At 45.3% G+C, this 57,671-nt stretch carries 49 protein-coding genes and 5 tRNA genes (1 of these 54 running past the window's edge); 42 read left to right on the forward strand and 12 right to left on the reverse strand.

Features of this window, described 5'->3' with window-relative positions:
• Nucleotide 1: 1 nt before the first annotated feature.
• Nucleotides 2-1,177, reverse strand: coding sequence for a vWA domain-containing protein (locus tag AOC20_RS04485; protein ID WP_215361872.1), 1,176 nt, complete (start codon nucleotides 1,175-1,177; stop codon nucleotides 2-4).
• A gap of 24 nt (nucleotides 1,178-1,201) precedes the next feature.
• A complete protein-coding gene (locus tag AOC20_RS04490; RefSeq protein WP_215361874.1) occupies nucleotides 1,202-2,071 on the reverse strand; it encodes an AAA family ATPase in 870 nt (289 codons plus the stop codon).
• A gap of 163 nt (nucleotides 2,072-2,234) precedes the next feature.
• On the opposite strand from AOC20_RS04490, the gene AOC20_RS04495 reads away from it, so the two are divergent.
• Together AOC20_RS04495 and AOC20_RS04500 are read left to right on the forward strand one after the other, a co-directional pair.
• The gene (locus AOC20_RS04495) at nucleotides 2,235-2,600 is read left to right on the forward strand and encodes a c-type cytochrome (RefSeq protein ID WP_215361876.1); all 366 of its coding nucleotides are present in this window, start codon (nucleotides 2,235-2,237) and stop codon (nucleotides 2,598-2,600) included.
• Between the two features lie 31 nt (nucleotides 2,601-2,631).
• Nucleotides 2,632-2,985, forward strand: coding sequence for a c-type cytochrome (locus AOC20_RS04500; protein WP_215361877.1), 354 nt, complete (start codon nucleotides 2,632-2,634; stop codon nucleotides 2,983-2,985).
• Between the two features lie 79 nt (nucleotides 2,986-3,064).
• On the opposite strand, the gene AOC20_RS04505 is transcribed toward AOC20_RS04500, so the two are convergent.
• Nucleotides 3,065-3,703, reverse strand: coding sequence for a GntR family transcriptional regulator (locus AOC20_RS04505; RefSeq protein WP_215361879.1), 639 nt, complete (start codon nucleotides 3,701-3,703; stop codon nucleotides 3,065-3,067).
• Between the two features lie 94 nt (nucleotides 3,704-3,797).
• Here AOC20_RS04505 and scpA point away from each other — a divergent pair, with 94 nt between their 5' ends.
• The 8 genes from scpA (at nucleotide 3,798) to AOC20_RS04545 (ending at nucleotide 12,890) form a co-directional block, all read left to right on the forward strand.
• The gene (gene scpA, locus AOC20_RS04510) at nucleotides 3,798-5,972 is read left to right on the forward strand and encodes a methylmalonyl-CoA mutase (protein ID WP_215361881.1); all 2,175 of its coding nucleotides are present in this window, start codon (nucleotides 3,798-3,800) and stop codon (nucleotides 5,970-5,972) included.
• Nucleotides 5,973-5,986: 14 nt separating this feature from the next.
• A complete protein-coding gene (gene meaB, locus AOC20_RS04515; protein WP_215361884.1) occupies nucleotides 5,987-7,012 on the forward strand; it encodes a methylmalonyl Co-A mutase-associated GTPase MeaB in 1,026 nt (341 codons plus the stop codon).
• 10 nt (nucleotides 7,013-7,022) lie between these two features.
• On the forward strand, nucleotides 7,023-8,555 hold the full coding sequence (locus AOC20_RS04520) for an acyl-CoA carboxylase subunit beta (protein ID WP_215362176.1): 1,533 nt from the start codon (nucleotides 7,023-7,025) through the stop codon (nucleotides 8,553-8,555).
• A 27-nt stretch (nucleotides 8,556-8,582) separates the two neighbouring features.
• The gene (gene accC / locus AOC20_RS04525; RefSeq protein WP_215362178.1) at nucleotides 8,583-10,607 is read left to right on the forward strand and encodes an acetyl-CoA carboxylase biotin carboxylase subunit; all 2,025 of its coding nucleotides are present in this window, start codon (nucleotides 8,583-8,585) and stop codon (nucleotides 10,605-10,607) included.
• 14 nt (nucleotides 10,608-10,621) lie between these two features.
• Entirely contained in the window at nucleotides 10,622-11,089 is a 468-nt protein-coding gene (locus tag AOC20_RS04530) for a VOC family protein (RefSeq protein WP_215361886.1), read from the forward strand.
• 45 nt (nucleotides 11,090-11,134) lie between these two features.
• Nucleotides 11,135-11,839 carry a tRNA (adenosine(37)-N6)-threonylcarbamoyltransferase complex dimerization subunit type 1 TsaB gene (gene tsaB, locus AOC20_RS04535; protein WP_251373162.1) on the forward strand — a complete coding sequence of 235 codons (705 nt, stop codon included), beginning with the start codon at nucleotides 11,135-11,137 and terminating at the stop codon, nucleotides 11,837-11,839.
• Nucleotides 11,839-12,369: a ribosomal protein S18-alanine N-acetyltransferase gene (rimI, locus tag AOC20_RS04540; protein ID WP_215361888.1), complete on the forward strand. Its 531-nt coding sequence runs from the start codon at nucleotides 11,839-11,841 to the stop codon at nucleotides 12,367-12,369. Before tsaB ends, rimI begins: the two co-directional genes overlap by 1 nt.
• Complete coding sequence (locus AOC20_RS04545) at nucleotides 12,366-12,890, forward strand: uracil-DNA glycosylase family protein (RefSeq protein WP_215361890.1); 525 nt, start codon at nucleotides 12,366-12,368, stop codon at nucleotides 12,888-12,890. The genes rimI and AOC20_RS04545 overlap by 4 nt, the downstream gene beginning before the upstream one ends.
• Before the next feature lie 15 nt (nucleotides 12,891-12,905).
• Here AOC20_RS04545 and lplT read toward each other — a convergent pair whose 3' ends face one another.
• The gene (gene lplT / locus AOC20_RS04550) at nucleotides 12,906-14,225 is read right to left on the reverse strand and encodes a lysophospholipid transporter LplT (RefSeq protein ID WP_215361892.1); all 1,320 of its coding nucleotides are present in this window, start codon (nucleotides 14,223-14,225) and stop codon (nucleotides 12,906-12,908) included.
• Between the two features lie 74 nt (nucleotides 14,226-14,299).
• Between lplT and alr the strand changes: the two genes are divergently transcribed.
• Nucleotides 14,300-15,391, forward strand: a complete 1,092-nt coding sequence (gene alr / locus AOC20_RS04555) for an alanine racemase (RefSeq protein WP_215362182.1) — start codon at nucleotides 14,300-14,302, stop codon at nucleotides 15,389-15,391.
• 87 nt (nucleotides 15,392-15,478) lie between these two features.
• Here the strand turns inward: alr and AOC20_RS04560 are convergent, their stop codons facing one another.
• On the reverse strand, nucleotides 15,479-16,366 hold the full coding sequence (locus tag AOC20_RS04560; protein ID WP_215361894.1) for an outer membrane protein assembly factor BamD: 888 nt from the start codon (nucleotides 16,364-16,366) through the stop codon (nucleotides 15,479-15,481).
• Between the two features lie 20 nt (nucleotides 16,367-16,386).
• Here AOC20_RS04560 and AOC20_RS04565 point away from each other — a divergent pair, with 20 nt between their 5' ends.
• The 7 genes from AOC20_RS04565 to AOC20_RS04595 all read left to right on the forward strand — a co-directional run bounded on the left by AOC20_RS04565 (nucleotide 16,387) and on the right by AOC20_RS04595 (nucleotide 24,025).
• Nucleotides 16,387-17,427 (forward strand): RluA family pseudouridine synthase, encoded by a 1,041-nt coding sequence (locus AOC20_RS04565; RefSeq protein WP_215361896.1) that lies wholly within the window; start codon nucleotides 16,387-16,389, stop codon nucleotides 17,425-17,427.
• 29 nt (nucleotides 17,428-17,456) lie between these two features.
• Nucleotides 17,457-18,185 carry a peptidoglycan editing factor PgeF gene (gene pgeF, locus AOC20_RS04570; protein WP_251373163.1) on the forward strand — a complete coding sequence of 243 codons (729 nt, stop codon included), beginning with the start codon at nucleotides 17,457-17,459 and terminating at the stop codon, nucleotides 18,183-18,185.
• 116 nt (nucleotides 18,186-18,301) lie between these two features.
• Nucleotides 18,302-19,936, forward strand: a complete 1,635-nt coding sequence (phaC, locus tag AOC20_RS04575; protein ID WP_215361900.1) for a class I poly(R)-hydroxyalkanoic acid synthase — start codon at nucleotides 18,302-18,304, stop codon at nucleotides 19,934-19,936.
• Between the two features lie 32 nt (nucleotides 19,937-19,968).
• Nucleotides 19,969-20,709, forward strand: coding sequence for a 3-ketoacyl-ACP reductase (locus AOC20_RS04580; RefSeq protein WP_215361902.1), 741 nt, complete (start codon nucleotides 19,969-19,971; stop codon nucleotides 20,707-20,709).
• Between the two features lie 118 nt (nucleotides 20,710-20,827).
• Nucleotides 20,828-21,388 carry a polyhydroxyalkanoate synthesis repressor PhaR gene (gene phaR / locus AOC20_RS04585; RefSeq protein WP_215361904.1) on the forward strand — a complete coding sequence of 187 codons (561 nt, stop codon included), beginning with the start codon at nucleotides 20,828-20,830 and terminating at the stop codon, nucleotides 21,386-21,388.
• Nucleotides 21,389-21,390: 2 nt separating this feature from the next.
• The gene (rimO, locus tag AOC20_RS04590) at nucleotides 21,391-22,749 is read left to right on the forward strand and encodes a 30S ribosomal protein S12 methylthiotransferase RimO (protein WP_215361906.1); all 1,359 of its coding nucleotides are present in this window, start codon (nucleotides 21,391-21,393) and stop codon (nucleotides 22,747-22,749) included.
• A gap of 91 nt (nucleotides 22,750-22,840) precedes the next feature.
• A complete protein-coding gene (locus tag AOC20_RS04595) occupies nucleotides 22,841-24,025 on the forward strand; it encodes an acetyl-CoA C-acyltransferase family protein (protein WP_215361908.1) in 1,185 nt (394 codons plus the stop codon).
• Nucleotides 24,026-24,071: 46 nt separating this feature from the next.
• Here the strand turns inward: AOC20_RS04595 and serB are convergent, their stop codons facing one another.
• Complete coding sequence (gene serB, locus AOC20_RS04600; RefSeq protein ID WP_215361910.1) at nucleotides 24,072-24,962, reverse strand: phosphoserine phosphatase SerB; 891 nt, start codon at nucleotides 24,960-24,962, stop codon at nucleotides 24,072-24,074.
• Between the two features lie 21 nt (nucleotides 24,963-24,983).
• Nucleotides 24,984-28,526, reverse strand: coding sequence for a transcription-repair coupling factor (gene mfd, locus AOC20_RS04605; RefSeq protein ID WP_215361912.1), 3,543 nt, complete (start codon nucleotides 28,524-28,526; stop codon nucleotides 24,984-24,986).
• 23 nt (nucleotides 28,527-28,549) lie between these two features.
• Here mfd and ispD point away from each other — a divergent pair, with 23 nt between their 5' ends.
• From ispD to AOC20_RS04650, 9 genes are all read left to right on the forward strand, one after another.
• Nucleotides 28,550-29,299: a 2-C-methyl-D-erythritol 4-phosphate cytidylyltransferase gene (gene ispD / locus AOC20_RS04610; RefSeq protein WP_215362184.1), complete on the forward strand. Its 750-nt coding sequence runs from the start codon at nucleotides 28,550-28,552 to the stop codon at nucleotides 29,297-29,299.
• A gap of 12 nt (nucleotides 29,300-29,311) precedes the next feature.
• On the forward strand, nucleotides 29,312-29,815 hold the full coding sequence (ispF, locus tag AOC20_RS04615) for a 2-C-methyl-D-erythritol 2,4-cyclodiphosphate synthase (protein ID WP_215361915.1): 504 nt from the start codon (nucleotides 29,312-29,314) through the stop codon (nucleotides 29,813-29,815).
• Nucleotides 29,816-29,893: 78 nt separating this feature from the next.
• Nucleotides 29,894-29,980 (forward strand) — tRNA-Leu (locus AOC20_RS04620).
• A gap of 56 nt (nucleotides 29,981-30,036) precedes the next feature.
• Complete coding sequence (gene tig, locus AOC20_RS04625) at nucleotides 30,037-31,374, forward strand: trigger factor (RefSeq protein WP_215361917.1); 1,338 nt, start codon at nucleotides 30,037-30,039, stop codon at nucleotides 31,372-31,374.
• A gap of 42 nt (nucleotides 31,375-31,416) precedes the next feature.
• On the forward strand, nucleotides 31,417-32,046 hold the full coding sequence (gene clpP / locus AOC20_RS04630) for an ATP-dependent Clp endopeptidase proteolytic subunit ClpP (RefSeq protein WP_215361920.1): 630 nt from the start codon (nucleotides 31,417-31,419) through the stop codon (nucleotides 32,044-32,046).
• 28 nt (nucleotides 32,047-32,074) lie between these two features.
• The gene (gene clpX / locus AOC20_RS04635) at nucleotides 32,075-33,436 is read left to right on the forward strand and encodes an ATP-dependent Clp protease ATP-binding subunit ClpX (protein ID WP_215361923.1); all 1,362 of its coding nucleotides are present in this window, start codon (nucleotides 32,075-32,077) and stop codon (nucleotides 33,434-33,436) included.
• A 189-nt stretch (nucleotides 33,437-33,625) separates the two neighbouring features.
• On the forward strand, nucleotides 33,626-36,058 hold the full coding sequence (lon, locus tag AOC20_RS04640; RefSeq protein ID WP_215361925.1) for an endopeptidase La: 2,433 nt from the start codon (nucleotides 33,626-33,628) through the stop codon (nucleotides 36,056-36,058).
• A gap of 107 nt (nucleotides 36,059-36,165) precedes the next feature.
• Nucleotides 36,166-36,241: transfer RNA gene (locus AOC20_RS04645), tRNA-Val, on the forward strand.
• A 108-nt stretch (nucleotides 36,242-36,349) separates the two neighbouring features.
• On the forward strand, nucleotides 36,350-37,813 hold the full coding sequence (locus AOC20_RS04650; RefSeq protein ID WP_215361928.1) for a SurA N-terminal domain-containing protein: 1,464 nt from the start codon (nucleotides 36,350-36,352) through the stop codon (nucleotides 37,811-37,813).
• A gap of 4 nt (nucleotides 37,814-37,817) precedes the next feature.
• On the opposite strand, the gene AOC20_RS04655 is transcribed toward AOC20_RS04650, so the two are convergent.
• On the reverse strand, nucleotides 37,818-38,489 hold the full coding sequence (locus AOC20_RS04655; RefSeq protein ID WP_215361930.1) for an arylesterase: 672 nt from the start codon (nucleotides 38,487-38,489) through the stop codon (nucleotides 37,818-37,820).
• A gap of 2 nt (nucleotides 38,490-38,491) precedes the next feature.
• Between AOC20_RS04655 and AOC20_RS04660 the strand changes: the two genes are divergently transcribed.
• From AOC20_RS04660 to AOC20_RS04670, 3 genes are read left to right on the forward strand one after another with little or no spacing between them, the layout of a single operon-like run.
• A complete protein-coding gene (locus tag AOC20_RS04660) occupies nucleotides 38,492-39,166 on the forward strand; it encodes an ABC transporter ATP-binding protein (RefSeq protein WP_215361932.1) in 675 nt (224 codons plus the stop codon).
• Nucleotides 39,167-39,187: 21 nt separating this feature from the next.
• Nucleotides 39,188-43,225, forward strand: a complete 4,038-nt coding sequence (gene purL, locus AOC20_RS04665; RefSeq protein WP_215361935.1) for a phosphoribosylformylglycinamidine synthase — start codon at nucleotides 39,188-39,190, stop codon at nucleotides 43,223-43,225.
• Nucleotides 43,170-44,000: a spermine/spermidine synthase domain-containing protein gene (locus AOC20_RS04670; protein ID WP_251373164.1), complete on the forward strand. Its 831-nt coding sequence runs from the start codon at nucleotides 43,170-43,172 to the stop codon at nucleotides 43,998-44,000. The genes purL and AOC20_RS04670 overlap by 56 nt, the downstream gene beginning before the upstream one ends.
• A 90-nt stretch (nucleotides 44,001-44,090) precedes the next feature.
• Here the strand turns inward: AOC20_RS04670 and AOC20_RS04675 are convergent, their stop codons facing one another.
• Together AOC20_RS04675 and AOC20_RS04680 are read right to left on the reverse strand one after the other, a co-directional pair.
• The gene (locus AOC20_RS04675; RefSeq protein WP_215361937.1) at nucleotides 44,091-46,676 is read right to left on the reverse strand and encodes a bifunctional aconitate hydratase 2/2-methylisocitrate dehydratase; all 2,586 of its coding nucleotides are present in this window, start codon (nucleotides 46,674-46,676) and stop codon (nucleotides 44,091-44,093) included.
• Between the two features lie 196 nt (nucleotides 46,677-46,872).
• A complete protein-coding gene (locus tag AOC20_RS04680; protein WP_251373165.1) occupies nucleotides 46,873-47,100 on the reverse strand; it encodes a superinfection immunity protein in 228 nt (75 codons plus the stop codon).
• Nucleotides 47,101-47,172: 72 nt separating this feature from the next.
• Between AOC20_RS04680 and pyrG the strand changes: the two genes are divergently transcribed.
• The 4 genes from pyrG to ftsB are packed head-to-tail and all read left to right on the forward strand — an operon-like array spanning nucleotide 47,173 to nucleotide 51,373.
• Entirely contained in the window at nucleotides 47,173-48,834 is a 1,662-nt protein-coding gene (pyrG, locus tag AOC20_RS04685; RefSeq protein WP_215361939.1) for a CTP synthase, read from the forward strand.
• 9 nt (nucleotides 48,835-48,843) lie between these two features.
• Nucleotides 48,844-49,707, forward strand: coding sequence for a 3-deoxy-8-phosphooctulonate synthase (kdsA, locus tag AOC20_RS04690; protein WP_215361941.1), 864 nt, complete (start codon nucleotides 48,844-48,846; stop codon nucleotides 49,705-49,707).
• A gap of 41 nt (nucleotides 49,708-49,748) precedes the next feature.
• Nucleotides 49,749-51,035, forward strand: coding sequence for a phosphopyruvate hydratase (eno, locus tag AOC20_RS04695; RefSeq protein ID WP_215361943.1), 1,287 nt, complete (start codon nucleotides 49,749-49,751; stop codon nucleotides 51,033-51,035).
• A gap of 32 nt (nucleotides 51,036-51,067) precedes the next feature.
• The gene (gene ftsB / locus AOC20_RS04700) at nucleotides 51,068-51,373 is read left to right on the forward strand and encodes a cell division protein FtsB (protein ID WP_215361944.1); all 306 of its coding nucleotides are present in this window, start codon (nucleotides 51,068-51,070) and stop codon (nucleotides 51,371-51,373) included.
• A 2-nt stretch (nucleotides 51,374-51,375) separates the two neighbouring features.
• On the opposite strand, the gene hslO is transcribed toward ftsB, so the two are convergent.
• A complete protein-coding gene (hslO, locus tag AOC20_RS04705; RefSeq protein WP_215361946.1) occupies nucleotides 51,376-52,341 on the reverse strand; it encodes an Hsp33 family molecular chaperone HslO in 966 nt (321 codons plus the stop codon).
• 56 nt (nucleotides 52,342-52,397) lie between these two features.
• Between hslO and gltX the strand changes: the two genes are divergently transcribed.
• From gltX to AOC20_RS04725, 4 genes are all read left to right on the forward strand, one after another.
• On the forward strand, nucleotides 52,398-53,804 hold the full coding sequence (gltX, locus tag AOC20_RS04710; protein ID WP_215361948.1) for a glutamate--tRNA ligase: 1,407 nt from the start codon (nucleotides 52,398-52,400) through the stop codon (nucleotides 53,802-53,804).
• A 78-nt stretch (nucleotides 53,805-53,882) separates the two neighbouring features.
• A tRNA-Ala gene (locus tag AOC20_RS04715) sits at nucleotides 53,883-53,958 on the forward strand.
• 32 nt (nucleotides 53,959-53,990) lie between these two features.
• Nucleotides 53,991-54,066 (forward strand) — tRNA-Glu (locus AOC20_RS04720).
• Between the two features lie 53 nt (nucleotides 54,067-54,119).
• A tRNA-Asp gene (locus AOC20_RS04725) sits at nucleotides 54,120-54,196 on the forward strand.
• Between the two features lie 56 nt (nucleotides 54,197-54,252).
• Here the strand turns inward: AOC20_RS04725 and AOC20_RS04730 are convergent.
• Nucleotides 54,253-54,846 carry a hypothetical protein gene (locus AOC20_RS04730; protein ID WP_215361950.1) on the reverse strand — a complete coding sequence of 198 codons (594 nt, stop codon included), beginning with the start codon at nucleotides 54,844-54,846 and terminating at the stop codon, nucleotides 54,253-54,255.
• 168 nt (nucleotides 54,847-55,014) lie between these two features.
• Between AOC20_RS04730 and hyi the strand changes: the two genes are divergently transcribed.
• From hyi to AOC20_RS04750, 4 genes are all read left to right on the forward strand, one after another.
• Complete coding sequence (gene hyi, locus AOC20_RS04735; protein WP_215361952.1) at nucleotides 55,015-55,794, forward strand: hydroxypyruvate isomerase; 780 nt, start codon at nucleotides 55,015-55,017, stop codon at nucleotides 55,792-55,794.
• 24 nt (nucleotides 55,795-55,818) lie between these two features.
• On the forward strand, nucleotides 55,819-56,721 hold the full coding sequence (gene glxR, locus AOC20_RS04740; protein ID WP_215361954.1) for a 2-hydroxy-3-oxopropionate reductase: 903 nt from the start codon (nucleotides 55,819-55,821) through the stop codon (nucleotides 56,719-56,721).
• 8 nt (nucleotides 56,722-56,729) lie between these two features.
• Nucleotides 56,730-57,317, forward strand: coding sequence for a YqiA/YcfP family alpha/beta fold hydrolase (locus AOC20_RS04745; protein ID WP_215361956.1), 588 nt, complete (start codon nucleotides 56,730-56,732; stop codon nucleotides 57,315-57,317).
• A gap of 80 nt (nucleotides 57,318-57,397) precedes the next feature.
• A protein-coding gene (locus AOC20_RS04750) for an HNH endonuclease (RefSeq protein ID WP_433915465.1) crosses the window boundary here: on the forward strand, nucleotides 57,398-57,671 show its 5' end (the start). It continues 296 nt past the right edge of the window; the window shows 274 of its 570 coding nt (coding positions 1-274); its start codon is at nucleotides 57,398-57,400; the stop codon falls past the right edge of the window.

Raw genomic sequence — 57,671 nt, forward strand, 5'->3', positions numbered from 1 at the left:
CTTACTTTGAAAGTTGGCGCATGGCACTTTCAAGGCCATTCAGGGTAACGGGATACATTCGATCTTTCATGAGATTTTGCATGATGTCGATAGATTGACGGTATTGCCAAATAGATTCGGGCTCTGGATTGAGCCAGGCAAAATGGGGGAAATGATCTATCAAGCGATTGATCCAAACTGCGCCAGCCTCTTTGTTGTTGTATTCAACGGATCCATTAGGGCTCAGTATTTCATAAGGAGACATCGTGGCATCTCCAACAAAGATTAACTTGTAATCCGGGCCATATTTATTGATGATGTCTTGTGTGGCTGTAGCCTGATCCCGTCTGCGACGGTTACTTTGCCAGAGGTTTTCATAAACGCAGTTGTGAAAATAGTAATGCTCAAGATGTTTAAATTCAGCCTTGGCTGCGGAAAATAATTCTGCAATGCGTTGAATATGATCATCCATCGAGCCACCAACATCCATCAAGAGCAAAACTTTTACTTGGTTATGGCGTTCAGGGCGCATTTGAATATCGAGCATGCCTGCATTAGCGGCTGTTGAGTGAATAGTCTTATCTAAATCGAGCTCAAGGGTAGAGCCTTCACGCGCAAAGCGACGTAAGCGTCGTAAAGCAACCTTGATATTGCGTGTCCCCAAGGCTAGATCGCTGTCATAGTCCTTAAATTCGCGAGCTTCCCAAACTTTGATAGCGGTTCTATTGCCGGCGCTGTCCCCGCCAATACGAATACCCTCAGGATGATACCCACTGTGACCAAAAGGAGAGGAACCGCCAGCGCCAATCCATTTATTGCCGCCACCGTGCCATTCTTTTTGTTCCTTTAAAAGCTCTTCAAGACGCTTCTTCAAAGCATCAGGTCCGCCTAATTTTTGAAGCGCGGCTTTTTCTTCATCCGTCAGAACGCGCTGCAGTTTTTTCTCAAGCCAATCGAGTGGAATATCCGGGGAGAGCGCGATGATTTGCTCTACTCCATTGAAGTAAGCGCCAAATACTTGATCAAAGCGATCAAAGTGTTGCTCATCCTTAACTAGGCTTAAGCGCGAGAGTTGATAAAACTCATCGATCGATGGATTAATAACGCCTGATTTCAAGGCCTCCAACAGAGTCAAAAATTCTCGCACTGAAACAGGCACCTTAGCCTCTTTCAGATTTAGGAAAAATTGAATCAACATGAAAAGTTTTGTAGCTAGGAAGTATTAACGATGGTTGCGATTCATTATGACCAAGCGTTCAAAGAGGTGTATATCCTGCTCGTTTTTCAGGAGAGCTCCATGTAAAGGAGGCACCATAATCTTGTCATCATTGCTGTGAAGGGCTTCTGGCGGGATGTCTTCTGCCAGTAAGAGCTTGAGCCAATCAATCAACTCGGAGGTACTAGGCTTCTTTTTAAGTCCTGGCAATGAACGGATTTGATAGAAAGACTTGAGTGCCGCATCTAACAGATCCTGTTTGATATTGGGATGATGGACATCCACGATACTTTGCATCGTGGCTGCATCTGGGAAGGTAATGTAATGAAAGAAGCAGCGACGCAAGAAAGCATCAGGCAATTCTTTTTCATTATTTGAGGTAATGATGACCAGAGGACGGTGCTTCGCTTTTATAAGCTCGCGGGTTTCGTAGACATAAAATTCCATACGATCAATTTCACGCAATAAATCGTTTGGAAATTCAATATCGGCTTTATCGATTTCATCAATCAGCAAGACAGTTGGCTCATCTGCTTCAAAGGCTTGCCAAAGCACCCCTTTCACAATGTAATTGCGAATATCTTTTACTTTCTCATCGCCTAATTGTGAGTCGCGCAAACGACTGACCGCATCGTATTCATAAAGACCTTGTTGTGCCTTAGTAGTGGATTTGATATGCCATTGCAGGAGCGGCATCTTGAGTGCGTCAGCCACTTCTTCGGCAAGCATTGTTTTGCCCGTGCCTGGCTCACCCTTGATTAAGAGGGGGCGCTGCAAGGCAATGGCAGCGTTGACCGCCAACTTGAGATCATCTGTGGCGACATAGCTTTGGCTCCCGTCAAAGCGGGTTTGAGGTGATGCGGTAGGTTTGCTCATGATGTTGCCTAAAAAGTGCTGGAATAAGCGTTCCAGTATAGGTAAACAAGCTGAATTTTTCAGTATTTCTACTGATTTTGGCGCTCGGAATAGCGGGGAAGGGCATCTGTCCGCTATACTCTTCCCAAATTGATCTAAATCAAACTCATTAATAATGATTTCTATGAAAAAACTCTCAATTCTTCCTCATTTGGCCATTGCCGCGACTTTAGCTTTTGCTGGGTCTGTTGCTCAGGCTGATGAAGTAAAAGGTAATGCTGCTGCTGGTAACGCCAAGGTCTGGCTTTGTGTGGGTTGCCACTCTATTCCTGATTACCGTGCTGACTACCCATTGGTATACAAAGTGCCAATGATTGGTGGTCAAAATGCTGCTTATATTGCTAGCGCATTGGCTGCCTATAAGAAAGGCGAAAGAAAGCATCCAACTATGCGTTCTATTGCTGCCAGCCTTTCTGATCAAGATATGGCTGATATTGGCGAATACTATGCAGCCCAAACTGCCAGCTCACCTATCAACCCATTGAAGTGATTCATTGATAAAGATTCTTAGAGATACGTATATGAAATTCGCACTAATAACTGTAGCTTTACTCTCAAGCCTTGGTTTGGTCAGCGTTGCAAATGCCGCTAACAAAGAAAAGGGCCAAGCTTTGGTTGAGAAGGCTAACTGCGCTTCTTGTCATGGCGCAGGTTTGAACGCTCCAATCTTGCCGACTTATCCAAAATTAGCAGGTCAGTATGCTGATTACCTTTATTACGCCTTGAAGGCCTACAAAGTAGGTAATGGCAATGCCCAGTTTGGTCGTAATAATGCAGTGATGGGTTCGCAGGTCCAAAACTTTACGGACGCTGATTTGCAAGATATGGCTGCTTACATTGCCTCTTTGCCAGGAAACTTTGTGGTTAAAAAGTAAACCTTGCTAGCTTAGGCTACTTAAACAAAAGGCTTAGAATATTCTTCTAAGCCTTTATTTTTTATAGGTAATTATAATCTCAACGTAGTGCCTCTAAGCCTCGGGCAAGATGTTTGCGCATCGCTAATTCGGCCGCCTGTTCATCTCGCTTTAAGATCGATCTGAGAATTTCTCGGTGCTCAACTAGGGAGCTTTGCAGTCGTCCAGTGCTCGTAAGCGAGTCTCTACGGTGCAATTTAAGTACCTTACGTAAATCAGCAATCACGCCATTCATCCAGCGATTTCCGGCAATTTCTTGGATTAATTCATGAAATTTGCCATTAATCTCAAAAAACTGTTCAATATCACGATCTGCGGCCACTTTCTCTAAGCGGTGGTGCAGGTGATCGAGCATGTTTAACTCTGCTTCAGTCGCTTTGGTAGCCGTTTCTTTGGCAGCCTGACCCTCTAAAAGTGAGAGGATGGTGAAGATTTGTTCTAAATCCTTCCTGGCAACCTCGGTTACATAGGCACCTCGACGCATTTTGATGGTGACAAGACCTTCAGATGCCAATACTTTGATAGCTTCTCGCATAGGCGTTCGACTAATCCCAAACTGTTCAGCCAGGGATTGTTCATCCAGCCAGCTTCCCGCCGCCAATTGCTTGCTAAATATCTGCTCTCGAAGACGATCGGCAACGTCTTCGTATAGAGGCCTATTATTCAGTTTTGTATTCATAATTATGAATACATTATGTAGACAAATGAATAATTGTCAAGCAGAATGTAAGGATATTTCGATGCAATGCAACAAAAATTAACCGGGAGTTTTTGTGAGTTCTAAAGAAAACAATTCATGGCCATCATTTCCTAATGTCGATCATGAGGCTTGGAAGAAATCAGCGCAAAAATCTGCGCCTAACGGTGATGTTGATTCCCTAGGCTGGAAAACGCCAGATGGAATTCATTTAAAAGCCTTATATACATCAGCGGATGTTGAGGGCCTCAATTACACAGATACATTACCGGGATTTGAACCTTTTGTTCGTGGACCGCAAGCAACGATGTACTCAGTGCGTCCCTGGACGATTCGTCAATACGCCGGTTTCTCAACCGCTGAAGAATCCAATGCTTTTTATCGCAAAGCGCTTGATGCGGGTGGTCAAGGTGTTTCAGTTGCTTTTGACTTAGCGACACACCGTGGATACGATTCGGATCATCCACGCGTAACCGGAGACGTTGGTAAAGCAGGTGTTGCAATTGATTCAGTAGAAGATATGAAGATCTTGTTTGATGGCATTCCATTGGACAAGGTATCTGTTTCCATGACGATGAACGGCGCTGTATTGCCTGTATTGGCAGGCTATATCGTTGCTGGTGAAGAGCAAGGCGTCAAGCAAGAGCAATTATCGGGAACCATTCAGAACGATATTCTGAAAGAGTTCATGGTGCGTAATACTTATATTTACCCACCAGAGCCTTCAATGCGCATTATTGGTGACATTATTGAGTACACGGCAAAACACATGCCGAAGTTCAACTCGATTTCCATTTCCGGTTATCACATGCAGGAAGCTGGAGCCAATCAAGTTCTAGAACTTGCATTTACTTTGGCTGATGGAAGAGAGTACGTCAGAACGGCGCTTGCTAAAGGTTTAGATGTAGACGGTTTTGCTGGTCGCCTATCTTTCTTCTTTGCAATTGGTATGAACTTCTATTTAGAGGTTGCTAAGTTACGTGCTGCCCGTTTGCTGTGGTGGCGCATTATGAAATCATTTGAGCCAAAAAATCCTAAGTCTTTAATGTTGCGCACGCATTGCCAAACATCAGGCTGGTCTTTGACTGAGCAAGATCCTTATAACAATGTGGTGAGAACGACCGTAGAGGCCATGGCGGCCGTCTTCGGAGGTACTCAGTCCTTGCATACCAATTCATTGGATGAGGCAATTGCCTTGCCATCCGAGTTCTCAAGCCGTATTGCCCGCAATACGCAATTAATTCTCCAGGAAGAAACCCATATCCCGAGCGTGATTGATCCATGGGCTGGTTCATACATGATGGAGAACCTCACCCAAGAGATGGCCGACAAAGCTTGGGAAATCATCGAAGAAGTTGAAGCGATGGGTGGCATGACTAAGGCCGTTGAAAGTGGTTGGGCAAAGCTCAAAATTGAAGCTGCTGCTGCAGAAAAGCAAGCCAAGATTGACTCCGGCTCTGATGTCATTGTTGGTGTAAATAAGTACAAGCTCGCCAAAGAAGATCTCGTAGATGTCTTGATGATCGATAACGATAAGGTTCGTGAAGGTCAAGTTGCGCGCCTTAAAGAGATCAAAGCAAAACGCGATACCCAAAAAGTACAGGCTGCATTAGAGGCCTTAACGAAGGCAGCGGAAGATAACTCCGGTAACTTATTAGAGTTAGCTGTGAATGCCATTCGTTTGCGTGCCACAGTAGGCGAAGTTTCTGACGCGTTAGAGAAAGTTTACGGGCGCCATCGCGCCGATACTCAAAAGGTGACCGGTGTGTATGCAGCTGCTTATGATTCAGCCGAAGGCTGGGCAAAACTCCAAACAGAAATTGCTGACTTTGCAAAAGACTTTGGACGTCGTCCTCGTGTAATGATTGCTAAATTAGGCCAAGATGGTCATGACCGTGGTGCAAAAGTAGTTGCTACCGCTTATGCCGATCTCGGTTTTGACGTTGATATCGGACCTTTATTCCAAACCCCTGAAGAGTGTGCTCGTCAAGCGATTGAAAATGACGTTCATGCCTTAGGTGTTTCTACATTAGCCGCTGGTCATAAGACATTGGTGCCTGCCATCATTGCAGAATTGAAGAAGCAGGGCTCTGATGACATCATCGTATTCGTTGGCGGTGTAATCCCAAGACAGGATTATGAATTTCTCTACGAGGCAGGTGTAAAAGGAATCTACGGTCCTGGCACTCCAATTCCGGCTTCGGCCAAGGATGTGCTCGAACAGATTCGTAAATCCGTTAAACCCGCTTAATACGGATCATAGGCATGCTCGAAGCTGCTGATCAGAGTCTGGTGAATGATCTCATCGGCGCGCCGTCGCTTAAACAGCGACGCGCATTGGCAAAGATTATTACTTTGCTTGAATCAACACGCCTAGATCATCGTCATCGCGCTGATGAGGTGCTCAATTCACTGTTGCCTAAAACAGGTAAATCATTTCGATTGGGTATCTCAGGTGTGCCAGGCGTCGGTAAATCTACCTTGATAGAAACTTTAGGTCTCTACCTGATTGAAAAAGGGCACCGCGTAGCAGTATTGGCAATTGATCCATCTTCTAGCTTGTCTGGCGGGTCGATTTTGGGTGATAAGACCCGCATGGAACGTTTATCTGTTCTCGAAAATGCTTTTATTCGCCCGAGCCCATCGTCTTGTACGCTCGGAGGTGTAGCCGAGAAGACGCGCGAAGCGATGTTAGTTGCTGAAGCGGCTGGCTTTGATGTCATCATCGTTGAAACGGTTGGCGTAGGGCAAAGTGAAATAGCGGTAGCTGGTATGACCGATATGTTTTTGCTAATGCAGCTACCCAATGCGGGAGATGATCTGCAAGCTATTAAAAAAGGCGTCATGGAGATCGCCGATCTGATCGTGATCAATAAAGTCGATATTGATCCGAATGCTGCGATGCGAGCGCAACTCTTTATTACCAGTTCCTTGCGCCTACTTGGGTTTCAGGGCAACCCTGATCATGCCTCACACGATAAAGAGTTTTGGCATCCACAGGTAATGACTTTAAGTGCTTTAGAAGGTAAGGGTGTGCCAGAGTTGTGGGATAAGGTGTCTCAATTTGCATCCTTACAGAAGGCGAATGGGAGGTTTGATTCTCGCCGACAACAACAGGCAGGAGCATGGATGTGGGATCGCATCGATGCAGGATTAAAAAACGCATTTCGTAGTAATGCAGCGGTACAAGAACTTCTACCAAGTTTGATCGCGCAAGTAAACCAAGGAACTATGGCAGCTTCAGTGGCAGCAAGACGACTACTGGAGTCCATGGGGCATGAATTTTTCTAAGGAGCAGGAAATGAAGGACATCATTCAACAACTGGAAGCTAAGCGTGAGCTTGCCCGATTAGGTGGCGGGCAAAAGCGTATTCAGGCTCAGCATGCAAAGGGTAAATTAACAGCTCGAGAACGTATTGAGCTCTTGCTAGATGCTGGCACCTTTGAGGAATGGGATATGTTCGTTGAGCACCGTTGCCATGACTTTGGCATGGGTGATCAAACTGTTCCAGGCGATGGTGTAGTAACTGGCTATGGAATGATTAATGGCCGTTTGGTATTTGTGTTCTCACAAGACTTTACAGTTTTGGGCGGCTCTCTATCAGAAGCCCATGCTGAAAAGATCTGCAAGATCATGGATCAAGCTCTTAAAGTGGGCGCCCCTGTAATCGGTTTGAATGACTCAGGCGGTGCGCGTATTCAGGAGGGCGTTGCTTCTCTTGGTGGCTATGCGGAAATTTTCCAGCGCAATGTGACTGCCTCCGGCGTAATTCCACAGATTTCCTTGATCATGGGACCATCTGCTGGTGGCGCAGTTTACTCACCAGCTTTGACCGATTTCATCTTCATGGTGAAAGACAGTTCCTATATGTTCGTGACTGGCCCTGAAGTGGTCAAGACTGTGACCCATGAAGACGTAACCGCTGAAGAATTGGGTGGTGCAGTAACTCACTCAACAGTATCTGGTGTATGCGATCTAGCATTTGATAATGATGTTGACGCCATCATGATGCTCCGTCGTTTCTTTAACTACTTGCCACTCTCCAATCGCGAAAAACCACCATTGATCAAGGGTGCAAATCGCACTGAAGAGCCTGATTTCTCATTAGATACATTAGTTCCCTCTAATCCAAATCAACCTTACGATATGAAAGAGTTGATTGAGAAGATTGTGGATGATGGTGAGTTCTTTGAATTACAGCCTGACTACGCAAAAAATATTGTGATTGGTTTTGCTCGTATCGAAGGGCGATCAATTGGCATTGTTGCTAACCAACCATTGATTTTGGCTGGTTGCTTAGATATCAAGGCCTCCATTAAAGCCGCTCGTTTTGTGCGCTTCTGTGATGCCTTCAATATTCCGGTGGTCACTTTAGTTGATGTACCAGGTTTCATGCCGGGAACCGCGCAAGAGTACGGCGGCATCATTAAGCATGGCGCGAAATTACTCTATGCCTATGCAGATTGCACTGTACCTAAAGTAACTTTGATTACTCGTAAGGCCTACGGTGGAGCCTATGACGTGATGGCATCTAAGCATTTAAGAGGTGATGTGAACTTTGCATGGCCTTCAGCCGAAATTGCAGTAATGGGACCTAAAGGCGCTGTAGAAATTATTTTCCGTGAGGAAAAGTCAGACCCAGAAAAAATTGCTGCACGTGAAGCTGAGTACAAAGCCAAGTTTGCTAACCCCTTTGTGGCTGGTCGTCGTGGCTATATCGATGATGTCATCCTTCCGCACGAAACACGCAAACGTATTGCTCGCTCTCTTGCAATGCTCAAAGATAAAGACTTGAAGAATCCTGCGCGTAAACACGGCAATATCCCTCTGTAAAGGCGCTGATAAATTATGACTACGAAAATGTTTAAGAAAATATTGATTGCTAATCGCGGTGAGATTGCTTGCCGTGTGATGATGACTGCCAAGAAAATGGGCATTAAGACTGTTGCAGTCTATTCAGAAGCGGATAAAGAAGCGCGCCACGTGCAGCTAGCTGATGAAGCAGTTTGTATTGGACCCGCACCTTCACGCGAGTCCTATTTGGTGATGGATCGTATCATTCAGGCCTGTAAAGATACGGGTGCAGAAGCGGTTCACCCTGGTTACGGCTTTTTGTCTGAGAACGAACAGTTTGCAAAGCGCTGCGAAGAAGAGGGCATTGTCTTTATTGGCCCGAAACACCAATCTATCGCTGCGATGGGTGACAAGATTGCNNNTAAAAAGCTCGCCTTGGAAGCAGAGGTAAATACTATTCCTGGCTATAACGAGGCAATTGATACCACTGAAGAAGCCGTCAAGATTGCGCAAGGCATTGGTTATCCAGTCATGATCAAGGCATCTGCTGGCGGTGGTGGTAAGGGCTTACGAGTTGCTTTTAATGACAAAGAGGCTGCCGAAGGTTTCGCGGCTTGTAAAACTGAAGCGATGAATAGCTTTGGCGATGACCGTATCTTTATTGAGAAGTTTGTGGAAGGCCCGCGTCATATTGAAATTCAGGTATTAGGTGACTCGCACGGTAATGTGGTTTATCTAAATGAACGTGATTGTTCTATACAGCGTCGTCACCAAAAAGTGATTGAAGAGGCGCCATCACCATTTATTGATCCCGCAACGCGTAAAGCCATGGGCGAACAAGCAGTTGCTTTGGCAAAGGCAGTGAACTACCAATCAGCTGGTACGGTTGAGTTTGTAGTGGGTAAAGACAAGTCTTTCTATTTCCTGGAGATGAATACCCGTTTACAGGTTGAGCATCCGGTAACCGAAAGCATTACTGGTCTTGACTTGGTTGAGCAAATGATTCGGGTTGCTGCTGGAGAAAAGTTAGCCTTTAAGCAAGAGGATGTGAAGTTAGACGGCTGGTCTATGGAGTGCCGTATTAATGCGGATGATCCATTCCGCAACTTCCTGCCTTCAACAGGACGCTTGGTTAAATACCGTCCACCAGAATCTGTAAATGGTGTGCGTGTAGATACTGGCGTGTATGAGGGTGGCGAGATTCCGATGTACTACGACTCGATGATTGCCAAGCTGATTGTGCATGGTAAAGATCGTACAGAAGCCATTGATAAAATGCGTGCAGCCTTAAATGATTTTGTCATTCGCGGCATTCATTCAAACATTCCTTTCCAGGCTGCATTGTTACAGCATCCTAGGTTCGTCAATGGTGACTTTACGACTGGCTTTATCGCCGAGGAGTATCCAGAGGGCTTTAAAAAGGATTCAGTACAACCAGCAGATCCTAAGCGTTTAGCAGCATTAGCGGCGTTCATGCGCTATCGTTACCTTGAGCATATCCAAATGATTGATGGCCAATTGGCTGGTCATGAAATGATTATTGGTAAAAAGTTTGTCGTTGTTACTGGTAAAAAAACTGGTTCAATGGATGACCCCTATGAAGTACCTATTCGGGTTGAACTAAAAGATGGTATTTATTCTGTTTATATTGATGAAGCAGACGGTGTTAGTCGTTATGACATCGTAAGCGACTGGCGTCCTGGTCAAATTTGTCTAAATGCCACCATCAATGGCACCCATAAGATCACCGCACAAGTGGAACGTCGTGGTGTGAGATATGTATTAATCCTAGACGGAGTGCATTACGAGTGCATGGTTTTAAGCCCATTGGGTGCTGAGTTACAACGTCGCATGCCAGTGAAGCTTCCACCGGATACTTCTAAATTGGTCATGTCTCCAATGCCTGGCTTATTAACAAAAATTGCTGTCAAGGTTGGTGAAGCGGTGACTGCCGGTCAGAAGTTGGCCTCGATTGAAGCGATGAAAATGGAAAACACATTATCTGCAATGCAAGATGGTGTGGTTGCCGAGATTTGCGCTAAAGAGGGTGATAGCTTAGCGGTGGATCAACTAATCATTCGCTTTGAATAATAGGATCGATGACTATGAACACTAAGCCTTTTAAGATTCTGGGGATTCAGCAAATCGCCATCGGCGGTGAAAACAAAGATCGTCTCAAGAAGCTATGGGTTGACATGCTTGGCTTTGAATACAAGAGTACTTTTGTCTCTGAGCGTGAAAACGTCGATGAGGATATCTGTGCGATTGGCTCAGGTGCTCATGAGATTGAAGTAGATCTCATGCAGCCATTTGATATTGAAAAGAAGCCTGCCGTCCATCAAACGCCCTTAAATCACATAGGATTATGGGTGGATGACTTGCCTAAGGCTGTCGAATGGCTGAGTGCTAATGGGCTGCGTTTTGCTCCTGGAGGCATCCGTAAGGGTGCAGCTGGCTATGACATCACCTTTGTCCACCCAAAAGGAAATGATGAATTTCCAATCAGCGGGGAAGGGGTCTTAATTGAGTTGGTTCAGGCGCCCCCGGAAGTGATTGCTGGTTTAAGTTCATAATTTGGATTACCCATTAACTAAGTAAGTAAGCAAGTAAGGCTTAAAGTGGCAAATATATTGGCCATCGACACCTCTTCAGCCTGGTGTTCGGTGGCTTTATCTTTAGGTGATCAAGCGCCAGAGCTAAGACATGAAGCTGTCTCAGCTGGCGCTAGCCAACTTCTTCTGCCTTGGATTGAGTCCCTTTTAAATAATGCCAATATTTCTTTAAAGGATTTAGATGTTATTGCTGTTGGTGTTGGTCCCGGTGCATTTACTGGTGTTAGATTGGGAGTTGCAGCGGTGCAGGGATTGGCGGTTGCAGCTAATCTGCCAGTTATCTCAGTGAGTAGTCTGGATGCTATTGCCGCACAACTGACAAACACCCCAGCATTTCAAAAGATAAACCCACAACATTTTGTCATTGCCGTTGATGCTCGCATGGAAGAAGTCTACTGGGCCAAATATGAAACGCAACTTAATGAACTGCCTAAACGTATTGGTGATATTCATCTGAGCAAGCCCGAGGATATCAATCTCGAGGGCGTTGAATTTCTTGCTGGTAACGCTATTCATGCTTACGGCGAGCGTTTACCCAGTTTCACTGGTGCTCTGGACTCCGAGATCTCCATATCTGCTTTGGGTGTTTTAGAGTGCGCAAAGCAATTATTTATAAACGGCATGCAACAGGATATTCGCCAGCTAGAGCCTTTGTATGTCCGTAATAAAGTAGCGTTAACTACTGCTGAGCGTATAGAGGCATTTAAGTAATGTCGAGCAACTCAGTGACAACGGGTGAGGCAGAGCTTTCATTCTTGCCAATGCAACCGGCAGACCTAGATGAAGTTCTTAGGATTGAGTCGGTCTCTCATATCCACCCCTGGACCAAAGGTAATTTTTCAGATTCGCTTGCTGCTGGGCATTGGGCATATTGCATCCGTCCTCAAGCAGATCAAGCGGTAAAGGGGTCTTATTTGGACCCAGCAGTTTTATGGGCTTATTGCATCCTCTTTCCTGCGGTAGACGAGTTACATCTACTCAATATCACAGTGTCACCTCAATTACGAAAACTGGGTTTAGGTAAGCGGATGATGGCCGCAATTGAGGGTGTAGCTGCTCAGCAGAAAATGCCGCGCATCATATTGGAAGTGAGGCCAACCAATACTTCGGCCTTGGCCCTTTATCAAAAATTAGGATATGAGCAAATTGGCGTGCGTAAGAATTACTATCCTGCAAGTCCCGAAACGGGGTCCCGTGAGGATGCGCTTGTAATGGCCAAATCGATTAAGCTAGAGCTATGACTAATACAAACTCCGCTTTCTTAAAGGAAATGGGCATTACTGAATGGACCTCTCGAGATGCGGCTCAGGTCAGTGCTGAGAATTCCGTGTCCTCGAATATGCAGGCGGCCCCTATTGAAGAGCAATCACCCCAAAAAGTTAGTCATGGGATGTGGTGGTTTTTTGGTAACGAGCCGCAGGGCGATGCGAAGCTGTTATTTCAAAACATTATTCGGGTTTTGGGGCTGGAAAAAAATGAATGGACCTGGAAAAGCGCATCTGAAAACTTAAGTCAAATATCAAGCCCTGAGCTGCCGGTGGTTGCCGTTGCATTCGGTGGTTCAGTAGCTCAAAAAATTACTGGCGAGAGAGATGCGTTGCCACAGTTACGTGAAACGGTCTTGGCTCTGAATACTGGCAATGAGGAAGAGATCCCAGTGATTGCTTCATTTGAATTAAATCAAGTGCTCATTAAGCCGAAAGAAAAGGCCTTACTCTGGCAGGATTTATTGCTGGCTAGATCAGTACTGCAAAATAGCTAAGAAGCTCAGACTTGCTTAGTGCTTGTGTTCGCCAATCAGATGCATGGAGTCATACTCAGCTTGATTTCTGGCGTGGCGCTTAATAACCAACCACATAATCAGACTCACAGCCAGACCAAATCCAATAATCACAAATTGCACCGGTACATCTAGCCAGATCAGCAGCGAGTAGATTAATAGCATCATCAATACAGAAATATTTTCATTAAAGTTCTGTACAGCGATAGAGTGACCTGCAGACATCAAGACGTGGCCGCGATGTTGCAATAAGGCATTCATAGGGACTACAAAATAACCTGCTAGCCAACCAACTAATATCAATAAAAAATAGGCTGGTATTAGGTTGAGAGACACCTGCAGCTTACCGATGGTAAACAGCGTTGTATTAGGTAGCATGTCTGAGTTATAGACAGCCATGATGCAGACAACGAGACCCATGGCGATGCCATAGGGCAGCACATTCAAGGAGTTGCGCAGCGGAATGCGCCATGCAGCATAGACCGCTCCACCAGCAACACCAACGGCTGAAATGGCTTGCAAAATTGCACCTTGAGACAGGTTCATATGCAGGGCAACTTGCGCCCACTTAATGACAATAAATTGCAGCGTAGCGCCAGCACCCCAAAACAAGGTGGTCACCGCTAAAGAAATTTGACCCAAGCGATCATTCCAAAGTGTCTTAAAGCAAATGGAAAAGTCTTTGATCAATTCAATAGGATTGGTTTTTTGTGAAACATAGCGAGCACCAGTATCTGGAATCTTGAGGTTAATGAGCGCAGCAATCACATAAATCATCATGATGATCATGATTGCCGATTCTGCAGGAGTATCAATGCCAGTATCGAAAGTGGGCATATCGAGCGCCAAAAGACTTTGGGATACGGTGCTGCTGATGAGGACGCCTCCTAAAACAGTCCCCAAAATGATCGAGCCAACAGTTAAACCTTCGATCCAGCCATTAGCCGCTACCAATTTTTCAGGGGGGAGTAGCTCAGTGAGGATGCCGTACTTGGCAGGAGAATAGGCTGCTGCCCCAAGGCCAACGATCGCATAAGACATCAGCGGGTGACTACCGAATAACATTGCCACGCAGCCAACAAACTTAATCGTATTGGTAATAAACATGACATTACCCTTGGGTCGAGAGTCTGCAAAGGCTCCGACAAAGGCTGCCAAGATTACGTAGGACAATACGAAGAACAATTTGAGCAAAGGCGTCATCCAGGCCGGCGCGTGTAGCTGGGCCAAGAGAGCAATAGCTGCAATTAGGAGAGCATTATCAGCAAGCGACGAAAAAAATTGCGCCGCCATAATGATGTAAAAGCTACGGTTCATTCGTACAATCTAGTCATTAATACAATTAAAACATGAAAGGAGGGGTAAATATGGGCGAATCAGCTAACAGCCTGATTAATAGACCAATTTTGGCATCTATTCATACTGCTGCCTTTCAGCATAATTTAAACCGAGTTCGGGAATTGGCGCCAGAGTCCAAGATTTGGTCTGTAATTAAAGCTAGGGCTTACGGCCATTGTTTTGATGCCGCTTTAAAAGGATTGGCGTCCACCGATGGATTTGCCTTACTGGATATACAGGATGCGGCCTGGCTGCGTGAGCATGGCTGGAAAGGTCGAATCCTGCTTTTGGAAGGGTTTTTTCATGAAAATGAGCTTAGCCTTGCTGAGGATTTAGCTTGCGACTTGGTAGTTCACTGTGATGCTCAGGTCGATTGGCTTGAACGTTTTAAAGGTAAAAACCACAAGCCATTTAATGTCTTTTTGAAGATGAACACCGGCATGAATCGCTTAGGATTTAAGCCTGATGACTATCGGACTGCATTTCATCGTTTACATGCGGCCGGCCACCACATGCACCATATGACTCATTTTGCGAATGCTGATCAGGTAGACAAACTTCCCTCTGTTGGCGCTCAGCAAGAATTATTTAATGAAACGATCGCCGGATTAGCAGGATCTACTTCCTTGGCAAATTCCGCAGCAATTTTGTGGCATCGCAATGCCCTGGGTGATTGGGTGCGCCCCGGGATCATGCTTTATGGTGCATCACCTACTGGGCTGCACACAGATATTGAGCACGCTAACCTTGAGGCAGTTATGCACCTGAATAGCGAAATTATTGATATACAAGAACTTCAAAAGGGCGATCGTATTGGTTATGGGGGTCGCTATGAAGCGCCAGGCGCAATGAGAATAGGCATTGTTGCCTGCGGTTATGCAGATGGCTATCCTCGTCACGCTCAGGATGGCACTCCTGTTTGGGTAGCCTCCGGCGATCATGGTGTCATTTGCCCACTTGTAGGCAGAGTTTCCATGGATATGTTGGCGATTGATTTGCGCAAAGCCCCAGATGCAACGATTGGAAGTGCCGTTCAGCTTTGGGGTGATAAGGTGCCGGTAGATGATGTGGCGCAGATGAGCGATACGATTGGTTATGAATTACTGTGTGCCGTTGCGCCCAGAGTGCCAGTTGCAATTAAATAAATTCATAAATTCGCAAGTCAGAAAATAAAAAATCCTCCAATGCGGAGGATTTTTTACTAAGAATATAGTGAATCAGATTTTAAAAAATTACTTATTCCAGAACTGCCACCACCTGCGCTCTTTTTTAATGCGCTGACCAGTCAACATCATTTCGCTATCGGGGAAATTTAATTTAAAGACACGAGCTGAATCATTACTGAGTTCAACCATGCCAAGCTTCTCATAAGATTTAGTAAGGATGTAAAGCGCTTCTTCAACAGCGGGTGCGCGGTCATAGTCACGAATGACTAGCTGCGCACGATTGGCGGCGGCTAAATAGGCCCCACGCTGATAGTAAAAGCGAGCCACGATAACATCAGCTTCTGCAAGCGAGTTGACGATATAACGCATACGATCCAAGGAGTCAGGTGCATATTTACTATTTGGAAAGCGTTCTACAACTACCTTAAAGGATTCAAATGCTTCTTTAGCTGCTTTTGGATCACGTTCACTGAGATCTTGGCCAGTGAATTTACCGAGCCATCCTAAATCATCATTAAAAGTAATGAGCCCCTTTAAGTAATAACCGTAATCTAAATTCGGACTACCTTGATGTAATTTGATGAAGCGATCAATTGCAACGAGGGCTTGAGTTTGCTCCTGAGCTTTCCAGTAACAATAAGCAGCATTAATTTGTGCCTGTTGTGAATATGGCCCAAAAGGAAAGCGTGCTTCTAATTTCTCAAAGTATTTGCCGCACTTAGCAAAGTCAGCGTCGTTGAGCTTGTCGGTAGCCTCTGAATAGAGTTTTGCCTCAGACCAAATATCGGTGTCATCTTTACTGCCATCACTACCGGCACATCCGCCCAAGAGCATCAATGCGACAATGAGGGAAAGCAGCAGAGTAAAGGAACCCCCAAGTAAATGGGCGCCCTTTTTTTGTGGTGAAGAATTCCCAGCAAGCCTTAAACTGGCGTCTGATATTACGTCGGACATAACTGAAAGGCTCTCTAAGCGTGGCATTGCCGCAAACTCCTGATTCGAATCCCATTGATTATATCGATGATGAGGATTTCATCTCCCTAGATATCCCTTTAGAGATGGCTGGCGAGCGCTTGGACAAGGTGCTGGCAGGATCTTTGCCAGATTATTCTCGTAATCGCCTCAAAGCATGGGTTGAGGCCGGAGCCGTTATGGTTGACGGCAAGGTCACTAAAGCCCGTTATTTGCTCCATGGAGGCGAGAGTATTAAGGTGTTTCCGCAGGAAATGCCTGAGCAATTTGCTTTTAGTCCTGAGGATATCCCTTTGGACGTGGTTTATGAGGATGATTCCATCATTGTCGTGAATAAGCCGCCGGGCTTGGTAGTTCACCCAGCGGCCGGTAATTGGTCGGGCACCCTGTTAAATGGCCTGTTATTTCAGTATCCCGAGCTAAAGCTTCTTCCTAGGGCAGGTATTGTTCATCGACTGGATAAGGACACTTCCGGTTTAATGGTCGTAGCCAGAACATCTCAGGCTCAGACCTCCTTAGTGCGCCAGCTTCAAGAAAGAACGGTAGGGCGTCGTTATTTAGCGTGGGTGTGGGGTGAAGCTCCAAGCAAAGGAAAGGTTCTGGCTTCAGTAGGTCGCGATCAGCGAGATCGTCTGAAAATGGCGGCAGGTAGTCCGCAAGGCAAGCCTGCAGCTACCTTGTTTCGACGTTTGGCTAAAGGATTGGTTGGGGAGTCCGCTGTTGCATTATTAGAGTGCCGCCTTGAGACAGGTCGCACCCATCAAATACGAGTCCATTTGGAATCACTCGGCTTTCCCTTGGTTGGAGACCCGGTTTATCGCAAGAAAGCGCCGGGAGCAGCCAAAACCCTTTCGTTCAATCGTCAAGCTTTGCATGCCTTTGCGCTCAGTCTTCAGCATCCTGTTAAGAATGAGTTAATGACCTGGTTCCGCTTGCCACCCGAGGACCTATTCAATTTATTGCCGCAACTGGGAATGAATGATGAAGTACTACCCAATGAGGCCGTGGTACTCGCCTCTATTGAAAACGAGTTACGTTCATGATTTTTATCCATCCCCAATGGGCAGCACCAATGCCAGTGAAGACTCTGGTGAGCACCCGCATCGGTGGGGTTAGTCGAGAGCCATTCGATTCCTTAAATCTTGGCGATCATGTGGGGGATGACATTAATGATATTTTGCAGAATAGGGCGATCTTCACGAAAACATTTCCAGCGGAACCCATTTGGCTGAAACAAACTCATAGCACTATAGTCAGCACCCCACAAAACAGGCAATCCAACCCCGGGGTGCCAATTTACGCAGATGCATTAGTTAGCAATATTCCTGGAGAGGTATTGGTCATCATGACTGCAGATTGCTTACCAGTCCTGTTCACTAATTCCAGTGGAACCGTGATCGGTGCTGCTCATGCTGGCTGGAGAGGGCTTTGTGCTGGCGTTTTAGAGAATACCGTCGCTGAATTGCTAAATATCGCTGACGATAAAAATCCGACTGATTTGATGGCATGGCTTGGTCCTGCCATTGGCCCTGATGCATTTGAGGTTGGCGAAGATGTCGTTACCGCATTCGCTGATTCTGGCTTCAATATTCCAGAACACGCTTTTAAGCCTATTCCTAATTTACCTGGAAAATTTCTTGCGGATATATATTTGCTGGCAAGAGCTCGCTTAGAGGTTTGTGGCGTTAAGGCAATTTTTGGTGGCGAATATTGCACCGTTAGAGACCGGGAGCAGTTTTTCTCTTATCGTCGCGATGGTGAAACTGGTAGATTTGCTTCTGCTATCTGGATTTCAAAATAGATTAAATGTGAAAGTATGCGGGTTACTACTAGCTTATCCTTTGGGCTAGGGTATTTGCGTATAACTCTCTAGTGCTTAAGGGCGGAGAATGTCTCTAATTAATTGAAGAGACTATTATGTTTGCAGGCATGAATACCGGTGCAACGCCATCTTTGGCACCGCACCATATGGCGTTAATTCCGCCAGAGCGCTTATCCGAAATTCAAAAAGAGTATTTCACTGAGTTAGCGCATATTGCCACCAATCCTGAGGCGATTGAGGTTAAAGATCGTCGCTTCGCAGGTAAGGCATGGCACTCATCCTGGAGCAAAGTGATTGCGGCCACCTATTTGCTGAATTCAAAGCATTTAATGGAATTAGCGAAAGCGGTTGAGACGGACGAAAAGTCAAAGCAAAAAATTCTATTTACTACTGAGCAAATGATTGATGCGCTCTCGCCATCAAACTTTATTGCCACAAATCCAGAAGTACTCGAGAGCATCATTAGCTCCCAAGGACAATCCATTCAAAAAGGGATTGTGAACTTGTTGGGTGACATGAAAAAAGGCAAGGTTTCACAAACCGATGAGTCTGCTTTTGAGGTGGGGAAAAATATCGCCACTACTGAAGGTCATGTAGTGTTTCGTAATGAATTGTTTGAGTTAATTCAATACACACCATTAACAGAGCAAGTATTTGAACGTCCTTATCTGATGGTGCCTCCATGCATCAACAAATACTATATTTTGGATTTGCAGCCCGATAACTCTGTCGTTCGCCATATGGTGAGCCAAGGCCATACCGTTTTCCTAGTCTCATGGAAAAATCCAGATGCATCTATGGCGCAGGTAAGTTGGGATGATTACGTTGGTACAGGTGTAATCAAGGCAATTGATGTCGTTAAGGAAATCGGCAATACCAAGCAAATTAATATTTTGGGTTTCTGCGTAGGGGGCACCCTAACGACTTCGGCATTGGCCGTGCTAGCCGCTAGGGATGAGCACCCGGCAGCTAGCTTGACACTGTTTACTACCTTACTTGATTTCACTAATACCGGCATTCTGGATGTCTTTATCGATGAAGGCATGGTCGAGATGCGAGAGAACAGCATCGGCGGTAAGGGCGGAAAGTACGGCATGATGTCGGGCTTAGATTTGGGAAATACCTTTTCCTTCTTGCGTCCAAATGATTTGGTTTGGAATTACGTTGTTGAAAACTATCTCAAAGGTAATTCACCACCGCCTTTTGACTTGTTGTACTGGAATGGAGACTCAACCAACCTACCGGGCGCGATGTATTGCTGGTATTTGCGTCACACCTACTTGCAAAATGATTTGGTGAAGCCTAACAAGGTCAAAATTTGTGGCGAGAAAATTGATCTTGGGAAAATTAAGTGCCCAGCATATTTGTATGCCTCACAAGAGGACCATATTGTTCCTTGGCAGTCTGCCTATGAATCCACGCATATTCTCAAGGGTAAAAACCGTTTTGTTCTCGGAGCATCTGGACACATTGCAGGCGTGATTAATCCGCCCGCTAAAAATAAACGCTATTACTTTGAAAACAGCAAGATTGCAGCAAGCGCTCAAGAGTGGCTAGAAGGTGCAAAGCAAATCACCGGTAGCTGGTGGCCTGATTACACCAAATGGCTTGAGCAGTTTGGTGGCGACAAAAAACCGGCAAGCACTGTTTTTGGAAATGCGAAGTACAAAAAAATGGAGGCTGCGCCAGGCGTCTATGTCAAAGAAAAAGCAACGCCGGAACTCAAATAACAATTAACGAAGGTTTTTAAAAGGGGAATGTAATGTCTCAAAAAGTCGCATATGTAACTGGTGGTATGGGTGGTATTGGTACCGCTATTTGTCAACGTCTCGCTAAGGACGGCTTTAAGGTGATTGCTGGCTGTGGACCCAATTCTCCGCGCAAAGACCGCTGGCTTGGTGAGCAAAAAGCCCTCGGCTATGACTTTATCGCCTCTGAAGGTAACGTTTCCGACTGGGACAGCACTGTTGCTGCCTTTGAAAAGGTGAAGGCTGAGTTGGGTCGTGTAGACGTATTGGTAAATAACGCCGGTATTACCCGTGACAGCGTTTTCCGCAAAATGACTCCCGATGCTTGGAAAGCCGTCATTGATACCAATCTGAACTCCTTGTTTAACGTAACGAAACAAGTGATTGATGGCATGGTTGAAAACAACTGGGGTCGCATTATCAATATCTCATCTGTAAATGGTCAAAAAGGTCAATTTGGCCAAGCCAACTATTCCACTGCTAAGGCAGGTTTACATGGCTTTACGATGGCTTTAGCTCAAGAAGTGGCCACTAAAGGTGTAACCGTTAATACAGTTTCTCCTGGCTACATTGGTACTGATATGGTGAAAGCCATTCGTGAAGATGTCCTGGAAAAGATCGTTTCCGGTATTCCCGTTAAGCGTTTAGGCACGCCTGAAGAGATCGCTTCAATCTGTTGCTGGATTGCTTCTGATGATGGTGGCTATGCAACTGGTGCAGACTTCTCATTAAACGGTGGTATTCATACCGGTTAATATTGCACCGCAGCATTTATTGCTGTATTTGTAGTACGCAACACAGCGTATTTACCTTTTGGCCTAACTAGGGCTAAACTACGCTGATGTTGCGATGCAGTAAAGAGTAAGGATAAAAATGGTTACCCGCGCTAAACGAGCTGGCGAAGATCGGCTCATTAAGAAATACCCGAATCGTCGTCTCTACGACACTCAAACCAGTACGTATGTCACTTTGTCAGACATTAAGAACTTGGTCATGGGAAGTGAAGTTTTCAAAGTTGTTGACGCTAAAACTGAAGAAGATTTAACGCGCAATATTTTGCTGCAAATTATTCTTGAAGAAGAAGCTGGTGGTGCACCAGTGTTCTCTACGCAAATGCTTTCTCAGATTATTCGCTTCTATGGAAATTCCATGCAAGGTTTGATGGGAAATTACCTCGAAAAGACAATGCAATCTTTTGTGGATATTCACAACAAGCTCGGCGATCAAACTAAGGGACTTGCTGCTGGTAGCACTCCAGAGGCCTGGTCTCAAATGATGAATCTGCAAAACCCACTGATGCAAGGCTTGATGGGCAACTACATGGAGCAGAGCAAAGATCTCTTCATTAAGATGCAGGAGCAAGTGCAAGGTTCGCAAAACATCTTTGGAAACTTCCCGTTTTCACCACAGCCTAATAAAACTGAAAAAGAATAGTTGTGGCTGGAAAAATTGGATTTGTATCCTTAGGCTGCCCTAAGGCGCTAGTAGATTCTGAACTGATCCTGACGCAACTTAGCGCTGAAGGATACGAGACAGCCAAAGACTATTCTGGCGCGGATCTCGTTGTTGTTAACACCTGCGGTTTTATTGATTCAGCAGTTGAGGAGAGCCTCTCCGCTATTGGTGAGGCCTTAGCCGAAAACGGCAAAGTTATTGTGACTGGTTGTTTGGGTGCTAGAAAGAATACCGATGGCAGCGATCTGATTTCCAGTATTCACCCTAAAGTCCTTGCTGTTACAGGGCCCCATGCTACTGATGAGGTCATGCAAGCGATTCATTTGCATTTACCCAAGCCGCATGATCCATTTACAGATTTAGTACCACCAGCCGGTGTAAAACTTACACCAAAGCATTACGCTTATCTCAAAATTAGCGAGGGTTGTAATCATCGCTGTACTTTTTGCATCATCCCGAATATGCGGGGGGATTTAGTTTCACGTCCCATAGGTGAAGTCTTGCTTGAAGCTAAGCGCCTATTTGAGTCCGGCGTAAAAGAGTTATTGGTTGTATCGCAAGATACAAGTGCCTATGGTGTGGATATTCAATATCGCACCGGCTTTTGGGATGGCAAACCAGTTAAAACTAAGATGTTCGATTTGGTGAATGCCTTAAATCAAATTGCGCGCGAGCATCAAGCTTGGGTGAGATTGCATTATGTATACCCCTATCCGCATGTGGATGATGTGCTGCCTTTAATGGCTGAATTCTCAGAGCATGGTTATGGCGTTCTTCCATACTTGGATATTCCGCTGCAACATGCCCACCCGGATGTTCTCAAGCGCATGAAGCGTCCTGCTAGCGGTGAAAAGAATATAGAGCGCATCTTGGCATGGCGTGATGCTTGTCCCGATCTCGTGATTCGCAGCACCTTTATTGCAGGCTTTCCTGGTGAAACCGAGCAAGAGTTTGAATATCTTCTGAATTTCTTAGATGAAGCTCAAATTGATAGAGCAGGCTGTTTTGCCTACTCTCCCGTCGATGGCGCTACAGCCAATCAATTAGAAAACCCTGTTCCTGAAGAGATTCGTGAAGAGCGTCGAGCCAGATTCATGGCTAAAGCAGAAGAAATCTCTATAAAGCGACTTGCCAAAAAAGTAGGCAAGCGCATTCAGGTGATTATTGATCGAGTAGATGACCAGGGTGGAATTGGGCGCAGCATTGGTGATGCCCCCGAAATTGATGGTTTAGTGAGGGTTTTGCCGCCTAGCAAGCCTTCCAAACGCTATCGCGCCGGAGAAATCATCCGAGCAACGGTTATTGGCTCCCAAGGGCATGACCTAATAGCCGAAACTTGACGAATGCAATAAAACTGATAGTTGAATTACTTTTTAGTACTTATTTAGTGCAGTGTCAGCCCATGAATTGGGCTTAGCAAAGGGGATTGATATGAGTCGTGATGTCGTTGTCTTAAGTGCAGTTCGTTCCGCAATTGGCACCTTTAATGGTTCCCTCAGCAGCTTTGAGCCTTCTGAGCTAGGCGGCATTGTGATGAAAGAGGCAGTTGCTCGCTCAGGTGTTGATCCAGCTTTAATTAACTACGTTACTGTGGGGAATACCATTCCAACAGATAGTCGTTATGCCTATGTTGCTCGCGTAGCATCTATTCAGGCTGGCTTGCCAATGGAATCTGTGGCAATGGCGTTGAATCGTTTGTGTAGCTCAGGCTTGCAAGCAATTGTGACAACTGCACAGCAAATTATGTTGGGTGATTGTGACTATGGTGTTGGTGGCGGTGTTGAGGTGATGTCACGCGGTATGTATGGATCACCAGCAATGCGTAGCGGTGCGCGCATGGGTGATACCAAAATGCTCGATTTGATGGTGGCAGTTTTGACTGACCCATTTGGTGTTGGTCATATGGGCGTCACTGCAGAAAATCTCGTAGAGAAATGGAAGCTTACCCGTGAGGAGCAAGATGCACTGGCAGTTGAGTCACATCGCCGTGCAGCAAATGCTATTAAAGAAGGTCGCTTTAAATCTCAGATTGTTCCAATCACGATTAAAACTCGCAAGGGCGATATCGTGTTTGATACCGATGAGCATTGCAAGCCAGATACCACTATGGAAACACTTGGCAAGATGAAGGCCGTGTTCAAAAAAGAAGGCGGCTCCGTTACTGCGGGTAATGCCTCAGGCATTAACGATGGCGCCGCATTCTTTGTATTGGCTGATGCTGAAACTGCGAAGAAGGCCGGTCATAAACCGATTGCCCGTTTAGTTTCTTATGCAGTTGCTGGTGTGCCAAACCACATCATGGGTGAAGGTCCAATCCCGGCTACCAAAATTGCTCTAGAGCGCGCAGGCCTCAAGTTAGATCAAATCGATGTGATTGAATCTAATGAAGCTTTTGCTGCTCAAGCCTTGGCGGTGACTAAAGGCTTGGGTTTAGATCCAGCTAAGACTAACGTGAATGGTGGCGCCATTGCATTGGGTCACCCAATTGGTTGCTCTGGTGCAGCAATTGCTACTAAAGCAATTCATGAGCTTCATCGCGTGCAAGGCAAATATGCATTGGTAACGATGTGTATTGGCGGTGGCCAAGGTATCGCGACTATTTTTGAGCGTCTGTAAGCTCTGAAATAGATATCAAAATTACCCTGATCTCTTGGGTAAAAACTTAGGAGATCAGTAGTAAAGCAGCATCTAAGCCGACTCGGTCAAAAGCCGCGTCGGCTTTTTCTTTGACAAGAGGCTTGGCTTGATAGGCAATGCTAATTCCAGAGCCGTTCATCATGATTAAATCATTAGCGCCATCACCCATCGTGATGGAATTCGCTTTAGTGCAACCGAGGCGGGCGCAGACTGCATCTAGGTGAGCAGCCTTCGCTACGCCATCAACAATATCACCGAGGACTCTGCCGGTTAACTTGCCATCGATGATTTCAAGGGTGTTGGCTTGGGTTTGCTTAAAGCCTAATTGCTCGCGCAGCTTTTCCGTAAAGAATGTAAAGCCGCCGGAGACAAGAAGGGTATATATGCCCCGCTCGTTAGCTCCAGCCAAAAGCTCTACAGCACCTGGATTGGAGCGTAAACGCTCGCGATAAACCGAATCGAGTGCATCGGCATGGACACCCTCTAGCAGCGCAACACGCCTACGCAAGCTCTCCTTAAAGTCTTTAATTTCACCGCGCATAGTGGCTTCAGTGATTTCTGCGACTGCAGATTTTTTGCCTGTGAAATCCGCAATCTCATCTATACATTCGATATTAATTAGTGTTGAGTCCATATCCATGGCTAAAACACGAATATCTTGAGCAATGAGATCAGGTTTTAGAAAGCAGAGATCGGTATTAAAATTTGCGGTAATGGTTCTTAGTTGCTCTCGCTGTGTGGTATCTAGATGGGCATTAGATTCAAAACGCTCGATATAGTAAGTTCCATTTCCCGCCTGTCCACCGATAGAGTGGAGCGAAATACCAAACTTCAAGGCTTGATCCTTTAAAGAAAAGATCAGTTTCTCAGCTATGGGCTCTCTGGATAGGGTTACAAGGACTTGGTGGTTGGGCATAACTTAATCATAATCGGATTTTTAGCTTACTTTTGCAGAGCTTAAGACTGCTGATTCATTCAGGCGTCGCAAGATATTGCGAATAGCATCCAGTCGTTGCTCTAGCTTCTCAAATTCACGCTCTTTCTGCGGAAGCACCTTCAGTTTATCTTGACCATTGAGCTGAATATATTTTGAAGACTGTATTAGTTGAATAATCTTCATCGGATCAATCGGTGGATTCGGAATAAATTGAATCTGAATAGAACTAGGGGTTGCATCAATCTTTTTGATGCCAAAACCCGTCATCTCTAAACGAAGGCGATGAGTCTCATAAAAAGATTTGGCCTGATCAGGCAGGTCGCCAAAGCGATCTACTAACTCTTCTCGCAATCCCATTAATTCTGAGAAATCATGCGTGCCAGCAAAGCGTTTGTACAAAGATAGTCGCTCATGAACATCAGGGCAATAATCTTCGGGAAGAAGGGCTGGCAACCCAAGATTAACATCGGTAGTGGCCTGCAATGGAGAGAGCAAGTCAGGCTCTTTACCACTTCGCAGTGATTTGACTGCGCGGTTCAACATCTCGGTATAAAGCTGGAAACCAATCTCATGGATTTCTCCGGACTGTTTGTCTCCCAGTACCTCACCAGCCCCGCGTATCTCTAGGTCATGCATGGCTAAGTAGAAGCCAGAGCCGAGCTCTTCCATTGCCTGAATAGCGTTCAACCTTAGTTGTGCTTGTTTGCTGAGTGCCTCAGGATCAGGAACCAGTAAATATGCATAGGCCTGGTGGTGTGAGCGTCCAACACGTCCTCGTAATTGATGTAATTGAGCTAAACCAAATTTATCTGCACGATGCATGATGATGGTATTGGCTGTGGGAACGTCAATACCGGTTTCAATAATGGTGGTACATAACAAGATATTGGTGCGCTGGGTTACAAACTCACGCATGACAGACTCCAGCTCACGCTCATGCATTTGTCCGTGGGCAACACTAATGCGAGCCTCAGGAATCAGCTCCTGGAGTGCATGTTTACGATTCTGAATGGTTTCTACTTCGTTATGCAGGAAATAAACCTGACCACCACGTTTAATTTCACGTAGTACTGCTTCACGAATAACACCATCTCCCTCACGTCGCACAAAGGTTTTAATGGCAAGCCGCTTCTGTGGTGCTGTGGCAATAATCGAGAACTCACGTAAACCTTCCATAGCCATGCCGAGTGTTCTCGGAATTGGGGTAGCGGTTAGCGTCAGGATATCAACTTCAGCGCGCAGAGCCTTGAGGGCATCTTTCTGGCGTACACCAAAACGATGCTCTTCATCCACAATGACTAAGCCAAGATTGGCGAACTGGGTTTCTTTAGAAAGCAGTTTATGTGTGCCAATGATGATGTCTGCATCACCTTTTGCGATTGCTTCTAAAGCGGAATTGATTTCTTTGGTGGTTTTAAAACGTGAGAGTTCAACAATGCGCACGGGCCAATCTGCAAAGCGATCCTTCCAGGTGGCCACATGTTGTTCAGCAAGTAGAGTGGTCGGTGCCAAGATGGCTACTTGTTTACCACCCATGACTGCAACAAAACTCGCCCGCAAGGCGACCTCTGTTTTTCCAAAACCAACATCACCACAAACTAATCGATCCATTGGTGTACCGCTAGTCATATCGCCAATGACGGCTGCAATAGCATTGGCTTGGTCTGGGGTTTCTTCAAAGCCAAAGCTTTCAGCAAATGCCGCATAGTCATGAGCTGAAAACTCAAATGCATGTCCTTTGCGTATGGCTCTTGCAGCATATAAGCCTAACAGTTCAGCAGCAGTATCCCGAATCTGTTGGGCAGCCTTACGCTTGGCCTTATCCCATTGTCCTGAGCCCAGTTGATGCAATGGGGCTGAATCGGGGTCCGAGCCAGCATAACGCGTCACCATTTGGAGCTGCTGCACGGGTACGTATAAGGTTGCTTGGCCTGCATATTGCAAATGCAAAAACTCTTCGAAAATCGGTGCTTCTTTAGGCGGCGCTAAATTGAGAAGCACTAAGCCTTGGTAACGTCCAATGCCATGTTCAGCGTGAACTACGGGATCGCCGATCTTGAGTTCTGACAGATCCTTAAACAGCATGTCAGGGTCAGCACTCTCACTCGCTTTGCCTTTACGTCTTTGCCTTGCTGTAGTGGTGAATAGTTCTGCTTCGGTAATAACCAGCAGATTTTCAGCGGGCCAAGAAAAGCCGTTGAAAAGTGGTGCAGTAACCAGGCCAAATAAAGAATCACTCTTTATAAAATCCGCAATACTATCGAAGCCCTCTGGCTTGAGCGGATAAAGGGGTTTGCCACCCTGTCCAGCTACCGAGTTACTCTCATCAAAGAGTTGCCGAATGGATTCTTTACGTCCCGCACTATCGCTGCAGACTAGGACACGAACTTTCTCTGATGCGACTACTTTGCGTAGAAGGTTTATCGGATCGTTATCGCGACGATGAACTGCAATATCAGGAACAGCTAAAAATTGACTTTTCTCTGCTCCATCTTTTTCAAGTGTCAAGCGTGCATAGGATTTTGATATCGTAAAGAATTCATCAACATCTAGGAATAACTCTTTTGGCGGCAGAATTGGACGATCCAAATCGTGCTTAAGAAACTCATAACGTGACAGCGTGTCTTTCCAAAAGCCTTTGATCGTGTCCTCAGCATCACCAATGCTGACTAGCCATACCGGATCGCCTGAACGTGGAAAGTAGTCAAAGAGATTGGATCGCTCTTCAAAGAAAAGAGGTAGGTAGGATTCAATACCAGCGCTGGGTATACCTAAGTTAGCGTCTTTGTAAATTGAACAGCGGCTGGGATCACCTTCAAATACTTCTCTCCAGCGGCCCCTAAATGCAGTGCGTGAGGCATCATCAAAGGGAAACTCATGTCCAGGGAGCAGGCGAACTTCTTTAACGGGATAAAGGCTGCGTTGAGTATCGGGATCAAATGCCCTAATTTGTTCAATCTCATCACCGAATAAATCGAGTCGGTAGGGGAGAGTTGACCCCATCGGAAATAAATCAAATAGGCCACCGCGAATACTGTATTCACCGGGTCGCATCACGGCGCTTACGGGGTCATAGCCTGCTTGTTGAAGCTGCAGCTTTAACGCGGCTTCATTGAGCTTGTCACCTTGCCTGAAGAAAAAAGTGTGACCAGATAAAAAATTTGGCGGGCCTAATCTTTGTAGTGCGGTGGTAACGGGCACCAAAACAATGTCGCAACTGCCGTTGAGTAATTCGTAAAGAGTTGCAAGACGCTCTGAGACCAAATCCTGATGTGGTGAAAAGTGGTCGTAAGGAAGAATTTCCCAATCGGGAAGTAGTCTAGTTTTTAACTTAGGTGCAAACGCAGGAATTTCTTCTAGAAGACGTTGGGCCTCCTGTGCTTGCGCACAAAAAATGACCATGACTGAAAACTGATCCCGATAGCGTAGGGCGGTTTGGGCTATTAAAGCCGCATCTGCAGATCCAACCAGCCCGGAAAAGGTAAAGCGCTGCCCAGCCCGAGGAGCGGGTATAGGGGGTGCTAGATTTAATGCGTCAGACATCTGCGCTCATTATAGAATCAGGCATGGGTTCTGGAAATCAATCTAACAAGAGGTGCCACGCGCTGTTGCCAACCGCTGGTACTGGATCTCGCTTGGGCGGGGAATTGCCCAAGCAGTTTCAGCAGTTAGCAGGCAAGCCCATGGTTGCTTATGCGCTAGAGGCGTTTAAAAGCTCCACACAGATTGATTCCATATGGATTGGTGTGAGTCCTGGCTTTAAAGACAATCCCATTTTGCAGCCACTTGCCGGCATTGACGCAGCTATTCATGTGGTTCCAACGGGGGGCCCAACCAGACAAGAAACTGTGCGAAATACCTTGTCTGCAATGATTAAGTTCGGCATTCCAGAGGATGACTGGATTTTGGTCCATGATGCAGCTAGACCCGGGATTACTCCTGCCTTAATTAATAAACTCATTACTTCAGTACAAGCTTCTGCTGCTGGCGGTATTTTGGCTGTGCCATTGGCTGATACATTAAAGCAGGCTGATTTAGATTCGGTGATAGCAGGCAATATCCCGCATTCAGAAAGAACTATTCCACGAGATCACTTATGGCAAGCTCAGACGCCACAGATGTTTGGCTTGAAGCAATTACATGATGCGCTTGAGAGCGCTATTCGTCTTGAGGCTGATGTGACTGATGAGGCTAGTGCAATTGAATTAGCAGGAGACAGACCTTTATTGATTGAGGGAGCCGCACGCAACTTCAAAGTGACTCATCCCGCAGACTGGGAGTTAATGCAATTAATCTTAAGCCCCGGTGCAAATTGATAAAGAACCTATATGACTCAAACTAACCCCCACATTCCCCAATTTCGTATTGGCCAGGGCTACGATGTCCATGCTTTAGTTGCGGATCGAAAGCTGATTCTTGGTGGCGTGCATGTGCCTTACGAAAAAGGCTTATTAGGCCATTCCGATGCGGATGCCTTGTTGCATGCTTTGACCGATGCCTTATTGGGGGCGGCTGGGTTAAATGATATTGGGCAGTTATTTCCAGATACCGACCCCCAATTTAAGGATATGGATAGCCGAATCTTGCTCAGAGCGGCCTTGCAAAAGGTACAGGCCGCAGGGTTTCATATTGGCAATGTGGATGCCACGATTATTTGCCAGAAGCCTAAATTAGCGGATTTTCTACCCGAAATGGTCCGTAATATCGCTACAGATTTGGCTGTAACCCCAAGCCACGTCAATCTCAAAGCGAAGACCAACGAATCCCTGGGTCATCTAGGCAGAGGCGAGGGCGTTGCTGTCCATGCGGTAGCTTTGCTCTACAAGGCCTAAAAGATCCTCTAAAACCCTAGGCATTGTAGAATTACGGTCTTTAGAGTGAAGTCTAAGCTTGGCAGTTTGCGGATATTCGCGAGGATGGCGAAATTGGTAGACGCACCAGGTTTAGGTCCTGACGCCAGAAATGGTGTGGGGGTTCGAGTCCCCCTCCTCGCACCACAAGATTGCTACTTGGCTTGGACTTCACATTTCCAGAATTCAATTAAGAGACGAGAATGGCTGTGCAGATAGAAAATTTAGGTTCACTAGACCGTAAGATGACTTTGGAATTCGCTCGTGCCGATTTGGCAAAAGCGCGTGATGCCCGTTTAGCTCAAGTTGGTAAAACCATGAAAATGGCAGGCTTCCGTCCAGGCAAGGTTCCAAAGAACATCATTGAAAAACAACACGGTATGCAAGTGGACTTTGAGCTCCAGTTTGATAAAGCCGCAGAACTCTTTTATGAGCAAGCTCAAAAGGCGGGTGTTGCTTTAGCAGGTCAACCTCGTTTAGAGCCAAAGAGTGAACTCGATGCAGAGCAGGTTGTTTTTGACGCCTTCTTTGAAGTATTGCCGGAAGTGAAGATCGGCGACTTTAGTAGTGCTGAAGTAACTAAATACACAACCGACATTGGCGAAGCTGAAATCGATCGTGCTCTAGATGTATTACGTAAGCAGCAAGTGCACTACCACACTCGCGGTGAGGCCGGTGCCCACGGTGATGGCGGTTCAAATACTGCTGCGCAAAGTGGTGACCAAGTGGTTATCGATTTTGTTGGCAAAATTGATGGCGTTGAGTTCGCTGGTGGCAAAGCAGAGAATTTTGAATTTGTATTAGGCGAAGGTCGCATGCTTCCTGAGTTTGAGGCAGCAACTTTAGGTCTCAAAGCAGGCGAGAGCAAATCATTCCCATTAGCTTTCCCCGAGGATTACCACGGTAAAGATGTTGCAGGCAAAACTGCTGAGTTCACTATTACTGTGAAGTCCGTCAATTGGCCACATCTACCAGCAGTTGATGATGCGTTTGCATTGTCTTTGGGTGTTACTGAAGGTGGCGTCGCTAAAATGCGTTCTGAAGTAAAAGAAAATTTAGATCGTGAAGTGAAGCGTCGTATTACTTCTTTGTTGAAAAATGAAGTAATGGATAAACTTAACGCTTTATGCGAACTAGATGTTCCTAAATCTTTGGTGGCGTCCGAGCAAGAACGTTTGGTTGAAAATGCACGTCAAGATTTGATGCAGCGTGGTGTTCCAAATGCAAAAGATGCGCCAATTCCTGTGGAGATCTTTGCTGAGCAAGCTACCAAGCGCGTCCGTCTTGGCTTGATCCTGAGCGAATTGGTGAAAAAACAAAACTTGGCTGCCACTGCCGATCAAATTAAGGCTGAAATCGACGAGCAGGCTGCAACTTACGAAGATCCTAAAGAGGTAGTTCGTTGGTTCTACAGCAATCCAAGTCGCTTGAAGGATATCGAGAATCTTGTTCTTGAAGATAATGTAATCAAGTATTTCACATCACAGGCTAAAGTAAGCGACAAGGCCGTTAGCTTTGAAGAGCTCAGCAAGCTAAACTAAGTTATTCACTAAGTCATCCATTTACCTATAAGAGGTTTCAAAATGATCTACAACCATTCTCAGTCTGAAAATCTAGAACCAAAAGGCTTGGGCTTGGTTCCTATGGTGATTGAAACCTCTGGTAGAGGTGAGCGTGCTTACGACATCTACTCTAGATTGTTACGTGAGCGTGTTGTGTTTTTAGTTGGCGAAGTGAATGACCAAACTGCAAACTTGGTGATTGCGCAATTGCTATTTCTTGAGAGTGAAAATCCAGACAAAGAAATTTCTCTGTATATCAATTCTCCTGGCGGCTCAGTATCGGCTGGCTTAGCCATCTACGACACTATGCAATTTATTAAGCCTCATGTCAGCACATTGTGCATGGGCATGGCTGCCAGTATGGGCGCATTTTTATTATGTGCCGGCGAAAAAGGTAAGCGCTATGCATTGCCTAATTCTCGCGTCATGATTCACCAGCCATTAGGCGGTGCCCGTGGTCAAGCCTCTGATATTGAGATTCAAGCTCGTGAGATTTTGTACTTGCGTGAACGTCTTAACAAAATTTTGTCTGACCGCACTGGTCAATCGATTGAAACGATTGCTAAAGATACTGATCGTGATAACTTCATGTCAGCAGATCAAGCGCGTGAGTATGGCTTGATTGATAAGGTCATCGAGAAGCGCCCTTAATCCGTATTAGAAATTTACTGAGCCCATTTTGAGCGATACAAACACTACTAATTCAGCAGATAAAGTTCTACATTGCTCCTTTTGTGGCAAAAGTCAGAATGAAGTTAAGAAACTCATTGCTGGCCCTTCTGTATTTATTTGCGATGAATGCATTGATCTTTGTACAGACATTATTCAGGAAGAAATTGCTAAGCTTCCTAAGGAAGAGGGCGATGATTCCTTGCCAACCCCTCATCAAATTCGTGAGAACTTAGATCAGTATGTGATTGGTCAAGATCATGCCAAGAAAACCCTTGCGGTTGCTGTTTATAACCACTACAAGCGTTTGCAGTATTTGCCTAAGCCTAAAAAGGAGAAGTTGGACAAAGACGGCAAGCCTGTAGAGGGTGCTGATAAGAAAGAATCCAAGCTTCCAGCCAAGGCAATGGTCGATGGTGTTGAGTTGGCTAAGAGTAATATTTTGTTGATTGGACCGACCGGTTCAGGTAAAACATTATTAGCGCAGACATTGGCACGCATGTTGGACGTGCCATTTGTGATGGCAGATGCTACCACCTTAACTGAAGCTGGTTATGTTGGTGAAGACGTTGAAAACATCATTCAAAAATTATTACAAGCTTGCGATTACAACGTTGAAAAAGCTCAACGTGGAATTGTTTACATTGATGAGATCGATAAGATCTCCCGTAAATCAGATAACCCATCAATTACTCGTGACGTATCTGGCGAAGGTGTCCAACAAGCATTGTTAAAGTTGGTTGAAGGTACGATGGCTTCTGTTCCACCCCAAGGTGGACGCAAGCATCCTAACCAAGACTTTCTTCAGGTCGATACAACGAATATTTTGTTTATTTGCGGCGGTGCATTTGACGGCCTCGAAAAAGTGATTCAGCAGCGCACTGCTAAAACTGGCATTGGTTTTAACGCTACCGTTCCAGGCAAAGATGATCGAGGCGTAAGTGATCTCTTAATTGAAGTGGAGCCAGAGGATTTGATTAAGTTTGGTTTGATTCCAGAGTTAATTGGTCGTTTGCCAGTAGTTGCTACTTTGGCTCAATTGGATGAAGAGGCACTGATTCAGATATTGACTGAGCCTAAAAATGCCTTGGTTAAGCAATATCAAGCTTTGCTCACCATGGAAGGTTCCGAGCTTGAAGTGCGTCGTGAAGCACTGTCTGCTATTGCTAAGAAGGCTATTGCGCGCAAAACGGGTGCTCGTGGCCTGAGATCAATTCTTGAAGGTTCTTTGATGGATGTGATGTATGACCTCCCATCCCTTAAGAATGTCCAAAAGGTCGTTATCGACGAAAGCAGCATTGCTGAAGGTGGAAAGCCGCTTTTGGTCTATAAACAAGATGCTGAACAGGCTGATTTGAGCAAAAAAGCCTAAATTCTTAGGGTTTTTGCTATTTTTGGGGCATTTTTGCCCCTTTTTTGTCTTTTTACCCCTTGTTTTTCTCTAAAGTCTACCCATATAGGTAGTATGCTACTCATGAATAATGTCTGTATTTAGTGGCTAATGATTTAATTACTACTAATGATGACTTTTGAGGTTTGATTACTTTGGAGGATTTGCCCCATGCCTGGCCACTTATTACTACCCTCTGAACCGATTCAACTACCTTTACTCCCTTTGCGGGATGTAGTTGTATTTCCTCATATGGTGATCCCATTGTTTGTGGGTCGTCCAAAATCGATTAAAGCCCTAGAGGCAGCCATGGAAACTGGCAAAAACGTCCTTTTAGTAGCGCAAAAAACTGCCGCTAAGGATGAGCCTGTTATTGAAGATCTCTATGAAGTCGGCTGTATTGCCAATATTCTGCAGATGCTCAAATTGCCTGATGGCACTGTTAAAGTTTTGGTTGAGGGTGTACAACGTGCAGAAGTTAGTCAGATTGAGGATAGCCTTGGCTACTTTAACTGCGAAGCAACGCCAACACCAATCAATGCAATTGATGCGCATGAGACCGAAGCCTTGCGTCGCGCAATCATGGCGCAGTTTGATCAATACGTAAAACTGAATAAAAAAGTACCCCAAGAGATCTTGTCTTCCTTAGGCGGTATTGATGACCCAAGTCGCTTAGCAGATACCATCTGCGCTCATCTGCCAGTAAAGCTCGAGCAAAAGCAACGTTTGTTGGAGATGACTGATGTTGTGCAACGCTTAGAGAGCTTGCTTGCAGATCTCGAGAGTGAGATCGATATCTTGCAAGTAGAGAAGCGCATTCGTGGTCGAGTGAAGCGCCAGATGGAGAAGAGTCAGCGCGAGTACTACTTGAATGAGCAAGTCAAAGCGATTCAGAAGGAGTTGGGCGAAGGTGAGGAGGGTGCTGATCTCGAGGAACTTGAGAAACGCATTAAAGCTGCACGCATGCCGAAGGAGGCTTTAAAGAAAGCCGAGTCTGAACTTAAAAAACTCAAGCTGATGTCACCGATGTCGGCTGAGGCAACAGTTATTCGCAACTTTATTGATACCTTAGTAAATTTGCCTTGGAAGAAAAAAACCAAGATTAACAACGACCTTACTAATGCTGAAAAGGTATTGGATGAAGATCATTACGGCCTGGATAAAGTTAAAGAACGTATTTTGGAATACCTCGCCGTTCAACAACGTGTTGACCGCGTGAAGGCTCCTATTCTTTGTTTAGTTGGCCCTCCTGGTGTTGGTAAAACATCTCTTGGTCAATCGATCGCGCGTGCTACCAATAGGAAGTTTGTACGTATGGCTTTAGGTGGTGTGCGTGATGAATCCGAGATTCGCGGTCACCGTCGTACCTATATTGGTTCGATGCCTGGAAAGATTCTGTCAAGCCTTACTAAGGTTGGTGTTCGTAATCCCTTATTCCTTTTGGATGAAGTTGACAAGATGGGTATGGACTTCCGCGGCGATCCTGCAAGTGCGCTGTTGGAGGTTTTAGATCCCGAGCAAAACCATACTTTTCAAGATCACTACGTCGAGGTTGATTTTGATCTCTCTGATGTGATGTTCGTCGCAACTTCAAACTCCTTAAATATTCCAGGTCCATTATTAGATCGTCTGGAAATCATTCGTTTGGCTGGTTATACGGAAGATGAAAAAACCAGTATTGCCATTAATTATTTGATTCCTAAACAAATCAAGAACAATGGACTTAAAAAAGACGAGCTGAAGATCGAAGATAGCGCAGTACGCAACATGATCCGCTATTACACCCGTGAGGCGGGTGTTCGCTCTCTAGAGCGTGAAATTAGCAAAATTTGCCGAAAAGTAGTAAAGCTTTTGCTCTTAAAGAAAGAGGCTGCACCCGTAGTAGTCAATGCAGATAATTTGGAGAAATTCCTATCGGTACGTATGTATGACTTTGGTTTGGCTGGTAAAGAAAATCAGATCGGTCAGGTAACTGGTTTGGCATGGACTGAAGTGGGCGGAGATTTGCTTACGATTGAGGCTGCAGTAATGCCAGGCAAGGGTGTCATTACTCGCACCGGTTCCATTGGTGACGTGATGAAGGAGTCTGTTGAGGCGGCACGTACCGTGGTTCGTTCTAGAGCAAAACGCCTTGGCATAAGTGATGAGTCTTTTGAGAAGAAGGATATTCATATTCACTTCCCGGATGGTGCAACTCCTAAGGATGGTCCATCTGCTGGCATTGCAATTACAACTGCTCTCGTATCCGTCTTTACTGGAATCCCCATTCGCTCGGACGTTGCCATGACTGGTGAAATTACTCTACGGGGAGAGGTCTTGCCAATCGGTGGATTAAAAGAAAAGCTTCTGGCAGCTCATCGCGGTGGAATTAAATTAGCTTTGATCCCAGAAGAGAACGTCAAGGATTTGATTGATATTCCAGACAACGTCAAAAACGCGATTGAGATTATTCCAGTGCGCTGGATTGATAAAGTCCTCGAGTTAGCATTAGAACGTATGCCCGAGGCTCTGCCAGATCCTACCCCTGAAGAGCTTGCTAAAAAGGCTGCAGAAGCCAGTAAAGCAAGAGAAAAGGGCGCTTCTGTGGACGTTCTTAAGCACTGAAAGTAGAGTGATTTTCTGCTAAATCCATCTCATCCATTGAGATCGGTTTAGCGGGAATTTCACCCAAAAACCCGTGCTTAGGTTACAATCTCAGCTGTAATAATTTGGGGCGCTTAGCTCAGTTGGTAGAGCGTCTGCCTTACACGCAGAATGTCGGGAGTTCGAGCCTCTCAGCGCCCACCAAACTATTACCTTCAATACTTATTCCCCGCCTACTCTGGCATTTAATACCGAGCAGCTTCACCCCTAGTACACTCGTGTTATTGAAAATTTTTACTAGCGAACTTATACATGTTTGATATTGTCCGTAAGCACCAACGACTTTTGCAGTTTTTATTGATGCTCTTGATCGTTCCTTCTTTTGCATTCTTTGGTATTTCAAGCTATTCAAGTTTTTTAGATAAAGAGACTGATCTTGTAAAAATCAATGGCAAGCCAATTACTGCCCAAGAAGTAGACTCTGCTGCCAAACGTCAAGCTGAGCGTGTTGGCGGCAATGCGCAGATTGCGCAAAGTTTGCAGTTTAGGCAAGCAATTTTGAATGAGTTGTTGCAGCAACGTATTTTAGGTTTTGCTGTTAACGATTTACGCTTGCAGGTTGGTAAAGAGGCGCTTATTAAGAGCCTGCAGAATATCCCCCAAATACGTGCTCTTTATAAGCAGGATGGCAGCTTTGATGACGTGCGCTTTAAGCAACTCTTAGCTAGTAATGGCTTAAATGAAGAGCAGTTTTATGCAAGCCAGGCATTTGATTTAAAAATTAGCCAACTCGTGAATTCTGTCGCTCGTACAGAAATTGCTAATCCCAAGTTGGCTGAAATCGTTTCAACCCTTTATGAGACAGAGCGTCAAGTCCAGGCTCTACCATTTGATGCCAAAGATTATTTATCCAAGGTAAACCCATCACAAGAAGAGCTGCAGGCATCTTATAACGCCAATGCTAAGCTATTCGAGAGCCCAGAGTACGTGGATGTTGAATACATTGTTCTGAAGGCCGACCCAAAGGAAGATGCTAAGATTTTTAGTGAAAAAGCAGACCAATTTGCGAATATGACTTATGACCAATCAGATAGTCTCAAGCCTGCCGCAGATAAGTTAAAGCTGAATATACAAACCCAAAAAGGTATTACTCGTTCTGGTGTATCTGGTGCTGGAAAAGATCATCCATTAGCGAATCCAAAAATAGTTCAGTCTCTCTTTGGTGATGAGGCGGTAAAGAACAAACGCAATACTGAAGCAATGCAAACGGCTCCTGGCGTCTTTGTATCAGCTCGAGTAGTAGTTTTTCATCCAGCTCAAACTTTGCCCTATAAAGATGTTGCGGCGGAAGTAAAGCGTCAAGTAAGTCAGCGTATGGCTGAAAAGCTTGCTGTTAGTGCTGCGGCTGATCGTTATGTTTCATTGCAAAAAGACCCAAAGATTACCTCTGGTTTTGCTAGTCCAATTTGGGTTTCTCGCAATAAGCCTGCAAACTTAGTGGGCGGTGCCCTTGATGATGTGATGTCTGTTAATCCAGATAAATTCCCTGCAGTTGTCTCTGTTCAAAATCCAGGGGTGGGTACTATTCTGTATCGAGTGGATCAGGTGCGCCAACCTGCTGGTGTTGATGCAAAAGTACACAAAGCTCAGGCCCAGCAGATCCAAGCTTTAGCTGCGCAATCTGAGTTTGCTGGTTTTATGGCCTATTGGCGTGATGTAGCGGGCGTTAAGGTAATCAACCCACTAAAGCCACCATCAACCGGCGCAGGCAGTTAGTAGCTTACTGATTCTTAAGAAGCGTTTGATATGGGGCCATAGCGCCCCATACGTTTTTAAAGAGTATGTTCTGAGCTTTCTCGTTAGGATGCATACGGTCAGCTTGAAAGAGAGTTAAGTCGGATGCAACGCCTTTCAGAAAAAAAGGCAGCAGCTCAATTTGTTCTTGACGTGCGAGCTTGGGGTATAAATCCTGAAATTGCTTGGTGTATTCCTGGCCATAATTGGGAGGTATTTGCATGCCAAACAAGAGTACCTTTGCTCCTGAATTTTTACTCAGCTGAATCATCTTGCGTAAATTTTTCTCTGACTCTTGGATTGATAGACCTCGCAAAGCATCATTTGTCCCAAGCTCTAAGAGTACGATTCCTGGCTTCTTTTGCTCCAACAGTTTTGGCAGTCTTGATACGCCTCCAGAACTTGTTTCCCCGCTAATGCTGGCGTTAAAAACAGTCCAAGGAATTGATTCCTTATGAAGTTGATCCTCCAGAAGTCGTACCCAGCCAGCCCCACGTGTCAATCCATACTCTGCTGAGAGGCTGTCACCCATCACCAAAATAACGGGGTTAGTCTGAGCCTGTGTACTAAAGGGAATAAACAGGCAAAATAGGGCGGTTGCCAGTGATATGGCTATTCGTTTTCTTCTTAAGAAGCTCAACCAAATAATTTGAATCATTTATGAGTATTCCGGCAAAGGTCCTTAGTGCGATACACCTAGGTAAACAAGTTTTATCTAGCGATGGATCCTTAACCATTTTGCACGACATTAGCTTTGATGTCTGCGAGGGTGAAAGCGTCGCTATCACGGGTGCTTCGGGTTCTGGAAAAAGTACGCTTCTTGGTCTTTTGGCTGGTTTAGATACGCCATCAAGCGGTCACGTCGAATTAGCCTCACAAAACCTCAATCATTTAGATGAGGATGGGCGAGCTAAGTTGAGGGGTCAAAAAGTAGGTTTTGTTTTTCAATCCTTCCAGCTACTGCCTCACTTAACAGCACTAGAAAATATTATGCTTCCAGCTCAACTAAATGGCCTGGAGATGCCTAAAGAAAATGCCTTAATATGCCTTGAGCAAGTGGGCCTTAGCGAGCGTGCCAACCATTTCCCCAAGACCCTATCTGGTGGCGAGCAACAACGGGTAGCCTTGGCTAGGGCATTCATCATGAAGCCTGCAGTGCTCTTTGCAGATGAGCCCACTGGCAGCCTAGATGAGATTAGTGGAAATAGGGTTATTGAGCTTCTTTTCGAGCTCAATCAAGCCAATCGCTCAACCCTTATTTTGGTAACCCATGACCAGGCCCTGGCTGATCGGTGCCAGCGGCAGTTACACCTTCAAGGTGGCCGATTGGTGTAGGCAAAACCTTATAATCTAGGGATGTCTTTTTTCCACTTTTTACCCGGCGCTGATGCGCTTTCCCCCTTCCGCCAACAGCGACTTTTAGTCACTTTGGCGGCACAAGGGGTTGATCTTGAGTCTATCGAAGCTCAATACCTTCATTTCACATGGTCTGAGACTGAGCTTAGCCCTCAAAACCAAGATATCTTAGCCAGCTTGTTGACCTATGGGCAACCTTTTAATTCAAAAATTAACCAAGGCAAGTCTTGGTTTGGAAAAGGAAAGCAGGAAGGACAAGGCGCTATTGTCATTCCTCGATTAGGAACGGTTTCTCCTTGGGCCAGTAAGGCTACCGATATTGCACGTCAGTGTGGTTTAAATATCTTGCGTCTTGAGCGTGGTATTCAATTTGCTTGGAAGAGTAAAAAAGAGCTAACTGCTGAGCAAAAACAATTAGTAGTCACAGCAGTTCATGATCGAATGACTGAAGCTGTAATTGAATCAATCGATGCGGCAAATGCTTTGTATCAATCATTAGATGATAGGCCTTTAGCACGTATTCCTGTGATGGCCGAGGGTAGAGTGGCGCTTGATAGAGCAAATCAAGAATTGGGCCTCGCTTTATCTGATGATGAAGTGGCATATCTTGCGGAAAGCTTTGCACGTTTGCAACGCAATCCATCGGATGTCGAATTAATTATGTTTGCGCAAGCAAATAGCGAACATTGCCGACACAAGATTTTTAATTCTAGCTGGACCATTGATGGTGATGACCAAGAGCGATCTTTATTCGCTATGATTCGCAATACGCATCAACTCCAGCCTGAAGGCACCATCGTTGCTTATTCAGATAACTCTGCAGTGATGGCTGGTTGCGAGGCGGAAACTTGGACGCCACAGGGTGATCAACATCGCTATGAAAAAGACACCCATTTAGTTCACACCTTAATGAAGGTGGAGACACACAATCACCCAACGGCAATTGCACCATTTCCTGGCGCATCTACAGGGGCGGGTGGAGAAATTCGTGATGAGGGTGCAACAGGTGTTGGCGGCCGCCCAAAGGCAGGTTTGACTGGCTTCTCTGTCTCTAATCTCAATATACCTGGAACAGATTTTCCATGGGAAAGCCAGAAATATGGCAAACCTGAGCGTATTGCCACTCCCTTGCAAATCATGATTGATGGCCCCCTTGGTGGAGCTGCCTTTAATAATGAGTTTGGTCGTCCAATTCTCGGCGGATATTTCCGCGTCTTTGAGCAAACTTTAGACGGTACACGTCGTGGTTATCACAAACCCATCATGATCGCTGGTGGTATTGGCAGCATTGATTCTATTCATACAGATAAAAAAGCAATTCAAGCTGGTCACTTGTTAATCCAGCTTGGTGGCCCAGGTATGCGCATCGGTATGGGTGGCGCTACCGGAAGTTCTGTATCAACAGGAACCAATACGGCTGATCTTGATTTTGATTCTGTGCAACGCGGAAATCCAGAAATGGAGCGTCGTGCCCAGGAAGTGATTAATGCATGTCGCGCTTTAGGCAAGAGCAATCCAATTGTCTCCATTCATGATGTGGGTGCCGGTGGATTATCGAACGCATTCCCTGAATTAGCCGATGGTGCTGGACTTGGGGCTAAATTTAAATTACGCAATGTTCCACTTGAAGAGAGTGGTATGAGTCCCGCCGAGATTTGGTGCAATGAATCTCAAGAGCGTTATGTTTTAGCAATCGATAAAAAGGACTTAGATCTCTTTAAATCTTTTTGTGAGCGGGAGCGCTGCCCATTTGCAGTGGTTGGAGAAGCAACTGCGGAGCGTCAGTTGCAATTGACTGACTCTAAGCAGCCATCTGACGCTGATGCGGCTCACCCAGTTGATATGCCTATGGAGGTATTATTAGGTAAGCCTCCTAAAATGCATCGCAATGTTACAAGGGTATCGCAAGAATTTACAGAATTAGATGTTACCGATGCCGACCTGGCGCAATCTATTGCCTGGGTATTGCAGCAGCCTACCGTAGCAAGTAAATCATTCTTAATTACGATCGGCGATAGAACTGTTGGCGGCCTTAATGCCCGAGATCAGTTTGTTGGGCCTTGGCAGGTTCCGGTAGCTGATTGTGCTGTCACCATGATGGATTACAAAGGCTATCGTGGCGAAGCAATGTCAATGGGAGAAAGAACTCCTCTGGCGGTAATTGACGCACCCGCTGCAGCACGCATGGCAGTTGGTGAGGCAATTACCAACATCTTGGCAGCAGATATTATGAGTCTTTCAGGTGTGAAGCTTTCTGCTAACTGGATGGCAGCATGTGGCGCTCCTGGCGAAGATGCTAAGTTGTATGACTCTGTCAAAGCGATCGGCATGGAGCTATGTCCAGCGCTTGGAATTTCAATACCTGTTGGAAAAGATTCCCTGTCTATGTCTACAGCATGGCAAGATGGAAATGAAGCGAAGAAAGTAGTTGCGCCAGTTTCTTTGATTATTTCTGCTTTTGCAGCAGTGCAAGACGCTCGAAAAACTTCTACACCTTTACTGCAGTTAAAGGGTAATGATGGGTCTCTACAAGAAACTGAGCTCATTCTGATTGATTTGGGTCGTGGCAAGAACCGCATGGCTGGAAGTATCTTGGCTCAAGTGCTTGATCAATCCGGGAAAGTAGCTCCTGATGTTGACCATCCAGAAGATCTCAAAGCCTTTGCTACCGCCATTATTGAGTTACGTAAAGAGAATAAGCTTTTGGCCTATCACGATCGTTCGGATGGTGGTTTGCTGGCGTGCGTAGCTGAAATGGCCTTTGCTTCTCACTGCGGTATCTCATTAAATGTCGACATGATCGCCATGGATGCTGGTCAAGAGCCTGATTATGGCGATGCCAAAAACTGGGCACAACAGGTCTCTGGACGTCGTCATGAACAAACTATGCGAGCTCTTTTTAATGAAGAGTTGGGTGCAGTAATTCAGGTTCGCAAAGAAGATCGTGATGCTGTATTTGCCTTATTAAGAAAGTTGGGCTTAAGTGCTTATAGCCATGTCATTGGCAAGCCAAATACAAACGGTCGTATTGAAATTTGGCGTGATGCAAAAAATATATTTGCAGAGCCGCGTGAAGTGTTGCAGAAGATGTGGACCAATACGAGTTACCAAATTGCACGGTTGCGCGATAACCCAGCCTGTGCTGATAGTGAGTTTGCCCTGTTGGACAATACCTCAGATGCAGGCATGAGTCCCAAGCTTACTTTTGATGCCACTGAAGATATTGCGGCGCCTTATATTGCTAAAAATGCGCGACCTAAAGTTGCTATTTTGCGAGAACAGGGCGTTAACTCTCATGTTGAAATGGCTTATTCCGTGAATTGGGCTGGCTTTGATAGTTATGACGTTCATATGTCCGATTTGCTTAGTGGAAAAGCAAAGCTAGAGGACTTTAGAGGTCTGATTGCCTGTGGCGGCTTTAGCTATGGTGATGTTCTGGGTGCTGGTGAAGGCTGGGCTAAAACCATTCTCTTTAATCAACAATTGCGGGATCAGTTCTCCTCATTCTTTAATCGCCAAGATAGTTTTGCTTTGGGCGTTTGTAATGGTTGCCAAATGATGAGCAATCTCTCAGGAATCATTCCTGGCGCAGAAGCTTGGCCTAAATTTACACGCAATCAATCTGAGCAATACGAGGCGCGTTTAGTGATGGCCGAAGTAATGGCATCTCCATCGATCTTTACTCAAGGTATGGAAGGTAGCCAGATTCCAATTGCTATTGCGCACGGTGAAGGTTTTGCTAACTTTAGTCAGCAAGGAAATTTAGAGGCAATTCAAAAACAGAACTTGGCTTCATTCCGTTTTGTGGACCATCAAGGTAACCCAACTGAAACTTATCCTATGAATCCAAATGGATCTCCAGGAGGGTTGACTGGTGTTACGACGCCTGATGGACGATTTATGGTCATGATGCCGCATCCAGAGCGTGTATTCAGAGCTGCACAAATGAGCTGGTGTCCACCTGAGTGGTTAGATACCCCTGATGGTGCTAGTCCATGGTTGCGACTGTTCCGTAATGCCCGCCGTTGGGCAAATTAAGTTGTCTTCTGAGCAATTAATGGAGCCGGTCACTTTTTCTGAAAGTGGTGGCATTCGCTATCTTCATTTTGGATCCGAATTAATCCAGGGCGCTATGCGTATCCGCGACCCTGATGAGATTTACCTGGAATACAACCAGCAAATGATGGCCTGGTTACTGTTCTTGGAAACAAAACCTGGAATGCGCATTGCCCAACTAGGTCTTGGAACTGGCGCATTAACTAAGTTTCAGCATCGTTACTGTCCTGCTGTAAAGACTACCGTTGTCGAGCTGAATCCTGCGGTAATTGTTTCGGCTAGATCAATGTTTTTTACTCCCGATGATGATCGCAAGCTTGAAACCTTGCAAACTGATGCGAAGCTTTTCGTCCAGAATAAAAAATACCTAGATCAGTTTGATGCAGTGCAAGTAGATTTATATGATGCGATCTGTGATGGACCCGCAGCAAGCTCCTTAGATTTCTATAAGGGTTGCTTCAATATTCTCAAAGGTCCAGGAGTATTGACCGTGAATCTCTTTTCCAGGCATAAAAGCTTTGAATTGAATCTTAAGAATATCTGCGAAGCCTTCGATAATAGAGTCCTGTTATTTCCTGAGTCTCATGATTGCAATGTTGTTGCAATTGCATTCAAAGGTCCGAAGCTTGAGGCTGAATGGAAAGATGTTTCTAAACGCGCAAAGCTTATTCTTGAGAAGACTGGCTTACCTACTAATCAGTGGGTTTCTGGAATTAGTCGCGAGAATGCACGTCAAGAGTCAAAACTTTCTATTTAGGTAACCTGAAATCTAGGGCAACAAAAAAGGCGATCGTCAGATCGCCTTTTTGCTTAGTCAGCCCCTCAAAGAGAGGCTGACATGCCTAACTTAGATAGTCACAGTATCAGCAACATCACTAAATGATTTGATCTTGTCAAAGTTCATGTACTTATAAACTTCGCCAGATTTAGCATTCAAGGATTCCACTTGCTCGAAATACTCTTGCGGCGTTGGTAAACGGCCTAGGAGTGCTGCAACAGCTGAAAGTTCAGCCGAGGCAAGATACACGCGAGTATCGATACCCAAACGGTTCGGGAAGTTACGTGTTGATGTGGAGACTGCAGTAGAGCCCTTACGGATCTGAGCTTGGTTGCCCATACAGAGTGAACAGCCTGGAGTTTCCATACGAGCGCCTGTAGCACCCAGAATGCCGTAATAGCCTTCTTCGGTCAGAATCATTTGATCCATCTTGGTTGGAGGGGCTACCCATAGACGAGTAGGCATATCCTTTTTACCCTGAAGAACTTGACCTGCTGCGCGGAAGTGCCCGATGTTAGTCATGCAAGAACCGATAAATACCTCATCGATTTTCTCGCCAGAAACTTCAGATAGGAATTTCACGTCATCAGGATCATTTGGGCAGGCCAAGATTGGCTCTTTGATTTCGCTCATGTCGATTTCAATCACTTCGGCATAATCTGCATTTGCATCTGCCTTGAGTAAATCCGGCTTAGCGATCCAAGCTTCCATTGCTTTAATGCGACGACCTAAGGTACGCTTATCTTCGTAGCCATTTGCGATCATCCACTTCATTAATGTGATGTTAGAACGCATGTACTCGATGATTGGCTCTTTACTTAATTGAATAGCGCAACCAGCTGCAGAACGTTCAGCAGAGGCGTCAGACAATTCAAATGCTTGCTCAACCTTCAGATCAGGTAGGCCTTCAATTTCCAGGATGCGGCCGGAGAAAACGTTCTTCTTATTCTGTTTTTCAACGGTTAACAAACCTTTTTTGATGGCATATAAAGGAATTGCATTAACCAAGTCACGCAAAGTAATGCCAGGCTGCATTTTTCCTTTGAAGCGAACCAGTACAGATTCAGGCATATCCAAGGGCATCACGCCAGTAGCGGCAGCAAATGCCACCAGTCCTGAACCAGCAGGGAAGGAGATACCGATTGGAAAGCGAGTATGACTATCGCCACCAGTACCGCAGGTATCAGGCAAGAGCAAACGATTTAACCAGCTATGAATCACGCCATCACCTGGGCGCAATGCAACACCGCCACGGTTAGTCATAAATGCTGGTAACTCATGGTGTGTACGAATATCTACTGGTTTTGGATACGCGGATGTATGACAGAAGGATTGCATTACCAAGTCAGCAGAGAATCCTAAGCAAGCTAAGTCTTTCAATTCATCACGAGTCATTGGACCTGTAGTATCTTGTGAGCCCACTGTAGTCATGTGTGGCTCGCAGTAAGTATCTGGGCGAACGCCTTGACCTTCTGGCAATCCACAAGCACGGCCAACCATCTTCTGAGCCAAGCTGAAACCTTTTTTGTTATCAGGAGGGCTAACGGGAATACGGAATTCAGTAGAAGCCGGCAAACCAAGTGCTGCGCGTGCTTTAGCTGTAAGACCACGGCCTACGATTAAAGGAATGCGACCACCAGCACGAACCTCATCCAAAATAACTGGTGACTTAAGTGAGAAAGAAGCAATTTCTTTACCGTTTTTAAAGGTCTTACCTTCATACGGGCGAAGTTCAATTTCATCGCCCATATTCATATCGGAAACATCAAGCTCAATCGGCAATGCGCCAGCATCTTCCATAGTGTTGAAGAAGATTGGGGCAATTTTTGTGCCCAAGCAAACACCACCAAAGCGTTTATTTGGAACAAAAGGAATATCAACCCCAGTCCACCACAACACAGAGTTAGTAGCTGATTTACGGGAAGAGCCAGTACCAACAACATCGCCTACATAAGCAATTTGGTTACCTTTTTTCTGCAACTCAGCGATTTGCTTCATTGGGCCACGAACACCAGTTTCATCTGGCTCAATGCCTGGACGTGGGTTCTTTAACATCACTGTGGCATGTAGCGGGATGTCAGGACGGCTCCATGCATCAGGAGCAGGGGATAGATCATCAGTATTTGTTTCGCCAGTCACTTTAAATACAGTGAGCTTCATGCTTTCTGGAACAGCTGGACGACTTGTAAACCACTCGGCATCAGCCCAGCTCTGCAAAACAGACTTTGCATTGGCATTGCCTTTTTCGGCCATCTCTTGAACATCATGAAAGTAGTCAAACATGAGCAATGTTTTTTTCAGGGCAGCTGCAGCTGCTGCACCACATTCAGCGTCGCTCAATAACTCTACTAGCGGTTTAATGTTGTAACCGCCGAGCATGGTGCCCAACAATTCGGTGGCTTTGACTCGTGAAATTAAAGGAGATTTTTGTGTGCCTTTAGCGACCGTATCTAAAAACTCAGCTTTTACTTTTGCGGCTTCGTCAACGCCAGCAGGAACGCGGTTGGTAATTAACTCTACAAGCTCAGCCTCTTTGCCAGCTGGCGGGTTTACTAACAATTTAACTAATTCGGCAGTTTGATCTTTGGTCAAAGGCAGGGCAGGGATGCCAAGGGCTGCACGTTCGGCTACTTGGGCGTTATAGGCTTCTAACATTGTGTTTCCTATGAGGTAAAAGTGGTCAATAGAAAGGCCAAAAGGGAATTTTCTCCCGATTCTCTAAATTATAGATGTTTATTTAAGTCTTATATAAGACTTTAAACCCCCAATTTCACTCAAAAATGGAGAATTTATAAAAATATTAGGGTTTTTACGAAGAAATTCAGCTCGTAGGGCTTGATTTCTGAGTTGCTTACAAAACCTGCTCGTCTTTTATAGCCCAAACAAGCGCTACTACCCAGCCTATAAGAGACCAGCCTAAAAAGAGGTTCAGGGCAAAAATGGCTCCGGAATTAGCCCTTTTCTTATTAAATGCAATTGCAAATGGCAATAAATAGAAGAGTGAAAGCAGGGTGATGAGGATGGCGAATAAAAGGCGCATATGGGCAAAGGTGTTTAGTTGGACGGCTGTTCTTGGCATATTACCGAATTTAGAATTGAATTCTTGGTGTTCTATGTCGTTATAATTACTTTTTCCAACAGAGCTTAAGCGATGACCAAATACGTTTTTGTCACTGGTGGTGTGGTTTCTTCTTTAGGGAAAGGAATCGCAGCTGCCTCGCTTGCCGCGATTCTCGAATCCCGCGGCCTGAAAGTCACCCTCCTAAAATTAGACCCCTATATCAACGTCGACCCTGGCACGATGAGTCCGCTCCAACACGGCGAAGTTTTTGTAACCGAAGATGGAGCTGAAACTGACTTGGACTTAGGTCACTATGAACGCTTTGTTTCAGCGAAGATGCGTAAAAGCAATAACTTCACTACTGGTCAGATTTATGAATCCGTGATTAGCAAAGAACGCCGCGGTGAATATTTAGGAAAAACAGTTCAAGTTATTCCCCACATCACAAATGAAATTCAGGCTTTTGTGGAGCGGGGCGCAAAAGCAAGTCATGACGGCAAAGCTGACGTTGCTATTTGTGAAATCGGTGGCACCGTAGGTGATATTGAATCACTCCCATTCCTAGAGGCTGCAAGGCAGATGAGTTTGCGCTTACCAGTTCACGATTGCGCTTTTGTACACTTGACGCTAGTGCCTTACATCAACAGCGCTGGAGAGTTAAAAACAAAACCAACCCAGCATTCGGTGCAAAAGTTACGCGAGATTGGCATCATGCCTACCGTACTGTTGTGTCGTGCAGATCGCCCCATCCCTGAAGATGAGCGCGCAAAGATTTCTCTTTTCTCTAATGTTCGTGAAGAGGCGGTTATTTCCGTTTGGGATGTAGACACAATTTACAAGATTCCTGAAATGCTTCATGCACAGGGCATGGACGATTTAATTTGCCGTGAACTTGATCTCAAAGCAAAGCCAGCAGATCTTTCTGTATGGGCTAAGTTAGTATATGAAATGGCAAATCCTCAGCATGAAGTGACCATTGGTATGGTTGGTAAATATGTTGAGTTAACAGAGTCTTATAAATCACTTATTGAGGCGTTGCGTCATGCTGGTATTCATACACATACCCGTGTCAATATTAATTACATTGATTCTGAAGTGATTGAAAAAGATGGTATCGATTGCTTGCAAGATTTAGATGCTATTTTGGTTCCTGGCGGTTTTGGTAAGCGCGGAACTGAAGGCAAGATTGCTGCCATTCGCTATGCCCGTGAAAATAATGTTCCTTATTTAGGTATTTGCTTGGGAATGCAATTAGCAGTAATTGAATTTGCACGTCATGTAGCTAAGCTTACTAAGGCAAATAGCACCGAATTTGATCCTCAAAGCGAGCAGCCGGTTGTGGCTCTGATCACAGAGTGGCTTGACAGAGAGGGTAATGTTGAAAAAAGAACAAATGACTCTGATTTGGGAGGAACAATGCGTCTTGGTTCCCAACGCTGCCCTGTTAAGGCAGGTACTTTAGCGCATCGCATCTATGGGGCTGAGGTAAATGAGCGTCATCGTCATCGCTATGAAGTAAACAATACCTACGTTCCGCAGCTGGAACAGTCCGGCCTAATTATCTCCGCCAGAACGCCTAATGAAGAGTTGCCGGAGATGATGGAATTACCAGCATCCATTCATCCCTGGTTTTTTGGTGTGCAATTCCATCCGGAATTTACTTCAACACCTCGCGATGGTCACCCTTTGTTCTCTGCATTTATTAGTGCCGCACTTGAGCATCAAAAAACTGCTGAAAAGCAGTCTGCATAAAGGAAGAATATGAGTGCATTTAAGCTTTGTGGATTTGATGTAGGATTAGATCATCGCTTCTTTTTGATTGCTGGTCCTTGTGTTATTGAGTCAGAGCAATCTGCTATTGATATTGCAGGTCAATTAAAAGAAATTGCTAGCGCATTAAAGATTCCTTTTATTTATAAGTCATCATTTGATAAAGCAAATCGTTCATCAGGTACTTCATTCCGTGGATTAGGGATGGAGAAGGGTTTGGAGATTTTGGCTAAGGTTAAAAAACAGGTTGATATTCCTGTGCTAACAGATGTCCATGACATCAGCGAGATCACTGCTGTTGCTAGCGTCGTTGACGTGTTGCAAACCCCAGCTTTCTTATGTAGACAAACAGATTTCATTCGCGCTTGCGCACAAAGCGGTAAACCTGTGAATTTCAAGAAGGGCCAGTTTCTTTCTCCGCATGAAATGCTCAATGTCATTGAAAAGGCTAGAGCAGCTGCAGCTGAAATGAATCTTACCGATCAATTTATGGTCTGTGAGCGTGGAGCATCTTTTGGATATAACAATCTTGTTTCTGACATGCGTAGCCTTGCTATCTTGCGTGAATCTAATGCACCAGTAGTTTTTGATGCTACGCATTCAGTTCAATTGCCTGGTGGTCAAGGTAGCTCCAGCGGAGGGCAGCGTGAATTCGTGCCGGTTTTGGCCCGCGCTGCTGTCGCAGTAGGAATCAGTGGCCTCTTTATGGAAACTCATCCTGATCCAGCAAAAGCGCTGTCAGATGGTCCAAATGCTGTTCCCCTGGATCGCATGAAAGACTTGCTGGAATCATTGGTTGCTATAGACAACGTTGTTAAATCAACGGGTTCATTTTTAGAAGACAGTTTTAAGTAAAGAAGTTAAACCCATTTCATATTGTTTTGAGGAGAAGGTGCATGAGCGCCATTGTTGACATCATCGGTAGAGAAGTTCTGGATTCACGTGGCAACCCAACGGTTGAATGTGATGTTTTGCTTGAGTCAGGTGTGATGGGTCGCGCTGCGGTACCATCTGGTGCATCTACAGGCTCGCGCGAAGCGATTGAGCTACGTGATGGCGATAAAGCACGCTACTTAGGTAAAGGCGTTCTCAAGGCTGTTCAAAACATCAATATTGAAATTGCAGAATCTATTCTTGGATTGGATGCAAGCGAACAAGCATTTTTAGATCGCACCCTAATTGAGCTAGATGGCACACACAACAAAGCACGCTTAGGTGCTAATGCAACCTTAGCTGTATCCATGGCGGTTGCTAGAGCAGCCGCTGAAGAAGCAGGTTTGCCTTTGTATCGTTATTTTGGCGGCTCTGGGGGTATGCAATTACCAGTCCCCATGATGAATATTGTTAATGGTGGTGCACACGCCAATAACAGCTTAGATATTCAAGAGTTTATGGTGATGCCAGTTGGCGCAGAAAACTTCCGCGATGCATTACGTTGTGGTGCTGAAATTTTCCATGAGCTCAAGAAGATCTTGGGTGCACAAGGCATGCCTACTACCGTTGGTGATGAAGGTGGTTTTGCCCCTAATTTCAAGAGCAACCACGAGTGTCTACAGACCATCATGAAGGCTATTGAAGGCGCTGGTTACCAGGCTGGTGAAGACGTTGTCTTGGCTCTAGATTGTGCGGCCAGTGAATTCTATAAAGACGGCAAATACCATTTGTCTGGTGAGGGCCTTCAACTGAGCTCAAGTGAGTTTTCAGATTACCTCGGTAATTTAGCCGATCAATTCCCAATCGTTTCGATTGAAGATGGTATGCATGAGGGTGACTGGGATGGCTGGGCTGATATCACTAAAAAATTGGGTAAGAAAATTCAATTGGTTGGCGATGATCTATTTGTTACCAACACACGCATTCTCCAAGAGGGTATCGATAAGGGCATTGCCAATTCTATTTTGATTAAGATTAACCAAATTGGCACTTTGACAGAAACATTTGCTGCGATTGAGATGGCTAAGCGCGCAAACTACACAGCAGTGATTTCACATCGCTCAGGTGAAACTGAAGACAGCACCATTGCTGATATTGCCGTGGGCACTAATGCCGGTCAAATTAAAACAGGTTCTTTATCGCGCTCTGATCGTATTGCTAAGTACAACCAACTTTTACGCATCGAGGAAGATCTTGGTGATGTAGCTACTTATCCCGGTAAATCTGTTTTTTACAACCTCAAGCGCTAAGTTTGAACCAATACTGAATTAGTAAATAGTTTATGCGGATCGTCATCTACTCTATGCTGGTATTGCTCATAGCAATCCAGTACCCCCTTTGGTTGGGGAAGGGTGGGTGGCTGAAGGTTTATGAGATGGAGCGCCAAGTAGAGCTTCAAGAGGCTAAAAACAGTCTTTTGGCTTTACGTAATGCAAAGCTATCAGGGGATGTAAAAGATCTCAAAGATGGCACGCGCGCGATTGAAGAGCGTGCCCGTGTTGAGCACGGTTTGATTAAAGAAGGTGAATTCTTTGTTCAGATTTTGCCGGCTGACAAGCCTGCGACAGCGCAGCCCACAAAGCAGTAATCTTAATGGCCGCTAGATGGCGGTCTTGTCGCATCGCTTAATAAATCGGTTTTAAATACCTGCAGGCAATCGACTGCATCAAAGCGATAGGGCTTAGCGCAAAAATCACAAATCGTTTCTACTGCGCCTTGTTCCTCCAAAATGCTCTGCACTTCTTCCTCGCCAAGCATGCGCAAAATATCGGCAACCTTGGTGCGCGAGCATCGACAAGCAAAACGAATTGGTCGAGCAGGAAAACTTCGAACCCCATTCTCTGTAGACTCTTCCAAAAAGAGGCGTCTTAGGATGGTTTCTGGAGGAAGGGTGAGTAATTCTTCGTCGGTAATTGTTTCACCAAGGGTTTGAATGCGAGACCAGCCTTCAGCGGCAATCACTGGATCTAGGTGTGTATGTCCCCCAGAATTAGGCAGGCGCTGAAGTAATAGGCCGCCAACATGCGTATCGCTGGATGCCAGCCAAATACGCGTATCTAATTGTTCAGAGTTTTGCATATATAAGGCAATGGCTTGAGCAGCACTGGTCACAGGCTTGATTACTGCCCCTTGATGGTCTTGTAGTGCTACGATCCCTTGATAGGGGGCCTGTCCAGGTTCACGATCAGCAGGGTCTAGAGTAATAACCAATCTTCCGCTGTTGCTGACATCCAATAGTTCCGCTAGGGTTGCGTCTGGGGCTATTGCGGAAGGGTCAACGGACAGCTTTACTGTCGCGCGCATGGACAAATCTGACTTACATTCCACTACAAGCAGTTGAATGGGGCCCTTACTTTGCGCTTGAATAATGAGGGTTCCATCAAATTTCAGGCTGGCGCTCAACAGCGTGGCGGCCCCTACAAAATCACCCAGAATCCGACGTACGGCAGGGGGGTCATTGCGGCGCTCTAAAACAGCCTGCCAGGCGCTGCCAATTGAGACAATTTCCCCACGAACGGGGGCGCCATCACATATAAATACAAGTAACTCATTCATAAGTCAAAGTATCCACGTTTTTTCAGTTTTAGTCCTAATATGCCCGACCTGAGATAATGTCATTTATGCATATTCGTACACGTTTCGCCCCAAGTCCCACGGGCTTTATCCATCTGGGAAATCTTCGCAGCGCTCTCTATCCATGGGCTTTTGCGCGTCACAATAAAGGCGACTTTATCCTTCGAATAGAAGATACCGATTTAGAGCGCTCAACACAAGAGGCGGTCGATGTCATCATTGAAGGTATGGCATGGCTTGGCCTTGATCTAGACGAGGGTCCGATCTACCAAATGCAACGCATTGATCGATATCGTGAAGTCGTAAAGCAGATGCTGGATTCAGGATTGGCTTATCCCTGCTATATGAGTGAAGAAGAACTCAATAAGTTGCGAGATCAGCAAATGGCCAATAAAGAAAAACCTCGCTACAACGGTTTATGGAGACCGGAGCCTGGCAAAACATTGCCACCCGTTCCTGAGGGTGTTAATCCTGTAATACGCTTTAAAAATCCTATTGGTGGATCAGTAGTTTGGAATGATGCCGTTAAAGGTCAAATAGAAATTAGCAACGATGAGTTGGATGATTTAGTGATTGCAAGGCCGGATGGAACGCCTACTTATAACTTCTGCGTAGTAATTGATGACATGGATATGAACATCACCCACGTTATACGCGGTGATGACCATGTCAATAACACACCTCGACAAATTAATATCATGAAGGCCCTTGGCGGAATCCCGCCTGTTTACGCTCATCTGCCAACGGTCCTCAATGACTCTGGTGAAAAAATGAGTAAACGTAATGGGGCAATGAGCGTAAGAGACTATCAAAAGGCAGGGTATCTACCTGAAGCAATTCTCAATTATCTTGCCCGACTCGGTTGGTCGCATGGCGATGCTGAAGTTTTCACCAAAGAACAATTTGTAGATTGGTTTGATTTAGAAAGCTTGGGGCGTTCACCAGCACAACATAATCCAGAAAAATTACTATGGTTAAACCACCAATATATTCAGCATGCTGATCCTACTAAATTGGCGGCTGCGACAAAGCCATTTGCACATGAATTAGGTATCGATACTGAATCTGGTCCAGACTTTGTTCAGGTGGTAGGTTTGCTAAAGGACCGCGCCAATACCTTGATTGAAATTGCTGAAGGTGCAAAGCTGTTTTATTTACCAGCACCGGATTTAAACGCAGATCAAATCAAAGAAAATATTGCTGAATCTGTTATCCCTGCGTTTCAAGATTTGATTGAGGCAATATCTATTGCTGAGCCAACAAAAGAGGCTTACGCTGCTGCATTTAAACAAGTCCTAGCCAAGCATCAAATCAAAATGCCGGTCTTGGCAATGCCCGTCAGATACGCTTTATTTGCCACGACACAGACCCCAGCTATTGATTCTGTATTGGTAGTTTTGGGTAAAGAGGAGGTCCTAAAGAGGCTCTCCAAGGTAATCCAGTAAGGAATTTGCGCACCTGCACAAAAATAGGATAAAATCTTGGATTGTTTTGAGTGTCTTGTAGTTTTATTGCGGGATTTCGGGGGTATAGCTCAGCTGGGAGAGCGCTTGCATGGCATGCAAGAGGTCAGCGGTTCGATCCCGCTTATCTCCACCAAGCATTTAAAATGGAAGTTAGTTGCAGTCCAGGTCCCCATCGTCTAGAGGCCTAGGACATCACCCTTTCACGGTGAGTACGGGGGTTCGAATCCCCCTGGGGACGCCAGATATTTTGGTAGCAGTAAAATGTAGTTTGTGATGTTTCACTCGATGTATTTTGGAGCGGTAGTTCAGTTGGTTAGAATATCGGCCTGTCACGCCGAGGGTCGCGGGTTCGAGTCCCGTCCGTTCCGCCAAGACAATTAAAAAGCCCCCTTAATAGGGGGCTTTTTTTATTCTCGAGACCTGTTACTTACTTCTTCTTGGGTGTGGTGATCGATGCAGCCATTGCATCAAAATAAATCACCTTTACTTGCTCGCCTACGTTAACGTCAGCTAAAAGAGCAGGGTTCTTAACTGTTACTGTCGTGATCTTGCCGCTTGGGCCTTTCACTGAAACGAGCTTCTTCTCACGATTTACCTCAACGATATCAGCGATGATGGTTGTTTTATTTGTAATAGTTTCAGACGGCTTCTCATCCGCCTTGGATTTAGTTACTGTATTTGTTTCAACTTTAGAGCGAACGCCGTCACTCTTGGTTTTAATTAGCTCAATAGCAACTGCTAATTCATAATTAACATTAACACGGTCACCTTTTTTGATCTGCGCAAAATTGGTAATTTCTGGGCCTGCTACGAATTTAGTTTCGCCTTCTTTATTCTTAAAGGTAATTGTGCGAGTCTTTTTATCAATCTTTACTACCTCACCTTCATATAGTTGGTAGATGTTGTCTGTAACTGCAGCATCAATGACAACTGGCTTAGCTGGTGCGGATTGGGCATATGCTACTGAACCTGCGAAAAGGGTGGCAATTACCAAGGCAATTGGGGCATATTTGATATTCATTATTTTCCTTATCTATAAAAATCTACTTCAATCTTAGCCTATTTTTATGTGCAAAATGGGCTATTTAACCCTTTATTGCTCATATTCCAGAGTAAGACTTAAATCAATTTCTTTTGTTAATATCTTCCATCCCATTGATTTACCTGATTTTGTTTATAAGGATTTGAAATGCCTCAGTTTGCTGCCAACCTTACTATGCTCTTTAATGAATCGCCATTTATGGAGCGTTTTGAAAAAGCGGCTAAATCTGGATTTCAGGCCGTTGAATTTCTTTTTCCCTATGCTTTTGCCGCAGAGGAGATTAAACAAAAACTGGATCAAAATAAACTTCAGTTAGTTCTCCATAATTTGCCGGCTGGCGATTGGGAGGCTGGTGAACGCGGTATTGCATGCTTGCCCGATCGTGTTTCAGAATTTCAGACTGGCGTTACTAAAGCGATTGAATATGCAAAAGTACTCGGCGTTAAGAAGTTAAACTGCTTAGCCGGAAAAATTCCTGCCAATGTTGATGCCGAGTTGTTAAGAAAAACATTCGTAGCAAATCTTCGCTATGCAGCTGCTGAACTCAAAAAAGAAAATATTAAGCTTCTCATTGAGCCAATCAATACATTTGATATTCCCGGATTTTATTTGTCTAAAACGCAACAGGCAATTGATGTAATCAATGAAGTTGGCTCAGATAATTTGTATATTCAATACGATATTTATCACGCCCAAAGAATGGAGGGGGAGCTTTGCAAAACCCTGGAAGCAAATCTTTCCAAAATCGCTCACATTCAGCTTGCAGATAATCCGGGTCGTAATGAGCCTGGTACTGGTGAAATCAACTACACACACCTATTTAAATTTATTGACCGAATAGGTTATCAAGGTTGGATTGGCTGTGAATATAAGCCAGCATCAACTACCGAGGCCGGTTTAGGTTGGATTAAAGATCTGAATAACTAAATAACTTAATAAAAATACGGAGATATGATGAGTGACAAACTTAAGCTCGGTTTTGTTGGACTAGGAATTATGGGTGCCCCAATGGCCGGTCACTTGGTGACTGCTGGCCATGAAGTGTTTATTAATACACGCAGCAAGGTACCTGAGGGTCTAGTATCTTCTACGGCTATTCAATGCTCCTCACCACAAGAGGTCGCAAGTAAGGCTGACATTATTTTTACCATGGTTCCTGATACGCCTGATGTAGAGAAAGTATTGTTTGGTGATCAAGGCATTGCTGCCGGCCTGAGCAAAGGAAAGATCGTGGTGGATATGAGCTCTATATCCCCAATTGCAACTAAAGAGTTTGCAAAGAAATTAAATGCCATCGGTTGCGATTATCTTGATGCCCCTGTATCAGGTGGAGAGCTAGGCGCAAAAAATGCAACCCTCTCCATCATGGTTGGTGGCGATGAGAAAATATTTGAGAAGGTAAAACCTGTATTTGAGCTGATGGGTAAAAATATTAACCTCGTAGGCGGCAATGGTGATGGCCAAACTGCAAAGGTGGCTAACCAGATTATTGTTGCTTTAAATATTGAGGCTGTAGCAGAGGCACTCTTGTTTGCCGCAAAAGCCGGAGCTGATCCTGCAAAAGTCCGTCAAGCTTTGATGGGAGGATTTGCCAGCTCAAAAATTTTGGAAGTGCATGGCGAACGAATGGTGAAGCGTACATTTGATCCTGGCTTCAGAATTGAGTTGCATCAAAAAGACCTCAATCTTGCCCTGAGTAGCGCTAGAGCCCTTGGTGTCTCTTTGCCAAATACCGCAACTGCACAGGAATTATTTAACTCCTGTTCAGCTCATGGTGGTAAAGCCTGGGATCACTCCGCCATGGTAAAAGCCTTGGAGAAGTTGGCTAATTTCGAAATTGGACAAAAGGCCTAAGTCATTTTATGTCATCAACTTTAGTGGTTTATCTTCATGGCTTTCGCTCTTCACCAAGATCAAGCAAGGCGGTAATGACGGGCGAGGCTATAAAAGCATTGTCTACATTGGACGAGCGGGTTGAATGGTATTGCCCCCAGCTCTTAGCGTCACCAAAAGCTAGTATGGATTTGGTGGTCAAGTACATTGAAGAATCAAAGCATGATCGATTGGTAGTGATCGGCTCATCATTAGGCGGCTACTATACAAATTATCTGGCAGAAAAATATGACTGCAAGGCTGTTGCATTGAATCCTGCAGTTAGAGCGCCTAAGGAGTTGGCTTCGCATGTTGGCATGCTTACTTCATACGATACCGATGAGCCTTATGATTTTCGTCCAGAATATATAGACGAACTCAAGTCGTTTCAGGTTGAAAAGATCACCAATCCTGGGCGTTACTTTTTGTTGGCCGCAAAAGGCGACGAACTTTTGGATTGGCGCGAAATGGTTGATTTTTACAAAGGCGCCGAACAATTAGTGCTTGAGGGCGGTGATCATGGCATTGCTGATTACCCGGCGTATTTGCCCACAGTCTTAAAGTTCATCAATTTGTAGTGGATTGATTGGCGCTAACTTCTTCTGTAAGATAAGTTAAATAGCCATCCCTAACAGGGGTTGCTTAGAAAGGAGAGATTGTGCTGAGCATCTTGAAATTAGACGCAGGTGGAATTCCCCAGGGCTGGGTAAATGCAGAGGAGGCCACTAAACAATATGCCGATAGTAGTGTGTTGTGGACACTAGGCGACCCTATCTTCCAAATGCGCGGCGGCATTTCTCGTGCTACTGGAAAACAATCTCTCATTGAACTTCACTCGATTATTGCTGTGAAGGGTAGCGCCAAGATTAACCTTTTTGATGTAGTACCCGTTATTACCAAGCATAAGCTTTTTAAACGTGACCGCGGTCTTT

It is taken from the genome of Polynucleobacter ibericus (assembly GCF_018687955.1).
Classification (GTDB): Bacteria; Pseudomonadota; Gammaproteobacteria; order Burkholderiales; family Burkholderiaceae; genus Polynucleobacter; species Polynucleobacter ibericus.

Coding starts and splice junctions, on each gene's coding strand:
- AOC20_RS04485 (WP_215361872.1), bottom strand. CDS start 1,177: ATGTTGATTCAATTTTTCCTAAATCTGAAAGAGGCTAAGGTGCCTGTT.
- AOC20_RS04490 (WP_215361874.1), bottom strand. CDS start 2,071: ATGAGCAAACCTACCGCATCACCTCAAACCCGCTTTGACGGGAGCCAA.
- AOC20_RS04495 (WP_215361876.1), top strand. CDS start 2,235: ATGAAAAAACTCTCAATTCTTCCTCATTTGGCCATTGCCGCGACTTTA.
- AOC20_RS04500 (WP_215361877.1), top strand. CDS start 2,632: ATGAAATTCGCACTAATAACTGTAGCTTTACTCTCAAGCCTTGGTTTG.
- AOC20_RS04505 (WP_215361879.1), bottom strand. CDS start 3,703: ATGAATACAAAACTGAATAATAGGCCTCTATACGAAGACGTTGCCGAT.
- meaB (WP_215361884.1), top strand. CDS start 5,987: ATGCTCGAAGCTGCTGATCAGAGTCTGGTGAATGATCTCATCGGCGCG.
- AOC20_RS04520 (WP_215362176.1), top strand. CDS start 7,023: ATGAAGGACATCATTCAACAACTGGAAGCTAAGCGTGAGCTTGCCCGA.
- AOC20_RS04530 (WP_215361886.1), top strand. CDS start 10,622: ATGAACACTAAGCCTTTTAAGATTCTGGGGATTCAGCAAATCGCCATC.
- rimI (WP_215361888.1), top strand. CDS start 11,839: ATGTCGAGCAACTCAGTGACAACGGGTGAGGCAGAGCTTTCATTCTTG.
- AOC20_RS04545 (WP_215361890.1), top strand. CDS start 12,366: ATGACTAATACAAACTCCGCTTTCTTAAAGGAAATGGGCATTACTGAA.
- lplT (WP_215361892.1), bottom strand. CDS start 14,225: ATGAACCGTAGCTTTTACATCATTATGGCGGCGCAATTTTTTTCGTCG.
- AOC20_RS04560 (WP_215361894.1), bottom strand. CDS start 16,366: ATGTCCGACGTAATATCAGACGCCAGTTTAAGGCTTGCTGGGAATTCT.
- pgeF (WP_251373163.1), top strand. CDS start 17,457: ATGCCAGTGAAGACTCTGGTGAGCACCCGCATCGGTGGGGTTAGTCGA.
- phaC (WP_215361900.1), top strand. CDS start 18,302: ATGTTTGCAGGCATGAATACCGGTGCAACGCCATCTTTGGCACCGCAC.
- AOC20_RS04580 (WP_215361902.1), top strand. CDS start 19,969: ATGTCTCAAAAAGTCGCATATGTAACTGGTGGTATGGGTGGTATTGGT.
- phaR (WP_215361904.1), top strand. CDS start 20,828: ATGGTTACCCGCGCTAAACGAGCTGGCGAAGATCGGCTCATTAAGAAA.
- AOC20_RS04595 (WP_215361908.1), top strand. CDS start 22,841: ATGAGTCGTGATGTCGTTGTCTTAAGTGCAGTTCGTTCCGCAATTGGC.
- serB (WP_215361910.1), bottom strand. CDS start 24,962: ATGCCCAACCACCAAGTCCTTGTAACCCTATCCAGAGAGCCCATAGCT.
- mfd (WP_215361912.1), bottom strand. CDS start 28,526: ATGTCTGACGCATTAAATCTAGCACCCCCTATACCCGCTCCTCGGGCT.
- ispD (WP_215362184.1), top strand. CDS start 28,550: ATGGGTTCTGGAAATCAATCTAACAAGAGGTGCCACGCGCTGTTGCCA.
- ispF (WP_215361915.1), top strand. CDS start 29,312: ATGACTCAAACTAACCCCCACATTCCCCAATTTCGTATTGGCCAGGGC.
- tig (WP_215361917.1), top strand. CDS start 30,037: ATGGCTGTGCAGATAGAAAATTTAGGTTCACTAGACCGTAAGATGACT.
- clpP (WP_215361920.1), top strand. CDS start 31,417: ATGATCTACAACCATTCTCAGTCTGAAAATCTAGAACCAAAAGGCTTG.
- lon (WP_215361925.1), top strand. CDS start 33,626: ATGCCTGGCCACTTATTACTACCCTCTGAACCGATTCAACTACCTTTA.
- AOC20_RS04650 (WP_215361928.1), top strand. CDS start 36,350: ATGTTTGATATTGTCCGTAAGCACCAACGACTTTTGCAGTTTTTATTG.
- AOC20_RS04655 (WP_215361930.1), bottom strand. CDS start 38,489: ATGATTCAAATTATTTGGTTGAGCTTCTTAAGAAGAAAACGAATAGCC.
- AOC20_RS04660 (WP_215361932.1), top strand. CDS start 38,492: ATGAGTATTCCGGCAAAGGTCCTTAGTGCGATACACCTAGGTAAACAA.
- purL (WP_215361935.1), top strand. CDS start 39,188: ATGTCTTTTTTCCACTTTTTACCCGGCGCTGATGCGCTTTCCCCCTTC.
- AOC20_RS04670 (WP_251373164.1), top strand. CDS start 43,170: ATGGTGCTAGTCCATGGTTGCGACTGTTCCGTAATGCCCGCCGTTGGG.
- AOC20_RS04675 (WP_215361937.1), bottom strand. CDS start 46,676: ATGTTAGAAGCCTATAACGCCCAAGTAGCCGAACGTGCAGCCCTTGGC.
- AOC20_RS04680 (WP_251373165.1), bottom strand. CDS start 47,100: ATGCCAAGAACAGCCGTCCAACTAAACACCTTTGCCCATATGCGCCTT.
- pyrG (WP_215361939.1), top strand. CDS start 47,173: ATGACCAAATACGTTTTTGTCACTGGTGGTGTGGTTTCTTCTTTAGGG.
- kdsA (WP_215361941.1), top strand. CDS start 48,844: ATGAGTGCATTTAAGCTTTGTGGATTTGATGTAGGATTAGATCATCGC.
- eno (WP_215361943.1), top strand. CDS start 49,749: ATGAGCGCCATTGTTGACATCATCGGTAGAGAAGTTCTGGATTCACGT.
- ftsB (WP_215361944.1), top strand. CDS start 51,068: ATGCGGATCGTCATCTACTCTATGCTGGTATTGCTCATAGCAATCCAG.
- hslO (WP_215361946.1), bottom strand. CDS start 52,341: ATGAATGAGTTACTTGTATTTATATGTGATGGCGCCCCCGTTCGTGGG.
- gltX (WP_215361948.1), top strand. CDS start 52,398: ATGTCATTTATGCATATTCGTACACGTTTCGCCCCAAGTCCCACGGGC.
- AOC20_RS04730 (WP_215361950.1), bottom strand. CDS start 54,846: ATGAATATCAAATATGCCCCAATTGCCTTGGTAATTGCCACCCTTTTC.
- hyi (WP_215361952.1), top strand. CDS start 55,015: ATGCCTCAGTTTGCTGCCAACCTTACTATGCTCTTTAATGAATCGCCA.
- glxR (WP_215361954.1), top strand. CDS start 55,819: ATGATGAGTGACAAACTTAAGCTCGGTTTTGTTGGACTAGGAATTATG.
- AOC20_RS04745 (WP_215361956.1), top strand. CDS start 56,730: ATGTCATCAACTTTAGTGGTTTATCTTCATGGCTTTCGCTCTTCACCA.